The 57,671-nt window shown below is 46.7% G+C and carries 35 protein-coding genes, 4 tRNA genes and 2 pseudogenes (1 of these 41 running past the window's edge); 21 read left to right on the forward strand and 20 right to left on the reverse strand.

Annotated elements, in window-relative coordinates; translation table 11 throughout:
- The first annotated feature begins 105 nt into the window (after positions 1 to 105).
- Positions 106 to 183: transfer RNA gene (locus tag HMPREF9999_RS08830), tRNA-Asn, on the forward strand.
- Positions 184 to 222: 39 nt separating this feature from the next.
- Positions 223 to 298: transfer RNA gene (locus HMPREF9999_RS08835), tRNA-Asn, on the forward strand.
- A gap of 184 nt (positions 299 to 482) precedes the next feature.
- Here the strand turns inward: HMPREF9999_RS08835 and HMPREF9999_RS10350 are convergent.
- From HMPREF9999_RS10350 to HMPREF9999_RS08850, 4 genes and pseudogenes are all read right to left on the reverse strand, one after another.
- Positions 483 to 602, reverse strand: a pseudogene (locus tag HMPREF9999_RS10350) (AAA family ATPase); the annotation flags it as partial.
- Positions 599 to 784: a hypothetical protein gene (locus tag HMPREF9999_RS10625; RefSeq protein WP_009752386.1), complete on the reverse strand. Its 186-nt coding sequence runs from the start codon at positions 782 to 784 to the stop codon at positions 599 to 601. The pseudogene HMPREF9999_RS10350 and the gene HMPREF9999_RS10625, both read right to left, overlap by 4 nt.
- Before the next feature lie 494 nt (positions 785 to 1,278).
- Entirely contained in the window at positions 1,279 to 1,836 is a 558-nt protein-coding gene (locus HMPREF9999_RS08845) for a PH domain-containing protein (protein WP_009752389.1), read from the reverse strand.
- Between the two features lie 1,479 nt (positions 1,837 to 3,315).
- Positions 3,316 to 3,397, reverse strand: a tRNA-Leu gene (locus HMPREF9999_RS08850).
- A gap of 168 nt (positions 3,398 to 3,565) precedes the next feature.
- Here HMPREF9999_RS08850 and HMPREF9999_RS08855 point away from each other — a divergent pair.
- On the forward strand, positions 3,566 to 4,636 hold the full coding sequence (locus HMPREF9999_RS08855) for a mannose-1-phosphate guanylyltransferase (protein ID WP_009752393.1): 1,071 nt from the start codon (positions 3,566 to 3,568) through the stop codon (positions 4,634 to 4,636).
- A 147-nt stretch (positions 4,637 to 4,783) separates the two neighbouring features.
- Here the strand turns inward: HMPREF9999_RS08855 and HMPREF9999_RS08860 are convergent, their stop codons facing one another.
- Positions 4,784 to 7,432, reverse strand: coding sequence for a DNA gyrase/topoisomerase IV subunit A (locus HMPREF9999_RS08860; protein WP_044063432.1), 2,649 nt, complete (start codon positions 7,430 to 7,432; stop codon positions 4,784 to 4,786).
- A gap of 331 nt (positions 7,433 to 7,763) precedes the next feature.
- On the opposite strand from HMPREF9999_RS08860, the gene HMPREF9999_RS08865 reads away from it, so the two are divergent.
- Both HMPREF9999_RS08865 and HMPREF9999_RS08870 read left to right on the forward strand, forming a co-directional pair.
- Entirely contained in the window at positions 7,764 to 8,747 is a 984-nt protein-coding gene (locus HMPREF9999_RS08865; RefSeq protein WP_232301295.1) for a lysophospholipid acyltransferase family protein, read from the forward strand.
- On the forward strand, positions 8,744 to 9,949 hold the full coding sequence (locus tag HMPREF9999_RS08870; RefSeq protein WP_009752396.1) for a glycosyltransferase: 1,206 nt from the start codon (positions 8,744 to 8,746) through the stop codon (positions 9,947 to 9,949). The genes HMPREF9999_RS08865 and HMPREF9999_RS08870 overlap by 4 nt, the downstream gene beginning before the upstream one ends.
- Before the next feature lie 89 nt (positions 9,950 to 10,038).
- Here HMPREF9999_RS08870 and HMPREF9999_RS08875 read toward each other — a convergent pair whose 3' ends face one another.
- From HMPREF9999_RS08875 to HMPREF9999_RS08935, 13 genes and pseudogenes are all read right to left on the reverse strand, one after another.
- Positions 10,039 to 10,947, reverse strand: coding sequence for a beta-1,6-N-acetylglucosaminyltransferase (locus HMPREF9999_RS08875; protein WP_009752397.1), 909 nt, complete (start codon positions 10,945 to 10,947; stop codon positions 10,039 to 10,041).
- Between the two features lie 2 nt (positions 10,948 to 10,949).
- A complete protein-coding gene (locus HMPREF9999_RS08880; protein WP_009752398.1) occupies positions 10,950 to 11,867 on the reverse strand; it encodes a glycosyltransferase family 2 protein in 918 nt (305 codons plus the stop codon).
- A gap of 40 nt (positions 11,868 to 11,907) precedes the next feature.
- Positions 11,908 to 12,748, reverse strand: a pseudogene (locus tag HMPREF9999_RS10855) (alpha-1,2-fucosyltransferase).
- Between the two features lie 143 nt (positions 12,749 to 12,891).
- Positions 12,892 to 14,442 (reverse strand): glycosyltransferase family A protein, encoded by a 1,551-nt coding sequence (locus HMPREF9999_RS08890; protein ID WP_009752401.1) that lies wholly within the window; start codon positions 14,440 to 14,442, stop codon positions 12,892 to 12,894.
- On the reverse strand, positions 14,415 to 15,128 hold the full coding sequence (locus tag HMPREF9999_RS08895; protein ID WP_009752402.1) for a hypothetical protein: 714 nt from the start codon (positions 15,126 to 15,128) through the stop codon (positions 14,415 to 14,417). The genes HMPREF9999_RS08890 and HMPREF9999_RS08895 overlap by 28 nt, the downstream gene beginning before the upstream one ends.
- Positions 15,129 to 15,337: 209 nt before the next feature.
- Positions 15,338 to 16,699, reverse strand: coding sequence for a metallophosphoesterase family protein (locus HMPREF9999_RS08900; protein ID WP_009752403.1), 1,362 nt, complete (start codon positions 16,697 to 16,699; stop codon positions 15,338 to 15,340).
- 101 nt (positions 16,700 to 16,800) lie between these two features.
- Positions 16,801 to 18,774, reverse strand: coding sequence for an LTA synthase family protein (locus HMPREF9999_RS08905; protein ID WP_009752404.1), 1,974 nt, complete (start codon positions 18,772 to 18,774; stop codon positions 16,801 to 16,803).
- Between the two features lie 347 nt (positions 18,775 to 19,121).
- Complete coding sequence (locus tag HMPREF9999_RS08910; protein ID WP_009752405.1) at positions 19,122 to 21,911, reverse strand: hypothetical protein; 2,790 nt, start codon at positions 21,909 to 21,911, stop codon at positions 19,122 to 19,124.
- Between the two features lie 6 nt (positions 21,912 to 21,917).
- Entirely contained in the window at positions 21,918 to 22,496 is a 579-nt protein-coding gene (locus tag HMPREF9999_RS10040) for a hypothetical protein (RefSeq protein ID WP_009752406.1), read from the reverse strand.
- Between the two features lie 1,581 nt (positions 22,497 to 24,077).
- Positions 24,078 to 26,222, reverse strand: coding sequence for a family 20 glycosylhydrolase (locus tag HMPREF9999_RS08920; RefSeq protein WP_157049649.1), 2,145 nt, complete (start codon positions 26,220 to 26,222; stop codon positions 24,078 to 24,080).
- A 56-nt stretch (positions 26,223 to 26,278) separates the two neighbouring features.
- On the reverse strand, positions 26,279 to 26,710 hold the full coding sequence (tsaE, locus tag HMPREF9999_RS08925; protein WP_044063410.1) for a tRNA (adenosine(37)-N6)-threonylcarbamoyltransferase complex ATPase subunit type 1 TsaE: 432 nt from the start codon (positions 26,708 to 26,710) through the stop codon (positions 26,279 to 26,281).
- A 251-nt stretch (positions 26,711 to 26,961) separates the two neighbouring features.
- Positions 26,962 to 28,746, reverse strand: a complete 1,785-nt coding sequence (locus tag HMPREF9999_RS08930) for a phosphoethanolamine transferase (protein WP_009752409.1) — start codon at positions 28,744 to 28,746, stop codon at positions 26,962 to 26,964.
- Between the two features lie 186 nt (positions 28,747 to 28,932).
- Positions 28,933 to 30,594 (reverse strand): PAS domain-containing protein, encoded by a 1,662-nt coding sequence (locus tag HMPREF9999_RS08935; protein ID WP_044063436.1) that lies wholly within the window; start codon positions 30,592 to 30,594, stop codon positions 28,933 to 28,935.
- Between the two features lie 346 nt (positions 30,595 to 30,940).
- Here HMPREF9999_RS08935 and HMPREF9999_RS08940 point away from each other — a divergent pair, with 346 nt between their 5' ends.
- The 3 genes from HMPREF9999_RS08940 (at position 30,941) to HMPREF9999_RS08955 (ending at position 38,112) form a co-directional block, all read left to right on the forward strand.
- Positions 30,941 to 36,121 carry an alpha-2-macroglobulin family protein gene (locus HMPREF9999_RS08940; RefSeq protein WP_009752412.1) on the forward strand — a complete coding sequence of 1,727 codons (5,181 nt, stop codon included), beginning with the start codon at positions 30,941 to 30,943 and terminating at the stop codon, positions 36,119 to 36,121.
- Between the two features lie 369 nt (positions 36,122 to 36,490).
- The gene (locus tag HMPREF9999_RS10360) at positions 36,491 to 37,105 is read left to right on the forward strand and encodes a septal ring lytic transglycosylase RlpA family protein (protein WP_009752414.1); all 615 of its coding nucleotides are present in this window, start codon (positions 36,491 to 36,493) and stop codon (positions 37,103 to 37,105) included.
- Positions 37,106 to 37,512: 407 nt separating this feature from the next.
- Positions 37,513 to 38,112, forward strand: a complete 600-nt coding sequence (locus tag HMPREF9999_RS08955) for a type 1 glutamine amidotransferase family protein (protein ID WP_009752416.1) — start codon at positions 37,513 to 37,515, stop codon at positions 38,110 to 38,112.
- Between the two features lie 41 nt (positions 38,113 to 38,153).
- Here the strand turns inward: HMPREF9999_RS08955 and HMPREF9999_RS08960 are convergent, their stop codons facing one another.
- The gene (locus tag HMPREF9999_RS08960; RefSeq protein WP_083475845.1) at positions 38,154 to 38,480 is read right to left on the reverse strand and encodes a DUF4372 domain-containing protein; all 327 of its coding nucleotides are present in this window, start codon (positions 38,478 to 38,480) and stop codon (positions 38,154 to 38,156) included.
- A 512-nt stretch (positions 38,481 to 38,992) separates the two neighbouring features.
- Between HMPREF9999_RS08960 and HMPREF9999_RS08965 the strand changes: the two genes are divergently transcribed.
- The 7 genes from HMPREF9999_RS08965 to HMPREF9999_RS08995 all read left to right on the forward strand — a co-directional run bounded on the left by HMPREF9999_RS08965 (position 38,993) and on the right by HMPREF9999_RS08995 (position 46,953).
- Positions 38,993 to 40,228 carry a peptidase U32 family protein gene (locus tag HMPREF9999_RS08965; protein ID WP_009752419.1) on the forward strand — a complete coding sequence of 412 codons (1,236 nt, stop codon included), beginning with the start codon at positions 38,993 to 38,995 and terminating at the stop codon, positions 40,226 to 40,228.
- Positions 40,229 to 40,236: 8 nt separating this feature from the next.
- Positions 40,237 to 40,857, forward strand: coding sequence for an HAD family hydrolase (locus HMPREF9999_RS08970; RefSeq protein ID WP_009752420.1), 621 nt, complete (start codon positions 40,237 to 40,239; stop codon positions 40,855 to 40,857).
- Positions 40,838 to 41,857 (forward strand): riboflavin biosynthesis protein RibF, encoded by a 1,020-nt coding sequence (gene ribF, locus HMPREF9999_RS08975; RefSeq protein ID WP_009752421.1) that lies wholly within the window; start codon positions 40,838 to 40,840, stop codon positions 41,855 to 41,857. Before HMPREF9999_RS08970 ends, ribF begins: the two co-directional genes overlap by 20 nt.
- Before the next feature lie 25 nt (positions 41,858 to 41,882).
- The gene (locus tag HMPREF9999_RS10050; protein ID WP_009752422.1) at positions 41,883 to 42,719 is read left to right on the forward strand and encodes a CPBP family intramembrane glutamic endopeptidase; all 837 of its coding nucleotides are present in this window, start codon (positions 41,883 to 41,885) and stop codon (positions 42,717 to 42,719) included.
- Positions 42,720 to 42,809: 90 nt separating this feature from the next.
- Positions 42,810 to 43,844 carry a tRNA dihydrouridine synthase DusB gene (gene dusB, locus HMPREF9999_RS08985; RefSeq protein WP_009752423.1) on the forward strand — a complete coding sequence of 345 codons (1,035 nt, stop codon included), beginning with the start codon at positions 42,810 to 42,812 and terminating at the stop codon, positions 43,842 to 43,844.
- Between the two features lie 140 nt (positions 43,845 to 43,984).
- Positions 43,985 to 45,841, forward strand: coding sequence for an aminopeptidase P family protein (locus HMPREF9999_RS08990; protein ID WP_009752424.1), 1,857 nt, complete (start codon positions 43,985 to 43,987; stop codon positions 45,839 to 45,841).
- 77 nt (positions 45,842 to 45,918) lie between these two features.
- Complete coding sequence (locus tag HMPREF9999_RS08995) at positions 45,919 to 46,953, forward strand: acyltransferase family protein (protein ID WP_009752425.1); 1,035 nt, start codon at positions 45,919 to 45,921, stop codon at positions 46,951 to 46,953.
- Positions 46,954 to 47,034: 81 nt separating this feature from the next.
- On the opposite strand, the gene HMPREF9999_RS09000 is transcribed toward HMPREF9999_RS08995, so the two are convergent.
- Positions 47,035 to 47,116, reverse strand: a tRNA-Leu gene (locus HMPREF9999_RS09000).
- 93 nt (positions 47,117 to 47,209) lie between these two features.
- On the opposite strand from HMPREF9999_RS09000, the gene HMPREF9999_RS09005 reads away from it, so the two are divergent.
- The 6 genes from HMPREF9999_RS09005 to HMPREF9999_RS10060 form a co-directional block, all read left to right on the forward strand.
- A complete protein-coding gene (locus HMPREF9999_RS09005; protein WP_009752426.1) occupies positions 47,210 to 47,956 on the forward strand; it encodes a T9SS type B sorting domain-containing protein in 747 nt (248 codons plus the stop codon).
- Positions 47,957 to 48,040: 84 nt separating this feature from the next.
- Positions 48,041 to 50,929, forward strand: coding sequence for an excinuclease ABC subunit UvrA (gene uvrA, locus HMPREF9999_RS09010; protein WP_009752427.1), 2,889 nt, complete (start codon positions 48,041 to 48,043; stop codon positions 50,927 to 50,929).
- Between the two features lie 111 nt (positions 50,930 to 51,040).
- Entirely contained in the window at positions 51,041 to 52,951 is a 1,911-nt protein-coding gene (locus HMPREF9999_RS10800; RefSeq protein WP_009752428.1) for an MFS transporter, read from the forward strand.
- Positions 52,952 to 53,644: 693 nt separating this feature from the next.
- Positions 53,645 to 54,496: a polysaccharide biosynthesis/export family protein gene (locus tag HMPREF9999_RS09020; protein WP_083475848.1), complete on the forward strand. Its 852-nt coding sequence runs from the start codon at positions 53,645 to 53,647 to the stop codon at positions 54,494 to 54,496.
- Positions 54,497 to 54,508: 12 nt separating this feature from the next.
- Positions 54,509 to 56,926 carry a polysaccharide biosynthesis tyrosine autokinase gene (locus HMPREF9999_RS09025; RefSeq protein ID WP_052316507.1) on the forward strand — a complete coding sequence of 806 codons (2,418 nt, stop codon included), beginning with the start codon at positions 54,509 to 54,511 and terminating at the stop codon, positions 56,924 to 56,926.
- Between the two features lie 135 nt (positions 56,927 to 57,061).
- Positions 57,062 to 57,671, forward strand: the 5' portion of a protein-coding gene (locus HMPREF9999_RS10060) for a glycosyltransferase family 32 protein (RefSeq protein ID WP_083475849.1). The gene runs 206 nt beyond the window's last position; 610 of the gene's 816 nt are visible here — the first part of the coding sequence; its start codon is at positions 57,062 to 57,064; the stop codon falls past the right edge of the window.

The following is a 57,671-nucleotide window of genomic DNA, read 5'->3' on the forward strand; positions in this document are numbered from 1 at the left end:
TAATTCGAAATAAAGTACTACTTTTGCACTGCAAACGAGGAACAAGGACGTACTTTTCAAGGTTTTCCACCAACAAAAGTTCTTCTTTCTCCTACAAAAAGACCTGCTTCAGTAGCTCAGTTGGTTATAGAGCACCTCTGACTGTTAATCAGGGGGTCGTTGGTTCAAGCCCATCCTGAAGCGCAACTACCAAGTCTGCGGTAGTAAAATAAAAAGACACCTGCTTCAGTAGCTCAGTTGGTTAGAGCACCTCTGACTGTTAATCAGGGGGTCGTTGGTTCAAGCCCATCCTGAAGCGCAACGCGCAACATTCGAAAGAGTGTTGCGCGTTTTGTTCTCTATAATCCCCAAGATACAACAGTATCAAGATAAGTTTAGCGTGCTCGCCTAATAAGTCCTTACGGATTATACACTTGCCACTCAAGAGGCTACAGAATACCTCCGTCAGTTCTTTACTCAGAGATGAAACCTTAGCCTTCTCAATCCAGTTTCAACAAACCCTCTCTCTTTTCGGCTAGATAGTTGGCAAAGATGGTGCAGAGGGTGGTTTTACCGACACCGCCCTTTTGATTGGCCAAGGAAATTATTGTAGACATTGCTATTCTGAGAGCAAAAGAGGATTTTCCAAAGGCTTCACCAAATCAACGGCTGGATTCCCGATTGTTACTGTAAGAGAGTTAAGTAGTAGGTCGGCCAAATTAACTCGCTTGGATAGAATCTGGATATTATTATAATATCCTTTGACTTGAACAAAGCAATCCAAAGTCTTACCTGACATGTTCATATAGGATATATTGCAGCCATGAGCTGTAGGAAGAGTGGTAATAGTGATTGGACTATTAAATATATCTGGTCTAGAAATCCCTAATACTTTGACAGAAACCCCAGCAAACTCTCTTTGAGGTTGGTCTTCGCAGTTGCTACGATAGAATCTGCATATTGTGCAAAAGCAGGAGAGCATTTTTGAGCATCGTACAATGCAGTAACATCAAGGGCGGAAGATAAGGCGTCCACCTTTGTTTCGAATTTTAGTTTTCCTCCAGATTAAACTCTGGAACTTCGGCGCAAAAGTAAATAAGTCTCCTCATACAGCCAAATCCTGTGACTTACTATTGCCTCGCAATAGACCAAACGACTCCCCTCATAAACACAAGGAAAGTCGCTGCTCGTAAATAAAGCTTATATAAACACCTATATAAATCAAATAGAGCTTTAAAAGCTTTTCGCGTGCGCGCGTGAGAATCTTCCTTTTGTTTTTAGACAAAAGGAAAACTAAGGCTAGAGATAGGTGTACTCCGTGTATCCTTTATCGCTTTTGCAACGCTCAGCACGCTGTCGGATGACAGCGAGTAGAGGGAAGTCGGTTGGTATTCCTTTTACCTCTATTCGCAGGTAACCTTTATCTGAACAGGTTACCAGAATCGTCTTTAGCCCTAGCAAGCGCTGAAGCCAGCTTTGCTGCTCATAGTATCCTGTAACTCTGCGAAGTTCAAAATAGACAGTAGATGCAGAGAATACACCGCGCTTTTGACTGACTATTTCTGCTCCTATTATCCAGCTTGAAGAATAAAGATAGAACAAGCGGTAGAGGGTCAAAGGTATAAGTACAAAAAGCGGAAGTAAGCAGAAAGCAAAAGCGAGGGGCATGTCATGGCGATAGCACAGCAGCAAAAGCAAGCCGATAGGTAGAAACCGCCATACGAAACCATACAAAACACAGAGATACTGTTTGAGAGAAGGACGAATTGCAATATCAGATAATACGTCATTCTGAGCAGGCTTGGTTTCAGTGGCTTGCTGTATCGTGATATTTGAATAGGTAGTTGTCATCATCATTGAGCATAGTGACTAGAGATATAAGGAATTGATTAAATCTGAGTCAATTGGGAAAACATTTCTGTATATTGCAAATATACTAACTTCTTTAGTGAGGAACAATCCATATTGTGTTTTTCTTAGTTTGTATTTGACAATTTCCCTAAATGGGATCAAGAAATCCATTTTAACGCAATCATCCTTTTCATTGTTCCTTGAATTTTCAGCAAAAAAGAATTCGTTTTTCCCGTATCACCTTCTGCAAAGGAAATACTGTTCATACTTCCCCTTTAGCTATTTTTTGAGTTTCATGAAATCAAGCTTCAATGAAACATAAAGGCGCTAAATCTGTTAATCAGGGGGTCGTTGGTTCAAGCTCATCCTGAAGCGCAACGCGCAACATTCGAAAGAGTGTTGCGCGTTTTGTTCTCTATAATCCCCAAGATACAACAGTATCAAGATAAGTTTAGCGTGCTCGCCTAATAAGTCCTTACGGATTATACACTTGCCACTCAAAAGGCAGCAGAACACATCTGTCAGTCCTTTATTTCTCAGAGATGAAACTTTAGCCTTTTCAATCCAGTTTCAACAAACTCTCTCTCTTTTCGGCTAGATAGTTGGCAAAGATGGTACAGACGATGTTTGATCGATACTAACTTGTTGGCTAGAAAAGCGGACAAGAGTTGCTGAACAACACAGTTCAACTACTTTGCTTCGTACAAATTCTCTACCCTACGGATGTCCTTGTTGAAATTTCCTAGAGATAGATCTAGTACAGATAGATTGGACTCTACCTCCAGAAACCTCCTAGATTTCTGCCAATCATCTCCAACACTTTCATAAAAAACTCCGAGATTCTTCAGCAAATGTCGGAGTTTTTCTTTCTTCCATCAGAGAAAATTTTGCAATGCTCCTTTGGTTCTGAAACAGTGCGTAAGAAAGAGACCGAAAGCCTACTCTCACGCGCGCGCGTAACAGGAGTTTTTATCTTTTTGCATTCACAACCTTCACAAAATTTTCCATAAACAAATGATACACAACGAATCAGGAAGGTAACAGGAACGATGTTCATAAAGAAAAAATAGAAGTGCATCGAAAATAAACGAAAGGACAACACAAAATAAAGAAAAACAACCAGCAGAAAAAGCATGCCATTTATGAAAACTCTAAGCAATGCTGTGAAGGTTGTGAAAGCAAAAAGATAGGAATTGCTGTGATGCGCGCGCGTACGCGAGAAAACTCAAACACAACATCACCCCCCTTTGGGATGCGACTTTCATCGCAAAACATCGACCTTAAAGCAATCAACCTTCAAAGCCATATCCTAAGCACTCTCAGCCCTCCAAAATCCTAAAAAGAGTAACAAATTGGAATTATCCAACATCTTTTAAACTCATAACCCTCTGAAATTAACATCTAGCAACCCATATACTTATAGAGGCCTTCGCTCAACGGCACAAAAAAACCACTCTACAACTTGCGTTGAAGAGTGGTTTATCGTACTCCGAGCCGGGGTCGAACCGGCACAGGTTTCCCTATCGGTGTTTGAGACCGACGCGTCTACCGATTCCGCCATCGGAGCATCATTCATCACTTGTGGTGCGAACGTGATGCAAAAGTACTACTTTTTTATCTTTCCACCAAACCTTTCCTTGAAAATATTCATACCCTCATGTATTTCTCCACCATTCTCTTCGCCATATCATGCATTATCGTTATATTCGCTGTAAGTAAATTATACCCTTTATCCATGAGAACTCACGATTATTGCATCATATTGGCCGGCGGACAAGGTCGCCGCTTATGGCCTGTGAGCCGTGCACAACACCCCAAGCAATTCATTGATTTCTTCGGTGTGGGAAGAACACTGCTACAGCTCACTTTCGATCGCTTATCCCGCTTCATTCCCCTTCAAAATATCTACGTTTCAACCTTCACGGACTATGTGCCACTGGTAAAAAATCAACTCCCCGAACTGCAAGACGCTCAAATCTTGGCCGAGCCAGCCCAGTTGTCCACGGCTCCTGCTGCAGCTTGGGCTTCGTGGTACATCAGTCAGCGCGACCCAGAGGCATGTATTGTGGCTTCGCCTGCCGACCAGTTCATCACCAACGAGGCAGCCTTCGAGCAGGAACTATCGCAGGGCTTGGACTATGTGCGTGAGCACCCTCAATTCTTGGCGATGAGCGTCAAAGCTTCCACCCCCAACACTGCTTATGGCTATCTGCAAAAGGGGAAGAGCATAGACGAGAAACGCTTCATGCGCAAATCCTTCACAGAGAAACCTCCGATAGAGTTTGCAAAAACATTTGTATCTAGCGGCGAGTTCTTATGGAACACGGGGCTTTTCCTGTGGCATGTGCAGACCATGGCCAGCTATGTGCCTCAACTTTTGCCTGGCATCGGGATTAGCGCCGTGGAGTTTTCAGAAGAAGAGGCGCAACTAGCCCTCCAACGCTACTACCCTGCTGCAGAATACAACAGCATAGATGCCGTATTGCTCGATCGCGACTGGCCGACTGTAGTGCAGGAATGCTCATTTGGATGGCGCGACGTGGGCTCTTGGCCTGTGATGAAAGAAGTGCACGAGACAGATGCCGACGGCAATGCCACTGTGGGCGGTGCTGGGGTCATCTTCCAAGGCACTCGCCAGACTTTGGTGCACTTACCCCAAGGCATTGGGGCGGTGATTCGCGGACTCGATGGCTATGTGGTAGCTCTTGAGGGCAACATGCTTATGATCACCCCCACCGATGAGCCTGCACACACGCGCCAACTGGCCAATACGGCTCAGCTCCGACTTGGACAGGAGTTTGGTTAAGACTGCACATCCTAAACAATCATCGCAACGCTAGCTCTCGCCATCGGCTTTGGGCAGAGGAAAGAGTACACATTCCTCACAACAATAAAAAGTGGCCGCTGAAACTCTTGTGTTTCAGCGGCCACTTTGGATAGTAAATGCTAATGATTAGAATCCCAACTTGAGTTGTCCGGTCAAATCATCCATGAGGTCAGACTCCGTTTGAGCAGGCGAGGGTGTATCTTGCTGGAGAGCATCCTCCTCTTCTTCAGAGCTATCGGAAATATCCTCAGATGGTTCTGGGAAACGCGTGGGTTCTAATTCTTCAACCTTGTCCACATTGAGCGTAGTAATGCGCTTTCCCTTAGCTTTAAAGCCTTTCACTCCGATAAATTCCTCTGCATCAATGACAAGAGGCTCACGGAAATCGTCGGGAGCAGCAAAACTCACTTGGAAGCGTGGGAAAGCCTGGTCGGTGAGCGCAACAAACTTGCATTGCTCATTCTCACCCATGAAGTTTTGGTGACGAGTTTGCGAGGCTCGCTCAAAACAGAATCGCTTGATGTAGAGATTATTGTCATTGTCGGCATCATAGAGTATAGCCGTCCACACTTTAGTTTCATCAAACTTCTCTACACGCATGAGGCCTGTGCTCTCGTAGTGATTATTGGGATCAAAGTTGGTGGTGTAGAAATCACCATTATCCAAAACCACAAGCACCATGTCATCGCTGTGGAATTCTCCAAGATAGTCGCCTCGCTCATCGAAATTGAGACGTTGCACATCGTGATCAAACCACACCTTGCGACCTCCTAAGGTAGAAGCACCATGAGATTTAAGCGTGATTTTGTGGACGTCAAGACGTGTGAGGAGGTTACCACGAGAGCCACGACCTTTCACTGCCAATTCACTGAAGCTCTTCTCAAAGAAGATGCGACGTAACTTGGGGTTGGGCTTCAAAGTCACCTTGATTACTTCGGCTTCTCCATTTGGATTGGCCGTAAAATAATGGATTTTAGAACCTGGTGTGCCTTGCGTGACATCATACTCGCGATCGTGGGTGATGCTCGTCACATTAAATCGCTTGACATAGTAGGCACCGTCTTTTCCATCGCGATAAGCCACATTGTAAACAGTGCGCTGGTCATTCTTCTTGAAGACAGCGATGTGCACTATCTCAGCTTTCTTCTTCTCTGCTTTAGAACGCTCTGTCTCCCCGATGTACACCTTTTCCGCTACACGAGTCACCTTGTAAGTTCCGTCGCGATAGAAGATGATGACATCGTCGATGTTGGAACAGTTCTCCACAAACTCATCTTTCTTTAAAGATGTTCCCATGAAGCCGTCGGCACGGTTCACATACAATTTTTCATTGGCTTCCACCACTTTGGCAGCTTCGATGGTGTCGAACGAACGAATCTCTGTGCGACGTGGGTGCTCGGCTGCATAGCGGTCGTAGATGGTGGTGAACCAGTCAATGGTGACCTCAGTGAGATGCGCGAGGTCATGCTCTATTTGCGCCAGTTCGGCCTTGATGCGGGCAATGAGTTCGTCGGCCTTGGCTTTGTTGAACTTGAGGATGCGGGCCATCTTGATTTCCAAGAGGCGCAGCAAGTCTTCGCGCACAACTTCGCGCACAAAGTCTGCCTTAAAGGGTTCGAGACGGCTGTCGATATGCGTTAAAGCAACGTCTATATTAGCAGCATTCTCATAGGCTTTGTCCTTATAGATGCGTTCGTCGATGAAGATGCGCTCAAGCGAAGCAAACATCATGCTCTCAAGCAATTCACCACGGCGGATTTCAAGTTCTCGCTTCAAGAGAGCTTTGGTGTTTTCCACATTGCTCTTGAGCACTTCTTTGACCGTGACGAATCGTGGTGTGTCTTTGTCAATGATGCAGCAGTTGGGCGAGATGCTCACCTCACAGTCCGTGAAGGCATAGAGTGCATCGAGAGTTTTATCGCTCGAAACGCCTGGAGAGAGGTGGATGAGAATCTCCACATTCTCTGCGGTGAAATCCTGGATTTGACGGATTTTGATGCGCCCCTTGTCAGCTGCTTTTTTGATGCTCTCACAAAGACTATCGACCGTCTTACCATAAGGTAGTTCGGTGATGGCGATGGTCTTGCTATCGCGTTTCTCCACACGAGCGCGCACTTTGACAGCTCCACCACGAAGCCCGTCGTTATAGCGAGAAACGTCTATGAGACCACCCGTTTGGAAGTCGGGATAGAGGGTAAACTCTTCGCCTTTCAGGTAGGAGATAGCGGCTTGGCAGAGTTCTCCAAAGTTGTGGGGCAAGATTTTTGCACTCAGCCCCACAGCAATACCTTCTGCTCCTTGTGCCAACAGAAGGGGGAACTTCACAGGCAGAGCCACTGGTTCTTTGTTGCGACCGTCGTAGGAGAGTTTCCACTCTGTGGTTTTGGGATTGAACAAGACATCGAGGGCAAACTTGGTGAGTCGTCCTTCGATGTAACGCGGAGCCGCAGCCTCATCTCCAGTGAGGATATTTCCCCACGAACCTTGACAATCAATGAGGAGATTTTGACGTCCCATTTGGGTGAGAGCATCTACGATAGAGGCATCACCGTGGGGGTGAAACTTCATAGTTTCTCCTGCAATGTTGGCCACTTTGTTATAGCGACCATCGTCCATACGCTTCATTGTGTGAAGGATGCGACGTTGCACTGGCTTTAGTCCATCGTAGAGATGCGGCACAGCACGCTCCAAAATCACATAGGAAGCATAGTCTAGAAACCAGTTTTGATACATACCCGTGAGAGGGTGTACATTGACTATTTCTTCTTGCTTCATCTCTTCTGGATCGTAATCTACGGCATCTTCCGCACCTCCGTTCGAGAGTGCAGTGTTGGTGTCTTCTGCTGCGGAGCTGGATTCAGCGTTGGGGGTTTGCATTGCGTCGTTAATGGGCTGTTCTTCCTGCATCGTTGGTGATTATCGTTTCGTCGTTGGAGATTAGGGCATTTTGCCCTTAGGCAAAGTTACTGATTTTTGGGGAGATGCTCGGGATTTCTCGATGAGTTTTTCGCTTTTTCATGAGGATTCAGGGCATAAGCCCTTGATGATGCAGGAAATTGCGGATGTAAACAAAGGGGGTTCGAAGAAAATGCTTAACTTTGCACTCGTGCAACGATTACTTCCCTTCTACCGTGCGCTCTGGTGGCTTTGCTCTATCTTGCCACTTCGACTACACTATTTCTTTGCCGACGTGCTGATTTTTCCGCTGGTGTTTCATGTGTTGAAATATCGGCGCGTACTTGTGCAACGTCAGTTGGCTGAGGCTTTTCCTTCACGTTCTGCTGAGGAGCGAGCGAAGATAGAGCGCGATTTCTACCACTGGTTTGCCGACTACATCGTGGAAACACTTAAACTGATGTCGATTTCTCGCAAAGAACTCTATCGTCGCATGGATTTTGTCAATCTTCATGAGGTGCTTCGAGAGTTGCGTGATGGAGAACATCAATTTGTATTCCTCTACCTGGGACACTTTGGCAATTGGGAATGGGTTTCCTCACTTCCGCTTTGGAGCGATGGGGGCATCCATTTCGGACAAATCTACCATCCTCTCCATAGTCCGCTCATGGACGAGCTTTTCTTACACATTCGCGGCAGAATGGGGGCTACAAATATCGCGATGAAAGAGACGCTTCGCACCATTTTGTCGTGGAAGAAAAACGGAGAAAAGGGGATGATTGGTTTTATTTCGGATCAGTCTCCGAAGTGGGAGGCGATGCACCATTGGTGCGATTTCTTGCATCACGAAACTTCTTTCTTTACAGGAGCGGAAAAGATTGGTAAAAAAGTGGGTGCACGCTACTACTATCTCGAGGTGACTCGTCCTCACCGCGGAGAATATCGAGCAGAAATCATAGAACTGCACCCTGACATCCAAGATAGCTCTAAAACAAACGGAGCTGAGGTAGAACAAAAAGTGACGACTTCGCGCTTCCCTATCACGGATGCTTATGTTCGTGCCTTAGAAGCGAGCATCGAAGCCCACCCTCACCTCTGGCTCTGGACACACAACCGCTGGAAACGTACCAAACAGGAGTGGGAAGCACGCAGAGCTAATCACGAAAGCTCATCTCCTTTCACTACACCATCATGACTACGATAGCCTTTCTCTTTTTGATAGAATTTCCTGGTGGAGGCACTGGAAGAATTTGTCAAGACATTGTTAAAACACTACACAATAGAGGAAACCATGTGATCCTCTATTGTGATAATCTTCCCGAACACCCCTTACCCGAAGGATTAAAGTGTGTTCAGATGCCTCGGATAGCCGGACAAAAGGGTAGAGTTCGTGACAAAGAGATGCTTCCCAAACTCATAGCATCATTTAAGGAGCAGCAGGTAGACATCTGTTTTATGCCGCACTTCTACTATCGCTACACGAAAGAACTGCGCGCAGCCACAGGTTGTAAAATAGTTTTTAGTCTACATAGCCAACCTTTCTGGGAAATCGTCTCCAAGATGAGTCTGCAAAAGGCTAGAGCATGGGAGAATCCATGGCGTATGATGAAATGGATGTTTCATGATGTTTGGAGATTCTACATCCTAAAATCCTATCAGAAAAAACAACATCGACGCTATCTCCAACGATTACAAGAAACGGATGCATTCACGGTGCTGTGTGAGGGATATCGCCAAGAATTGCTCGCATACTTTGCATCCTATGACGAAGCTGAGAAGAAATTATATGTGTTGCACAATGGGAGTGAACCTACCCTCTCTACCCTCCCTCAAAAGAAAAAAAGGATAGTCTTTGTAGGACGTCTGGAATATCCTGACAAGCGACCAGACAGAATGCTAAAGATTTGGGAGAAAGTACACATTCAATTACCAGACTGGGAACTGCATTTCATAGGTGATGGTAATTATGGGCATCGACTCAAAGCAACTGCTCAAGCCCTACAACTTCCTAGAGTACAGTTTGCTGGATATCAAGAAGATGTCGTAACACCTATGTCGGAGGCCTCTATGCTGTGCCTCACATCCTCTATTGAGGGCTGGGGATTGGTGATTGGAGAAGCGCAGATGTTAGGTACTATCCCTCTAGCTTTTGATGTCTCTGCTGGAGTGAGAGAACAGATGCTTCCGCAATGGGAGAATGGAGTATTGATTCCCCCATTTGACTTGGAAGCTTATGCTGATGCTCTCGTCAAGCTTGCGCAAGATGAGGAACTTAGACAACAGATGAGTCTTAATGTACGCCAACAAGCTAAACGTTTCTCTCTGGAAGCGGCAGCCGAAGAATATGAAGTTTTGATCAAACAACTGGTTCGCGACTCTTCGTTCCCTCAGTCATAACCGTGAGTGAGGGTAAGGTGATTTAGTAGTCGCATGCAGTAAAGCCAACACTCCCACGAGATGAAAAATATCTCGTGGGAGTGTTGGCTTTACTGCTGCTTTATCCCTAATTTCTTATACCAGAGTTGCAAGAGTTGTGGCTGACTTGCTGAGAACTTACGCGCAAACATATATGGGCTTTGCACCAGTTGCTCATAGTCTGCTAATTCAAAGGTGTGAGGATGGCCATGCTTCCCGCGCTTCCAGTCTATAAAACGCTGCGTACATTCAGCAGAACAATCTTTACTATATAGATGCTTAGCAAAAGGCGATGCCATGATGAGGGTTTGTTTGTAATGTTCATCAGGGCATAGTGTATATCGGAACATCTTTTCTATCTCTGACGAATGCTCCACCAAATACTTACAAAAGCCATGGGTGACGCTCACCCATTGTGAACCATAATAGAAAGTATGCTCTGATGAAAAACGATTATAATGCGTAACCTTTTCTATACCTAGCACTACTTTACGAAAAGGAGTGGTGAGAAGATGCATGGTTGGAGTAGTCCGTTTGCACAAGGAGCGTAGAAAGAGATAATGACGGTTGACACGCTTATTGGCTATGTGCATAGCTGACTCAGCGAAATCGCAATGCACAAACTCCTTGCCTTGATGTGCATCAAAGAAATCATGAATCTCATCTTGGCTCTTGAGAGGAAGGTCCATTCCCGAAAGTAAATGATAATAAGCATACTCCTCACCTTGAGCCAAAGCAGCAGAGAAGAGTCGCAACTCAGCACGTACGATAGAGATATGCCCCCAAGCAGGGGCCTCTCTCTCCTCAAGAAGGAAAAAGCCAGCCGATTGTGGTTGCCACTTCTCGAAACGAGCAAAAAGCCTCTTCGAGCGGCGATCAATATGCAGGAATATGTCATTACGCGCATCATCAAGAGAAGTAAGCAGCAGCTGCAAAACTTCTGGTTCATGATGGGCAAGGATGAGATAGGCGTGCTTCATGCTTAATGTTGCAATAGTGAGAAAAAATGGGCAAGTCGATCGTCTGTGCGCACAAAGCCATCAGCACGGAGACGGTCAAGGACAGAATAACCAACCACTCGGTCATATTCGGCAGAAAGGAGTCCTTGTTGGTGGAGTTCGTAGAAATATCTCCAATGACGACCACCACGTTTAGAAGGATTTGCCGCAAGTTCTTTACCTCCATTTTCCATCTTCTCAATGAACTGTGCACGACTGCGCACATTGAAATGGAAGATGGTGATGTCGCTATTCTTGCGACGAGGCAAAATCATCGACACCTTATGATTTCCCATTGAGATTTTCAAGTATCCCTTCGTACGGTGCATCACTTTCACCATGTCTTTGCCATAAATGCTATAGGTGGAGAGATCGTAATCTTGAGGATTCGGCACAGGATACACCACAGAAGTCCACTCCGTGAAGGGACGATTTTCTTCGGGTAGTACATTGCGTACCTCAGCTCGCAACACATTGGCAGAGGTCGTGTCCAATCCATGCTTAAGACTACCAGGTGCATACCAAAACTCGTCGGCATCGGCATTGATTACCCAATCTGCACCATGCTTTCGAGCGAGAAGTACCATGCGGTCTACCCACTTTTTCTGTTGATAGCCCGTATCTGTTTCTTTTATACTCTCAATTATCCAACCTTTCTCAACGAATTCTTGAATAATCGCAGGAGTTTCATCGGTAGAGTTATTGTCAGTGATAATAAAAGCATCTACCCCCATTGCGCGATGAAATCTAAGATTTTGCGCCAGAAGTTCCGCTTCGTTCTTCACCAACAATGTCATGATGAGCTTCGGTTGGCGAGTAGGACGTAGCAAACTCGGGATATCGAGCAGTGCACGACCGAATTTTGTCCCTAGATGCAAGAGAGAAGAGAGAGAAAATGCCATAATGATGCGGCTTTAGATTGATAATAGGCAATAAACACGACTATTCCACTGCAATGCGGTGCCACGAAGCTGGGCAGAGATTTTCATCGCCTCCTGCGCGCGTCCAAATGGAAGGGCAACAAACTACTTTATCAGCATGACCATTTAGCCACGCGCCCCACCAACTAAAGCTACTATTAGCCACAATATTATGACGACATTGGCTCATTAAATACATGTCTTGCCAACTATCTGCGCCTTTGTTGTGCTCCACATAGGTGGCATTGGGCAGTTGCACATGCTCTTTCACCCATGCAATGTCATCTGAGAAAACAAAGAAGCGAGCGTCGGGGGAACTGCTCGTGCATGAAGTTCACTGCACGCTGGTAGTATTCGGCTGTGCACACACTCCCTAAATTTTGAAAGAATTGAGGGAGGAGGTAATCCCCACGGCGCACATGGAGCGAGATGCTCATGCACTGCTGCATCTCTTGCGCGAGTTGGCGCGTTTTGTCGGACAACAGCTCAGCGTTAAAGGTGAAGGCTTCACGGATTTCGTCCTTGAAGTCCTCAAAATATCGCTCACTCTGATAGAATCCTTTATAATAGATGAGCGGCCAGAAGTGAGCTTCTCGATAAGCCTTGAGACTTCCCTTCTGATGACGTTCAAGGATGGTTTTGAAAAACACAAACTCCATCACTTTTTTCATCCATTGCGGAATGCAAAACTCCGTTTGGGGAAGTGCAAACACGCGGTGCATCTCATAGCCATGATGGGCATGATAATGCTGCATATCAGAGAGGTCGATGCGTGTATGGGGGAAGTCGCGGCGCATGCGCAAGTAGAGCGCATAGATGAACATTTGGTTGCCAAGACCACCGGTCATTTTTATGAGACGCATAGGCTGTATAGTAGTGAGTTGTCTAGAATCTGGTGTCGACACTTTGAACAAAGGTGTCGGCACTTTTTTGGTATGCATACAAGGGAGAGCAGGCTGCGCCCGACTCTACAAAAAGTGAAAAAGAAGAAGATATTATGCGAGATCTATCCTTTTGCTATTCGTGCCTTCCGTGCTGCGACGATACTTTCAAAGCACGCCTCAACATCAAAGCCACGTATTTGAGCATACACTTCTGCAAGGACACGCTGTTGTGAAGTATCCACTTCTAAGCGATCGAAGGCAGCGCATCCTAATTCGAGGGACACCTTGCCCAAGCGCATACGGTTGAGATCGATGAGTTCTATGGCGATGCCATAAATCTTTTGAGCATCCGCAGGAATATTCACGATGTTGCCATCTTCATCAATTCTGTCCCAAAGGATGTTACCCCCTGAATAGTCTTTGTGCCAGAAGCCACCTTCGTGCATGCGTGCCGTAGTCTCTGCGATGGCGCAGAGAATTTTCGTTTCATCAGGTTGAGTACCATTGACGGCATCGCGAAAATCGTAGCGTAGCTTTGAGCTGCGCGAAACATAATAGCAATAACCTATTTTGCAGAGCGAGCCAGTGTCGCAAAAACCGAGAGGTTCGGGAGAACCGACACCAAGATTGCGAAGCTGCATAGCATATTCGTAGGAGCGTTGCGCCTTACTCTTGCGCCACCAGCGATAGACCACACGGTTGAACGAGATTGGAAGCGTGAATTGTTTCACCACCACCGAGTCTTCTCCGAGTTCGTACTGTCGAATGGCGTTGCGATTTTTGAAAATTTCGCGACCATCTTGGGCAAATCTCCAAGGAAGTTGCTTAACGAAGCGTTTCACCGCGGCAGACGACCTAGGAGCGGTGACTACTTTGCGATAGCGCAACGGGCGAGTGAGAAAGTTAATCCAGCGCGACCATGAGCGCATCCTGCGCAACGGCCCTCCAAGTTGTTCTTCAAAGAAAGCTCGGTGTCGCTCATTGAGCACAGCAGTGACGTGTGCTTTGAGTTTGCGATCTCTGATGCGTTTCGACTGTTTGCGCACGCGGTAATAACAGCCCACTTCGGGCAGTCGCACCACCTCACCGCCATCTTTGAGCAGAGAAATCCAGAAATCCCAATCTTCGCGCGCAATGATTTTTTCACAATAGCCTCCTACGCGGTCAAAGTCTGCACGCCGAAATAGCGCACAAGTGTCGATATGGTTGCGACGAGCCAGCAATGAGCGTGAAAACTCGGGAAGTCGCCACGGTCCTTGCTTATCTCCGATAAACTCCATCGAAGGGCACACCACTTTTACGTTAGGTTGCGCCTCTAAGATGGTCACTGCCTGCGCAATGAAATCAGGAGCCAGCAGATTGTCGGCATCTACGGGGAGAATGTAGCGACCTTGTGAAGCTGCCACAGCATTGTTACGAGCGCGGCAAGGACCAGCATTGGCTTGATGCAAGAGTTTCACGCGCGAATCTTGCTGAGCAATTTTTGCCACTATCGCAGGAGAGGTATCAGAAGAACCATCATCCACTACGATGACTTCTAGGTTGCGATAGGTCGAAGCTAGCACACTCCGTAAAGTGTCGCCCACAAACTCTTCCATATTATAGAGCGGCACCACCACCGACACCAAAGGCATGGCTGTTGCGCTTAAATTTTGTCGAATCCCTTCGTCCATTTAATCCAGTAGTATTTGAGTGGATTCTTATATTTCAGTTGCTTCCACGGACGACTACCGTGAGGGCGATGCAAAACAGTGAGGTTGCAGAAGAGATAATTGTGGAGTTTAGCCGCCAAACTCTCGTGCGAAATCGTCACATCAAACCAGTTTTTTGTGTCATCCAATTGCTGGAAATCAAAGGCTGCCAACAGTCTCGGTGTGAGCAATGAACAGCAAAACGAGCAGTGCTTGCGAGAGTCCACCACCCCATTCCAACCTTTAGCATAAAGATAGGGATAATTCACCTGTTCCGCTTCATCTACCGTCACGGCAGCTGCGATGCCACAATCCTCTCGTGCCAAAGCTCCATCTGCCAAACCTTGCAAGGTGTCGCGCTTCACCGTGACGTCGCTCTCCACGATGAGCAAACCCGCATCGGAAGCCAAACATTCCTGTTGGCAACGTCGCAAGACAAAAAGATAGTTGGGAGAGGGATGATCCGTCAAATCCGACAAATCCACCACCTTCACGCCCATCTTCTCGGCCTCAGCATGGAGGCGCGCGGTATTCTCAGGCGTGGAGTTATCATTGTAGATGGTATAGGTATGCGGAATCGTCAAAGCACTATCTAGCACAGCACGCATGGTTTCGAGCGTGCTATCGATGCTATCTTTGACAGGAGTGATGATATGCAGACACTTCATAGTGAAATCGTCGTATTATTTAACCCAAATCGGTCATTAGATCCTGAACATATTTTATTAGATTGTTGAGCAGATTGTTTACCGTGAGTTCGAAGGCGTAGCGGGCTACGGCGAGAACGAACGAAAAACATGATGCCAACAAGAAAATCAAAGATGACAGGAAGTTATCTTTTCAATCACGAGTCGTACTATAACGGTCTATTGACCAATTAGGGTTTAAGTCCCTTCTGCGCCTTATACTCACGAATGCGTTCGGCAAAGGCAGCATCTTTCTTATTGCCTGGCTGCGGGGTAAAATCTAATATCTCAGGGATGCCTTTTGCTCGGTCTATGATGGTGGGATTATCGTGGAATCCTTTGACCACATCCACGCGATCATACAGCTTCCCGGTGCGTGCATCATAAGCATTCATCGAGAGCGTGTCGCCATGCACAGCGATATGCTGATAGATCTGCCGTCCGGTGCCATAACGGTCGAAGCGTTCATCAAAATGTATCCGATAAAACTTCGGAGAACAATGACTCACCGTATAAACTGGAGGCACGCGCTTTCCGTCTTCCCATTGTGTCATGCGAGCATAGGCATGTTCATGACCTTGCAGCACAAGGTCTACATTGGCATTGAGGAGATCGGCAAACGCCCAGCGTTGGAACAAATTGTTTGATTTAGATTTCGCAGAATAGATAGGATGATGTAGCACGACCACTTTCCAGCGCGCAGTGCTTTCTCCCAACTGCTGCTTCAGCCAGCGCGCTTGTTGTGCTAAAAATGGCCATTCGCGGTTGGAATCTAGCAAAAACAATTGCACATCTCCATAGCGCAGCGTATAGACTTGGTTCTCCCCCACCATTGATTTGAGGAAATAAGAGAAAACCAGTGAGAAACGTCGCTCCAACTTGCGAATAGGATACTTCAAATACTCATGATTTCCTGTCACACACAGCACAGGGAGCGATTGCGCTATGCCGTCTATACTACGGAAACTTTCTGCCCAATAAGCATCGGTGGGACGTTCTGCTAAATCTCCTCCAAAAACCACGAAGTCCGAAGAATAATGTTGCAGACAAGCCTCACGAATGTAGCGGTTGGTCACCCCATTGATGCTATCTTGAATATCACCAAAGAAGAGAAACGACACGTCTTTCTTTACTTCAGGATTGCTCACTGAAAACTCATACCATGGTGAAGCCTTACCATTGGTCACAGCTCGGTAGTAATAGCATCGCCCGTCTTGCAACTGTGTCAAGCGCGCCACATAATAGGCCGCCTTTCCACTGCGCGATTCAAAGACCTCTCCATCTGCTTTCACACAAATGGGTTGATCTCCCCCTTCGGGCAAGAGTTCCAGATGCGATTTGTGCACTACGGTGTCGCACATCCAACTCACGTTGCGCGACATTTCTCCGTCGTTGCCGAAGGTGAGCAACACACGCGTAGGGGCTGCTTTCGGCACATAGGGAGCTTCGGGAGGATTGCCAAACCAAACTTCCCAGCGTACAATGGTGAGAATGGTGAGTCCCACCAAGAGGGCAGCTAAACTACCTAGTGATATTTTCTTTTTTAATGTCATTTATCGAGACTATATAGCGCATTTCCTTAACAGAAAAGCTGCATTTTAGCACCACTACTATTACATGATGCTCCTCTTTCGACAACGAGAGAGGGGCTTTTTTATTGCTTTGGGAGGGTCACTTGGTCGCTAATCATACGCGACATATACGACTGAATAATAGCTTTCAGCTTACGCTCCATCCCTCCTTGTCGAGGAGACTTGCCGACCAGATTGTGTTGCAGCATCACATCATGCTTGTAGTCGTAAAGACCCGTCACTTTCTGGCCATCAAAGAGGAGCACTTCATCGCCTTGCACGAAGATATACACCCCATTGAGGTAAGCCACCTCATAATTATCTGTTGCCGCTATCTGTGTCAAGTCATTACCAAAAGCGATGTAGGGGCGTGGATACCGCAGATAGCCCAAAATCGTGGGCATAATATCAATTTGTTTCGCAATACCTGGGTGGCGACCTGCCGGCATCTTTCCTGAAGGATCAAAGAAGATAATCGGCACTCGGAAAAGCCCAACAGGAGTACTGTATTCTGCATGACTAGAAAGACTAGTGTGATCGGCCGTCAGCACGAAGATCGTATTCTTATACCAAGGCATTGTGCGCGCTTTGGCGAAAAACTTGCGCAAAGCCATGTCGCTATACTTCACACAGCGGTGAAGCACAGTCGGTCCTTCATCTGGGAACTGGTTTTCATATTGCTCAGGCACTTTGAAGGGGGCATGTGAAGAAGCGGTGAACACGGCGGTCATGAAAGGCTCGCGCATCTCATTCATCTTCGTAGCATAGTATTGCAAGAAGGGTTCGTCCCAAATTGCCCAAGTACCATCGAAATCTTCATCGCCTCGGAACCGCTTGTCTTCATTAAACTCTGTGCGACCGAAATAGTCTTTGAAACCTGTGGACTTAGCAAAGGCCTGAAAGCCCATCGACCCATTAGCAGCTCCGTGAAAGAAGGCAGTGTAGTAATTTTCTTTTTTGAGTTCACCTGCCAGCCCACTCAGATGATTGAGCGAAGCAGGCGTTAGGAAGAAAGGCTCTACAAACATCGGGATGCTCGAAAGCACTGAGGGCATCCCATCAATACTTTTGCGACCATTGGCAAACGACTGCTCATAAGTAGTACTCACAGCAATGAGAGAATCCAGGAAAGGCGTTGCCCCTTTATACTTTCCACCATCCAGTTGAGGGTTAAGTGCTCCCACAAATTCTTGTCCGAAACTCTCCAAAATGAGCACCACCACGTTTTTGCGCTGCATCTCACCTTGATCTTTTCTAGGCGTATGGAGTGGAGAATAGAGCGCATCCAATTCTTGAGAAGAGAAGTATTTAGGATCCTCAAATGATTTCTTATTGATGGTGCGGATGATGGAGAAAGGCGTATTAAGGACTAAGGCTGCCTCAGCTGGCTGATTGACATACTGATTGGCATTGCTCAAGGTGATGGGGCGCACCGCGGTGGTGAATCCTCCGCGCATCCCTGCCACACAAAGGGGCACAAAGACACCCAACGAAAGCACCTGCACCACATAATACTTCCAGCGTGGGCGCAACTGCGGGCGATAGGCACGTGGCTCTATATATAAAATCCACAAGAGTGCGATGAGAGCTATCCCCAGCAAAACAATGAAGGGATGATGCACCACTTCCTTTCCGATAATTGAAAGGATATTGCCTTCGTGACTAAACTCTTGAAACACACTAGCCGTGGTGCGACGACTAGTGTAGCGGAAGTACACCACGTCTACTAAGTTTAGCGATAGACACAAACTATTCGTCACGACAAACACCCACTTTGCCACACGCTTCCAAGGTTTCCGCTCCTTATAGTGAAGAGGCAAGAGCATGAGGAGTGCGTAGAGCGCATTTGTGTAAAGTATAGCAGAAGTGTCGAAAAAGAGGGAACCAGTGATCAACTGGTTTAGCTCCAACTTATCAAAACCTGCTGCATAGTTCTCCCAATTGCTCCAAAGAAACACCAAACGGCACACCATGTACCACACATAAATCATCAACATGTTGCATACAAAAGCAAGAGGAGACGAGTATATTCCTTTTCTTAGTTTTATCTGTTTCATATCCACATCAGGATTTTGGGACCCACTACTGTGCCATAAGCATTTTCTCATTGAGCTGCGCTCTTTGTGACACTGTCCGCTCATCGCGACTGAAGTCCACCATTCACAGCCATCACCCCGCTCATATTTACACAAGGCACAGACCACAGCAAACGGTACATCTTTCCAACTTGCGAAGATAAACAAAATTTACGAGTTATAGGAGATTAGGGAAGTAAAAACGCTTACGAAGGCATACACCAATCCTAATTTTGTCACAAATCCTCATCGATTATCAGTCTCTACCACAACGAAAAGGAGCAGCCTATCTGGCTGCTCCCGATTATATTTAATCAAAAGAATAAAGTCTACAACTTAGTGGTGATGTGACGATTGGTACGGAGGACCACTGCTCTTCTAAGCCCAAAACGCAAATCTAGCATGCTGCCTGCGCCGACATTCAATTCCAACACACCATCTGGAGTGCCATCACTACCAGTATTTTGGTAATACTCACCAACAAAATTCCATCTCTGGATGGGGGTAGATGATGTTACTGGTGCTTCAGAAGTAGTCAAAATAAGACGATACTTCGAGTTAGCACTCAATCCGGGAATGGCAAATTTACCATTAGCCCCTACAGGCGTACGTGTACCCACATGCTGATAGCTTCCATTCTTAAGCATCAGCACATGGATATAAAGTTGCTGTCCATCTGCTGAGCCAATCGGATTACCATTCACAGCACCATCCGAAAGACCATTTTGGTCATCAAACACCGTACCTTCGAGGGAAATATTACCAATATTGGTTCCACAAAGGTGTGCATTCAGCGCATAATTCACTATACGAGTCACACAAGTACCCCACTGAATTTTACACTGATACTCTCCGTTGTCGGCTTCTGTGAAGTTATCAAAATCCACATAACGAAGAGTAGATAATGTTTGACCATTCTTAGTCCATAGATAGGTGGCTCCCTGATAATAAGGCATGGCCAGTCTGTAGGAGCTATTCAAACATGGATGTGCCTGGTCATCACTCAGCGCAGGCGTAATAGGACTAATGGTCACCGTCTGATTCTTAAAGTTACCACAGCTACCCAAACGCACCTCATAGGTGGCAATATCTAGGTTAGGAATCTCCACATAGTTAGCATAAGGAAGTTCTATCCATGTTTGACTTCCTACCTTTCGATAAGATAATTGAGCATCATCGGTAGCTGCAAGCTGCATGTAGAGTGTACCCTTCCGTTGACCCCCTGCTTGTGTATTCTCACACACCACACCTATGAGACTCTTAAACTGAGCTCCTGTTTGACCATCCGTAATCACCAAGGGACGTTCGTTATACACATAGTATGGCTTTTGATCACCACACCATGGATAGATGACCATACGCGTATTGTAAGTACCGGGAGGAATATTAGCGAAAGAACCATTGGTACTCGTTTTTATCTCTCCATTCTCACGGATTGGTCTGAATCTTTCATCTAGCAGTTCAACTGTTGTAGAGAAGCCACCATTATAGGTAGGAACACTCTGAATACTACCACCTCCTACACACTTCGAGGTTGCCGTAGAAACAAGCGACTGACGAAGCACTTCATCTGGTTTAAATTCATATTCCAGTACCCTGGTTCCTCCGCAACTAGTAAATTGAATCTTATATTTACCAGGCTTTATATTGTACCAACGATGTGTCCAGTTCTTATAAAGGGCTTTCACTCCCACATTACTTGGACCTTCAATGATTTTAGCCTCCATATGTTCTTGGTCAGGAATATATCCACCAATCTCAACAGCTACGTCTACTGTTCCGGTTACCCGAGTAAAAAGGTCCTGTCCATCACATCTATTCAACGCATAATCGACATAGACGATTCTAAAATTAGGGTCTCCTTTAACATTGTAAATCATTCGTGGTTGAGGGGCTACGCCTCCGCAATCATTCTTTATCTCTACTTTATAGTCCCCAAAAGGCAGAACCTTAGATTTAAACAATGCTTCATCGTCGTTCGTTATAGGAATAACTTGTCTAGGAGAGGTCTCTCCTACTTTAGTAATGTAGACTTTAGCAGGGTAACCTAAGAAAAGCATACCCGTATTCGCAATGACCATACCTCCTCCTGAGCCTTCACATCCCGAAGATATTGCTTTAGGCCAAAAAATGGGTTCAGTTTTCATGTCAAATGGGCCTTTGTATTCCTGCCCACATGGAGTGGTAATCTTCGCCCAATACTTATGCGAAGGGGCTATTTTGAAAAGATAGTCCTGAGTAGCTTTGCTAGCATTCTCTCTGTGGTGTCCATCTTTTAAGATACCACTCATCAGTACTTGCCCATGCTCATCATTCTCTCTCAACTCAATCTTTACACCACCAAGTCTTGTATACTCACCAAAGTCTACACGACCATTCGTTTCGGGATTAAACAATCCAATATTAAAAAGTTCAGCCTTACCGTCATGCTGACATGTACGGTTGTTTCTAGGATAGTTCTGCACCTTGACACGCGCCAATGTAGGCTGCACATCCATGGTGACCGTCTTCGTTGCTCCACACTTATCCTTAATACGGACTTGATACTTACCAAAATCAGGAGCAGTAAATTGAGGATTTGAAGAATACTTTGAAGGATCATCCGCAAAATTCGGATTATCATCCTTCACAAAGCAATAGGTATAAGGAGCAGTACCTCCCACAATGGAATTACGATCCACCTTAATGATGGCCCCAGGCTTAAAACTTCCGCACAAGCCTTCAAGACTTACATTTACCTTGCTGATAGAAGCATAATGATTGGCCACGGTTACCGATTTAGAAGCATAGATTAAGCCATGGTTATTAGCATCTACCACATTCACTTTAAAATCACCAGCAGGCACATTGGTAAACTTATTACTTGCTTGGTAATTGACCTGTGTTTGCCCTGTCCCCCACAACAACTGATAACCCAATGGCTTATTCTGCGGATTAGCAACGGTCACAGTGATTGTTCCGTTTGCCTGACATTGTGTTTGTGGCGTACTTGTCGCATTAGTGATAGTCACACCACCTCCTTGCCCTGACATCCATAAGGCACAGGAGAATAGGAAGATTACGCAGAGGAGACGTTGCACGTTTCCCCAGCGAACCTGGGTATTAATTAAAGACATCATGGAGGATTACTTTAAAACGAAGACAATATTGACATACGATGCTTCAGAGGGTTGGCGACTCACGGTATAAGTCATCACCCCATTGGCATTGATACTCACATTAGTGAGCACATTCCTGTCATAATCTGTCACGTAATAATACAATTCTGTATTAGTAGGCAAAGTGGGCATAATAGACTGTGGGGCATTATCACTTCTCACTTGGGGAGTTTGAAACTGCTCACGAAATTTTTCATACAGGTCTATGGTTTGTGGAGTGTTCATTGTAGCCGTGTTGATGGTGATAGAGGGCATGAAAAACCAGTTCACAACACCACGAATGGTACCTAACACACCATGTTCATTGGCCACCACCATCTTCTTTGCAGAAAATTTATTGTTTGCAGTAGTAGTATTTTGGCCTGCACTATTAGTATAAATAGAACTTTCTCCATCAACTGGTAATTTCTCCACACGAACAGTACCTTTGACATGGAGATTCTCAGATGGTTCACGAGTGTTCACACCGACCTTTGAGGCAGACTGTGCCAATAGAGACATAGGGGCACAAACAGCCAGAACAAGGATAAAGAATAATTTGTTCATAACTTTAGATAGTAATCGTACGATAGTAAGTTTTCTTCTATAACCAAACAATTAGGCTACGGCTAAAATGATAGTTTTTCTAGTTTTTTGTTGAATAGTTTGGTGCAAAGGAAGCTAATTCTGTTCATTTAACCCAAATATAACTGTTAAATTTCCCAACTCCACTTTATAATTACAGGTTTCAGACTTATCATCTGCAGCTCTCTCGGCATCTCATTGTCTTAAGAAACGAAGAGCTACTCAATCCTACACATGGCACTCGCAATAAACACTCATACACAGAGATGACAGCGTCCATACCGCCACAAAAAACTATAAACCAGAGAATTACTTAAAAAAACGGTTCACCAATTCAGAAAACTAAGTATACATATCATTTTTTTATCCAGAGTTATACCCCCAAAGACGATGCCTGAAATCGCAGACCGAAAGCAGAAAATTGAAAAAACAAATCGATTTCTTATGTAGAAACCAATAGCAAAGCGGAGCTTTTTCTCCCTTAACTAAGGCACGCTTTAGATTACACCTTAGTAACTTAGTCACAACGTGCATATTTAGACTCTCTCAGCTGTTAAGATGACAAAGCAACTAACTGGAAACAGGAGGATAGCCCACAAATGGGAGATAATATAAAAGATCTCAGAGCATGCACTAAATAAGTCGAAGCGTTACAGTAAAAACTCCGAGACTTTTGGACAAAAGTAGGAGTTATTCTCCACACCGCTGCGGAAAGCATTCATCCTCCATCAGAGTAGGGTTAAAAAGCTAATTTGCATTCTCTCGCGCGCACGCGTACGCACGCATTACAGCAGTTTATCACTTTTCACCTTCACAACCTTCACAGAATTCCTTGTAGAACACTGAATATAAGACATATACAAGCATATTAGGAACATCGTTTATTTATGAATCTTCATCAAGATGCGAAATCTGTAATGTCTACCCTTGAACAATGATGAGTCGTGAAGCCCAAAATCAGCCTAGTCTTAGAAAACGCCACCTAGATTGGTGAAGGTTGTGAAAGCAAAAACGTCAAATTACCAGGGAAGGCGCGCGTGACACGCACGCGCGAGAAAACATCCTTGGTCGAAGGCTAAAAAAAATCTTTCTGACCATGCTTACCATCATAAGATTTAACATCGAACCGTAATCCTGCTTGTGACTCCCCCAAAATATATCATCATCAAGGAAAAGCAGAGAACACACATTCATTCATGAATTGCCATTCATACCTTACAAAACAGACCACTCCTAAAGAAAAAAGTGCAGTTTTCTGCGTTTTATTCACTCTTTGCGCCCATATCCTCCCATATACTTATAGGGGGATAACTCCTTAAAACCAGATATCCGCCCCACACGGAGGAAACATCCTAATTCCTTTTCCATCCTCTTTCACGGCTATAGGCCAACACAATATATTTCAACCACAACCTTACTAATCTTGCTCCCAAGAGTAGCCCTCATTCTAAAAACATTTGCCTCATCACCAGATGGCAATGAGGCAAATGTGTCAAAAGGATTAAGATCGGCTACGGCCTATCGTATGAGATGCACAGAAACTTCCATACGAAAGGAAAACCTTTACTTGCTGATAGACGGAGCGACCTCTTTACGAAGAAGATCATAACCAGCGTAACGACTTGAAGAGGGGTAACCGCGACGAAGTTGATCGGCCTGCACGAGTTGCAGACGACGGAGGAAGTGGTCGTAGTTGCGATGCGCTTGCGGAGTCCAACCCACTTCTGCCAACGCCATTGCGCGAGGGAAGGCTTGATAGTAGATACGTTCGGGCTGAGGCATACATTCGCTCCAGAGCGTACCAGTCACACCAAAGAGATAGTTGCGCTCAAATTCCTCACCTTGTCCCCAAGCAGGATCAAGATCGTAGACACGCTTGAGACTCGTCACAGGCATTCCCCAGTTGACTTCGGGTAAATCGCCGCGATCCATGGGATAATCAAAATAGCAGTGTTCTCCTGGGCAAAGCATGATTTGTGCCTTGTTGGCACGTGCAGCATCGATAGCGGTTTTGGTGAGGCCATTGCGCCAAGCGAAGGTGATGCAACCAGGTTGGATTTCCTTGAAGTCGGTTTCGTACCAGAACATGGGCGTCTTACCTAGCTTGTCACGGAGATGAGCAATCACGCGGTCAAACATGTACTTCTGCAACTTCCAGTTTTCTGAACGATCGCGGGTAGTGATGCCTAGTTTCTCTTTGAGAGCGATGCAGGCAGAGTCAGTGGTCCAGTCGTCGAGCGGAGGATTGCCTGCCTCGTCACCACCAAGATGCACGTAAGGTGCAGGGAAAACTTTGGCGAGTTCGTCAAAGACGTCAAAGAGGAACTGGTAGGTGAATTCAGAGGCAGGATTGAGCAAATTGTTAGACACTCCGCTGGTGGTGCGCACAGGCACCTTCTTGTTGCCCACGGTAAGTTGAGGATAAGCGTGAATGGCGGCAACTTCGTGACCTGGCATCTCGATTTCGGGAATCACCATGATGTGGTGCTGAGCAGCAAAGTCCACGAGTTCGCGCATCTCGTCTTGGGTGTAAAAACCACGACTGGTGTATAGCATGTCGTCCATGGCAGGGCGCATGCTGCTTTCTGCTACCAAACGAGGATATTTCTTGATTTCGATGCGCCAGGCTTGGTCGTCCACGAGGTGGAGGTGGAGGGCGTTGTATTTATAGCGCGCCATCTCAGTGACCATGCGTTTAAGTTCGGCAAAGGGAATGAAGGTGCGCACGGGATCGACCATGAGTTCACGCACACGAGTGCGAGGAGCATCTACAATTTTCACGGGTTCAAGCATCTGGGGCTGTGCCGTGAGAAGTTGTTCGAGAGTGGTCAATCCATAGAATACACCAGCAGGGGTGCTTCCCTTGATGACGATACCTTTCTTGTTGGCCGTGAGTTCGTAGCCTTCGGCATTTTGCACGGTGGCATCGAGGAGTAATTGCACTTTGGCACAACCACGCAACACATTGAGCCCTGAGCGATTGCGGAGGATGCGACGGGCATGGGCAGCTTCGTTTGCAAGCTCGGGCGCAGCTTCGATTTTCCCGATTTTGTTCACCATAAGGGGCTTGCCCTTCTGCACTTCCAACTGGGCAGGATAAGGGATGAGGGAATATTTCTCAGTGGCAGCCTTTGCCCAAAGGTCGAAGGTGGGCTGGGGCAAATGGGCCGAGGGCACGCCTTCAAAGGCGGCAAAGCCCACTCGCAGCAATGTGGCACGAGAGATGTCGAACTGGCGGAGCGCGATGCAGCCATTGAAGGCGCCATCTTCTACAATGGTCACAGTGCTAGGAAGCGCAATCTCTTGCAAGTTCTTGCAATGGAAAAAGGCTTGACGACCGATGCGTTTCACCCCTTGGGGCAGCACTACCTTGCGCAGTCCACGGTAGCCTAGGAAAGCATTATCGGGAATTTCCGTGCAGGTAGCTGCACTGAGGTCAAGCACCTCGACATTGGGGCAGAGATCACGGATTTGACGAAAATCGCCATTGCGATCACTACTCAGCGTGCCTGTGAGCACAAGGATTTTAAGACCAGCCTTGAGCTCAGCTGGGAGCAAACGTACCTGGGATGTGGTGGCACGTCCTTGACTGAGGTCTAAGGTGTAGGCTTCTACAGGGGCACTCGAGTCGGATGGGCTTTGCGCGACAACAGGTAGTGCCAAAAGGCAGCACAACAATGCTGCAGAACAACGGGAAAGTAGGTGCATAGATTAGGCTAAAATGTAAGATGATGAATAAAAACAGAGAAGACTAGACACAAAGACTAGTCTTCGATTGTTACCTTGCGACGACCATCGGGCATCTCTAGAATTTCAACACGCACCGCATTGTCGGGCAGCAAGGGTTCGATGAGTTCAGGCCACTCGATAAAACAAGGTGCTCCAGAATAGAAGTAATCATCGGTGCCAATGTCGAAGGCTTCTTCCACGTGCCTGATACGATAGAAATCGAAGTGGTAAACAGGCCCCTCCAACACTGCACTATGATATTCATTGACGATGGCAAAGGTGGGCGAGTTCACCACATCGTCCACACCGAGGGCATCACAGAGAGCTTTGATGAATGTAGTTTTTCCCGCGCCCATCTTGCCATAAAAGGCAAAGACATTGCGGCGCTTGTTACGAAGATCTACCGCGGCAACAAATTCTTGTGCCGTGGTATTGATGCTATCAATGGTTTCTATGATAAATTCCATACGTGCAAAGTTACAATAATCATGGAAATCTAGAGAACTATCCCTCTGAAAATGGGACTTTTTTTCTTCCGATTTAACATTTTCTGCGTGCTTTTTGAACGGATACAACAACAAACTATAAGCAAAAACACGCATTTCCTCAACAGGGTGGGAAATGCGTGCATGAAGAAGCTACCAGGATGTGTCTAGCAGAGCTATGATTCTGATGCACACCTATTAAACTTTGGGACGATTGATGGAAGGGCGGCGCGCTAGAACACTGCTGTCGCTCCATCGGCTGCAATCACTTTGCGCACTCGAGGAGTGGGCGATTCAAACAAATAGCAAGCTGGCTGATCATAGCGAGTACGGATGCCTAAAAGATGGGAGATGCTGCGCGACAACACATCGGTCATCACGGGTTGGTCTTTGATGCGCTGCAAATTGTTCCACCACTGGGGAGCTGCCTCTCGGAGCTTCGGAGAAGCATAGACCATAAAGGGCACTTTCACGATGTTGGGGGCAAGGGCATTGCCTGCATGACCTACAAAATCGGGATTTTTAGGATCATCAAAAAGACCTTCGCCATGATCGGAAACATAGATAACCAACGAACGCGAATGGCTGTAGTGCTCCATGATTTGACTCACTACATAATCGTTGTAGAGGATGGAGTTGTCATATTGCGCCACTACCTCTTTCTGAGCAGGAGAAAGAGTTTGGGCTATATCTTTTGCCCCAAAGCGCGCAAAACGCTTAGGGTAGCGATGAGCATAACCAGCATGAGAGCCCATGAGGTGAACAACCGCAAAGAGTCCGCGCTTGTGTGGCTGTGCTTTCGCCACCTCATCGAAGGTGAGTAAGTGGGGCAGGAGTTGTTCGTCGTAGAAAAGGGAATCACTCAAGAACAAATCGTTGGTTTTGTTCAAACGATAGGCATTTCCCATGAGCGTGTCGGCAGCTGACCCAAAGAGCTGTTGCACAGACCATGGTCCACCGGTGCTCTCTTGATTGGTGATCCAAGCCGTGGCATATCCTCCTCGTTTGAGGACAGAAAGGAGATCAGGGTATTGGTGCCAATGGTCTTTAGGCCGTTCGTTGGTGTAATAAGTGAGCATGGCCTGTGTGGAAGCAATAGTGGCATTGGCTGGACTCACGGCATTGGAGAAGATGCAAAGCTCACCTGCTTGAGCAAGTTGACTAAGATGGGGAGTCGTTGGCAAGGGATAACCATAGCACTGCATGGAGGCAGCTCGCGCACTCTCTCCCAAGACTAAGATGACATTGACCTCTTCACCCAAAGGGGACGCCACGGTGTCTGTGACTGCGGCTTCAGCTGCCAAGTGCATGCTCTGCCGCTGGGAGTCTAGCTGTTGTCCCATGCGCACAGCTCGTAAGAGTCCCCACGCCATTCGGTCGTTGGTCGTGGTGCGCGCTGGGGCATAAGCCCACTGCCAGTTGCGATAGCGCGTGATGGAAAGTCCAAAACCGAGAAAAAAACAAACCACTCCAACAGCAGCAAACGTGATGGGACGAAGGCGACGCAAAAAAAGAATTACCCCCCAAGAAAGAAGAACCAACAAGCCTATCATTAACAAGAAGAGCTCCCAATAATGACTAATGCTCGCGATGAACTCTGCACTTTCACGCGAATCACTAGCCACAATACTTTTGCACATTTCAGGATTATAGACGGTATCGTACGCCTTGAGCAGAAGTGCTTCTCCAAGTGCTAGAAATCCAGAAAGAATGACCCCTAGAGCTGCCAACGTATGACGCAACCACCGCAAGGGAAACAGAGCTGCTGACAGCACGATTAGAAAAGCCCAACCACCAGCCTCGAGAAAAAGAATAGGCTGTGAAATAAGCACATCCAGCATACTGTACTTCTGACTAACCATGAGCAGATTCCACAAGAACCACTCAGAAAGTAGAAGCTGAGAGACAAAAACAGCAGCAAAAGCCCAGCGCAAATCGGCGATGCGTGCCAATAGAGCGGTTAAACGTACCGGAATCTTTTGAAAAACGCCATCAAATGGACTATTTTTTCTAATCATTGAAAAGGAGACTTTGATTTTATATAACAAGAGAAGAAGAGGCTATGAGATTAGTCAATCACCTTTCATTCATACATTTTGCGAAGTTACAACTTATCAGCAGTAAGAACCTTCTAATTAACAATAAATAAACACGCATTCCTCGATTTTTCAAAGGAATGCGTGCTCAATTATTCAGGTTGGCGCTTATGCTTGCTTTTCTTTTGCGAGCAATTCGCTGGTGATGCGCTGGAGGCCTGCAATAAGTTTATCGAGAGAAACCCCGGAACGTTCGCTCATCTTTTGCACATCGGCTTTTTTTGCCATCAATTTGCCGAAAGGCGTGCGCAGCATGGCAAAGAGGGAGGAGATTTCGGTGAGACGATTGCGCAGTTCGGGGAAACGATTCAACAAATCCATCAAACGCGTGGTGGGCGTGATTTCGACTTCTCCCGATGCGGTGTAGCGGAGACCTTCACTGGCAATCTCTTCTGTGTCTTCTGCTTCGACCTGAGTGGCAGCAGCAGGAGTGGATGAGGGCTGCGCGGTGGAAGCTGCTGCGTTGTCGGTGGGAGCTTCCGTGGGAATGCCTTCATCACTTGCCCATTTGAGGAGAGTTTGCGAACCTTCGAGGGCGCGGATGTGGGTGCAGTCTTGCATCACTTCGATGACTCCGCGGAAGTTGCCTTCAGCATCGCGCACCGCTACATAAATGATGTAGATGAAGAAGTCGGGCTTGTTGATCCAGAACTCGGCTTTATCTTGTTCTCCACTGCGGAGTTTGTCGATGACTTCACGCACCACATGAGCACTCTTACGAGGATGGCAATTCATCACCTGACGACCTATGACGTTTTTGCTGCGTGGGAAGATGCGGTGGTCGGTGTCGGAATAGAAGCAAACGAGTTCGTTTTCATCTACAAAACTGATGTCGAAGGGCAGATGCTGATAGATGAGATTGATTTGCTCCAAGGTAAGTTTACCAGTGGTGACATCGAGTTTTTCGCTTCCTCCAGCAGAATAGCCGTATTTCGAGAGAAGTTGTTGCAAATCGGCGGCAAAGCCAGCAGCTTCGGGAGCGGAAGATGCAGAAGTGTCGGTGGATTTTCCAGCAACGGTTGTGCCTTTAACACGCTTCTCCGCAGGGGTGAAGAAGGCGTATCCAATTTCCAAATCACCCTCTTTCATATCTTCAAATTCCTCTGCCGTGATCATGGCATAAGAAGTGGGATAGAGGATAGTTTCTTCTTTCTCCATCAAATCGCGACCATAGAAGATGAGTTTGTTGCACGACTTGATGAACTCTTCTTCGTTGCCTGCTTCGAGGAGATTATAGGCATCGCGGATGTTGTCGCGCACCATGTCGTCAAAAGTCCACATCGTGGTGGTGGGACGGTCGAAGCCTTTTTGCTCCAAAAGGGGATAAAGCTGGTTTTGCTTGCGCGAATAGTGGATGGGGTATTTGCGAATTTGGTCAAAAAGCTCCAACCACTGATTCTTGATGACGGGATATTGCACCAAGTCTTCCACGGCAAGGAGGAGGCGCTTCATCTCCTCGTTCTCTTGATAATAGCGAGAGAGAGGATGATCTTCGGGCACATCGGGACGAGAATAGTCCATGTATCCTTCAAAGAGTTGGATTTTTTGCGCCATATTTTCGCGAATGCACTCTTCGTCGGTGTGTTCGATGAGTGTTTGTTCGATGAAAGCGAGGTGGAAAGGACGGATTTTTCCCACACGCTCTGCCACTTCTTTACGTCCTTCTTCGAGGGTTATTTTTCCTGTGACATAGCGTGTCTCAATATCTAAAACAGCTTGCATCTTGTCCAAATCGATTTGTGGAAGATGCGCTTGCATTTGATGATTCATAGTTAAGTATGCGTGTTGTTTGTTGTTGTATTGTTTGTTGTTGTATTGTTTGTTGTTGTGTGCAGCAAATGTACTAATTTCTAGACAGTCCACAAAGTAGCTGGCGCACAAAATATATTTTTTCAGAAAATACGATTCACTTTTCCACCTAACACTTTGGTACTTTGGTGGGTTTCTGCTAACTTTGTCGATAGGACGAAGAGAGTTTCTCTAAAAGAGTTTCTCTAAACTTATATGGTCTGTATTTCTGGGATAATTCCCTCTTGTCATGAAGACACTCCTTGCCAATTTTTCCCATGAACTCACGAGAACTCTTGAAGTTCTCTTGAAATAACTCCGCCGCTTTATGGATAAAAAGAACATCATCGCTCTTGCGCTTTCCTCATTGTTGGGGGCTTCTCAAGTGCAAGCTCAGCGCACTATAAATACGCCTCCACAGAAGGACGAGACTACACAAACTTTCAAGGACTTGTGGAAAAATGTGGAACAACACCGCAGAAAGGATCTCCCCAAAAGTGCCCTCAAAGCAGTCCATACGATTCGCCAAAAGGCTCTGGAAACCCATGATACTCCACAACTGATAGCAGCGATGCTCTCCACTTATCAGCTGGAAAAAGAAATATCGCCCGATAGCACTCAAAGGGTGCTTGAAGATATGGAACGATTTTGCGCTGCTGAGATGCGCCCTGTGCCTCGTGCTTTGTGGCATTTCGTATTGGCTCAGGTGCTGAACCAAGAATCATCTATGGAGGACATCTTTGGTGAAGAATCGGTAGACCACGAAGCAGAAGTACTCGATGAAGCACTTGAAGGAGGCGAAGAAGCTGGCGAGCAGGCAAAAACGCCGCTCACACGTTCACTGGAGCATTTTCGCGCTGCCTTTCAGGATATACCTGCCTTGGCAACTGCTAAGGTGGAGGATTATGAGGCTCTCTTCAATGCTTCTCCCAAAGCAGCAACAAGGATAGACCACAAACTGCTGGTGGCGCTACTCCAAGACCTCTTTGAGATTGAAAATTATCACTCAAAACCTCCTTTCAGTGTTGCAGAATTTGTCGCATTGCTCGAAAAATCGCGCGACCTGTTCCTCAAGAATCAAGAAGAGCGTGCTGCGTTGCAGGCTGAGATTCTGCTCCTTCAGGCGAAAGGGGACTCTTATCTGGAGAATTTCACAGCAACACTTTCCTTGGATAACGATGAAAATACTGATGTAGGGGGAAAATGTACCTTTGCTTCACAAGCTGCCACTTTGGAAGCGGTGGAAGAAGTGCTGGCGCGCTATGGTCACCTCCCCGAAGCTGGCAAGGTGGCAGCACTGCAATGCCAACTAATGGCTAGTGATGAGGAGAATCTCGCGCAACAACTGCCTAAAGCGATAACACTGGCAAAGGAATACACAAAAAAATATGCGGATTTCGCTCACGAGTTTAAGAATTTTATCAACGAACATACCCACCCCACATTTGAAGTGGCGTGGGCTGACAACAAAGAAGTGAAAGCAGGACGTGCGCTCTACCCAGAAACTGAGGTGGTGCTCCCTGTGAAGTTTCGCAATGTACAGAAAGCGAGCCTGCAACTCTATCGTCTCTCGAACATTTCTGCCACAGAACTGGAGAAAGCCAATGCGAGCAACCACGTGCAAGAGCGTTTGCAACAGATTTTGAAAAAGCATGGGGCGAAAGTACCGCTTTTCACCAAACTGATGCGCCCCGATGCGCCTCCTGCCTACGAAGAACGCGAAGACTCGATTGCATTTCAAGCTCCGAAGTCGGGACTCTATATGATGCGTCTCACCGTAGATGGATGGTACGACAGACTTGCGCCTTGCTACGTATCACGCGGCCAACGCTTGCTCTTCAATAGTGCGAGCCGACACAAAGATGCTCCGGAATATCTAGTGGTGGATCAACGATCTGGCGAAGAAATCAACAACAAAGCCGACTTAGACGCTCTGCCCGAAATAGGAGAACTTCCCTTCTGGATGCAACGCAAGCACACTCAACTGAACTTGAAAGCGGAACACTCGATTACGGTGTACACCGATCGTGAAGTCTATCGTCCTAGCCAAAAGGTGGAAGCCTCAGCTCTGATCTATACGCAAGAAGAAGATATCTATCAGGTGCTCCCCAATGCGCCAGTGAAAGCACGACTGCTCGACACCGATTGCAAAGAGGTGAAAGCACAAACGCTGATTTCGGACGAGATGGGGGTGGTGAGCACTAAATTTATGCTCCCAAAATACTGTAAGCCTGGGAATTTCTCTGTAGAATTTGCTTTGGTGGATGCCAATGGCAACCCACATTCGGCAAGCAACACCAAGAGTTTCCGCGTGGAAGAATATAAGCGTCCGAATTTCTCGGTGAAACTCGATGACCTCACTCGCAAACTAGCGCTAACAGACAGCGTGAATTTTGAGGGAGTGGCAGAGACTTTCGCGGGAATTCCTGTTGCGAATGCAGTGCTTAAGTGGAAATTAAACCTCAACGGTTGGGGATTCTACCGTGGCAGAAACAAAGGAGGGGTAGATCATTCGTTGAAAAATCGCAGTGGTGAGACAAAGACGGACGAAAACGGAAGTTTCTCTATCCCCGTAGATTGGACATTTGAAGATGAATCATCACTCAATCTCAACTTTTCGGTGGAGGTGGTGGCTCCTGATGGCGAGGTGCAAAGCACGAATTTCAACCAGTGGATTTCTCCACGAACCGAAACAGATGAGGAGCAACAGCAGAAACCGCTCTTTGAGGTGAAATATAATGATGCTGAAGACGAAGCCCAACTCACCATCAATGGTAGTGGCCGCCTTTTCCTCCGCTTGGTGAGTACTAATCGCGGTGTGATTGAGCGCAAATCATTGGCAGTCAAAGATGGATACACCCACACTTTCCGATGGAAGGAGCAGGACAATCTGGGTGATGCGGTGACAGCTTATCTCTATCTTCTGAAAGATGGCGAATTTCACACGAAAACCATCACCGTGACTCGTCCACGTCCCGACAAGCGTTTGCAACTTTCGTGGAGCACTTTTCGCTCGCAACTCACTCCTGGACAATATGAAGAGTGGCAACTGAGCGTCACTCACCCTGATGGCAAACCCGCTGATGCGAATGTCATCGCACGATTGTATGATGCTTCGCTCGATGCCTTCCTCAATCCAGATGGAACAGCAGAGAAAGACCCATGGAAATTTCAATATCTCTTTCCGCGCGAAAAGCCTTCTGGAGATTGGTACCATCCCAATGTGGGAATGCCTTCCTTTTATCCGCGCTATTATTACGAGCCCTCCTACGATAAAGAGCAACCTAGCGTAACTTGGCGCGGTGGTTTGTTTGATTATTATTTGGACACCCAATTACGCCGTGATCGTATTACAGTCATGACTGCTGACTATGCCATGCCCGTTGCCGACTCTGCCATGGATGGTGGTAGGGTGCAAGAGGCACGAGCCATGCCGCTCAAAGCAAATAGGACAGCGAAATCGGGGCAAAATGGGGATAGTGCTGATGCCGCTAACTCTGTTCGCAAAAATTTCGCAGAAACGGCTTACTTCAATCCTACGCTTCGCACAGATGCTGAGGGTAAGGCGAGCATTAGTTTTATCCTCCCCAGTAGTTTGACCGAATGGACGTTCAACGCCTTTGCCTTCGACCGCACGCTCAATTCGGGCACACTGACTGACAAGGTGGTGGCACGCAAGCAGCTCAACGCGCAAGTGGCGACTCCACGTTTCCTCCGAGAGGGCGACCGGATGCAATGGCCCGTATCCTTATATAATAGGAGTGAGCAGTCTCAAAAAGGCAATCTCTATCTGGACATCATCGACGCAAGCACTCGAGAAACGCTCAAAAGTTTCTCTCAACCCTATGACTTGGAAGCTGGAAAATCGCTCACTCAACAATGGGAATGGGAAGTGCCTATGGGCTGTCCCGACATTGCTGTACGCGTGATGGCAAAGTCTGAAAACTTCTCCGATGGAGAGGAGCATGAAATTCCCATCCTCCCTCGCAACATCACCGTGACGGTGGCAGAACCTTTCACGGTGCGCGGCAGAGAAGACATAACAGCAAAGACCGAGAAGGCAAAAGCTGCTCTGATGGCGCGTTTGGGCAAACACAAGGATGCCAAAATAGAGGTGGCAGCGGAAAGAGATGGATACAAAGAAGTGGCTGATTTGGTGCCGAAATGGATGCAAGTGGTCAATGGCTCTGCCTACGATCAGGCGGTGAACCTTTACGGCATCCAATATGCCATGAGCTATTCACTTCGTCCTTTGGTGTCACTCTCCGATAGTGAACTACAGGCTTATCGTCAATCCGCTTACGACCGTTTGAAAGCAGAACAAACGAGCGAAGGGGGATGGAGCTGGTATCCAGGGATGAAGGCATCGCCCTACATCACCTCACAAATTGCCATTCTCTTAGCGCGTGCCAATAGACCCTTAACCGTCTATCCTCTGGACGGATCACTGCTCCAAGCTGCGATGAAGTTTCTCGACAAAGAAATGACGAATCGCATGGCAGAGTGTAAGCAAAAAAAATTGCAACCTTACGTAGGAGAAACTGAAATCAACTATCTCTATCTGTGCCACCTGCTTGACAATAAAGAAACGCCAACCATTCGTTATTGGCGCAACCAGATGAGCAAAGATGATGTGTATGCCTACACGATGTATGGCAAAGCGGTGCAGGCACAGATATTGGCAGAAACGAAATACAAAGAGCTTGCGAAGACTGCCCTGCAAAGTGTCATTGAGCACACGGTGGCATCGCCCGAAATGGGACGTTACTTCGACACTCAGCGTGCACTCAGTGGATATGCTTCCTATCGCATTCCCACTCAAGTGATGACGCTCGAGGCTTTGCAAAAGACTTCCGGCGAGGAGCTCAAACCTTTGTCACTCGATCGAGAAGAGGTCATCAATGAGATGTATTTATGGCTCTTGCAGTCGAAGCGCACGCAAGTGTGGAATAATTCCCGAGCTACCACAGATGCAGCGTATTCACTGCTCACCACTCGAACATTTTTCGGTCTATCCCCCACCTGGGGAGCGGTGGAGGCTACTTATACGGCTTCACCAGAAGAGATTGCGGCACAGGGTAGTGGGTTTAAGTTCCAACGCAGCCTGCAAGTGCTGCGCGATGGCAAGTGGAAGACACTTTCGGGTAAGCAGAAGAACACTCACTTCACGCTCAAAGTGGGAGATCACGTGCGCTGGGTCTACACCCTCAAAGCCGATCGCGACTTCGACCACGTGGCACTGAAATCCACTCGTCCGGCTGCCCTAGAGTCGAAGAATCCCTTCTCGGGGATGACTTGGATGAATGGTTTGTCTGCTTATCGCATGGTGCGCGATGCAGAGAACGAATACTTCTTCGAGCATTTGGCAAAAGGCAAGTACACCTTCTACGATGAGATGGTGGTGATGCGCGCTGGAGCCTTCAGCGGTGGTGTGGCAACGGTGCAATGCACCTTCGCTCCTGAGTTTGTGGCGCACTCTTCGGCTGTGGAAGTGGAGGTAAAACGCTAGAAATTAGCGACTATACTATGAGTTTTCTTATCGTGCAGTTGATATTTCCGCCTTCGGGAGATCTTCTCTAAAGATAGTTTTCCACCGACAGCACCGATATTTGAACTTATTTTGCTACTTCTAAACTAGCAAAATCCGCAGTTTTAACATTCTCAAGGTCGCTTTTTCCATAAATTTCTGGGAGGGGCGACCTTATTTTGTACCTTTGCGGAGTTAATATGGCAAGGCCGAGCAACCATTTCACACGAAATGGCGGAGCCGTTCCCCCTGCCACGGAACCTCTAGCTCCTCGAGTTTCGACTTGAGCGACCGCATTGTTTCGACTTCCTTGGGAGTTTGAAGGATGTGCCTTGTCGCAAATCACAAACAATGCATATTAAATCATTTGCCGTAGCCCTCTTGGCTTCGCTTTCACTAGCAAGCAGTGCCTTCGCCGCGCGTCAAACCGACGAGAAGCACACCAAAGTGGGCAACGCTACCTACTATGGCGACCGCTGGCACGGTCGTCGCACAGCCGATGGTTCGGCCTACAACAAAGATTCTATGACCTGTGCCCACCGCACGCTCCCCTTCGGAACGCTCCTTCATGTGCGCAACCCGAAAAATGGCAAGGTGGTGGTAGTCAAAGTCACCGATCGTGGCCCTTATCGTCGCAACACCATTATCGACCTCTCCAAAGCTGCTGCACAACAAATTGACATGGTGCAAGCTGGTGTGGTTTCGGTAGAAGTGACTCCAGTGGTGAATGCTAATGCACCCACCAAGACGGAGAAAACTATGCCCACTCTTCCAGAATTGCAATTGCTCGATCCTACTACAGGACGTTACTACACGATGACGCAATGGCAAGAACGCGCTGAAAAGCGCAAGGAATTGGCGAAGAACTCTTCCGCTAAACAACCTCAAAAGTTGATAGCTAAGAAGACCGCTCCTCGCTATCGAGTGAAAAACTCGGCCAAGATGGCCAATGCCAAGAAGCGATAAGTGCTACTTGGTCTGATTATGAAAATCTCTGATGTGGTTTGCCCACATCCTCTCTATTCCAAAGGGAGCCTAGCCGACTATTCGACTAGGCTCTCTTTGCATGGAAGTAAGACTTTTCTCTCCAAAGTTATGCTTACGCTCGTGAAAACGGATGTATTTGTAGACTAAAAGACAAAGCACCACAAAGAGAAGCACCCCACAAACTATCGAAAACAAGATAGCTTTTCCTAGATGTTCCTCAACAAAGTAGACAAAGAAAAACTTTTACCGGACAGCAATAATCTGAAAATAAACATACGGAGAAAAAGCATTCACAAGAGACGTTTTCTTGCTGTTTTCTTTGTCTGTTTCGCAATGAGTCTATAATTTTGTAATGTGATTTAAGAATAACTGTAATACTATTAGTAATGGCAGAAGAAACAAAAAAAGTATTATTCCTACTATTAGATGAATACACAGATTGGGAGGGAGCATTCCTTTCTACTGCCCTCCATGTAGGTGTAGTGCCGGGAGGTGAGATTAAGTATAGGGGATATACCGTAGCCCCAACCTTAAATGCAGTCTGCTCCATCGGAGGATTTAGAACATTGCCCGATTATTCTTTCGAGAACATGCCTAAAGATTATGCAGCCTTAGTGCTAATTGGTGGCAACCGGTGGGATTCCCCCGAAGCGGAACTTGTTGCACCATTGGTAGAAGAGGCTTTGAATAAAGGTCGTATTGTTGGGGCCATATGTAATGGGGTGTCATTCTTGTGTTCGCACGGCTTTCTGAACAACGTAAAACATACAGGTAACGGTCTTGACCAGCTCAAACAATGGGGTGGCGAAAACTATACAAACACAGAAGGATACATGGAAGAAAAGGCTATAAGTGATAGAAACATTGTTACGGCAAATGGTATTGGACACTTAGAGTTTACTCGTGAAATGCTTTTGCTTTTGGAAGCCACTACTCCTGAAAAGATTGATGCTTGGTATGATTTCTTCAAGCATGGATTTATGTAATAAAGACAATAACCCTTTATGCTGAATGCTAAGTTAATGGTTCATTCGACATTAGAAGTGTAGCGTGTCAGCAGGGAGGTATAAACTTTGGCAAAGAACTCTTGTGGTCGCCGCTGGTTGGCTTCTACAAGTGTGCTGCAATGAACAACGTAGTCAAGCCCCAAGTGGGAGAGGTTCATGGTCTCAACTTTCACGCCAATCTCCAATTCACGTAAAGGATCAAAGTGTTTGAGAACACCAAAGAGCATAATGATGAGGTGTTTCCAACCTGTCAAACGCTTAACATAACGCTCGCTCCCTAGCGTTTCGAGACTAATTTGTTGAATTTGGGCTTTATCCAGCAATTTAATGACCTGACTATAGACCAGCTGTCCGGTAAAATATGTACTTTAGCTCATGTTACTACTGTTTTTTTGCAACAAGCAAAATAACAAAAGAGGCTGAAATCCTACAAGAGGGTTTCAGCCTTATTTTTATCATCAGAAAAACTCTCACCGGACAGCAATAATTGCTTTTATAATAGCATAACATCAAGAACAACCCTAGTAGAGAAGGGAGCTAGAAACCAAATATTTAGCGCAATTCCGCCATCTACACAAAACAAAATAAGAAGTCCTTAAAAAGGATATGCAGATTTTCGCCCAATTTTCTCTTTTAGGCTGTATTCTACCGAGACATAAATTAGGAGGTTATTCGTAAAGTGCAGCACACAACTACAAAGAGATTTTGAGTCGCGTGGGAGGTTTTCAATCGAAAAACGGCGAGCATCTCACGCTTTTTCCGTATCTTTGCTCGTCATATTTTGCGCATTTATTTGCCGCAAGAACAACACATCAACTATACATTGACTACAATTCCATTTCACACAGACAAAACAACTATGACATACGAAATAATGGCACCCGTGGGTTCACGAGAAGCATTCGCTGCTGCCCTCAAAGCTGGTGCCGACTCCATCTATTTTGGCATCGAATCGCTCAACATGCGCTCACACTCTGCAAGTAAGTTTACCATCGAGGACTTGCACGACATCGCAGCACAATGTGAAGAGAAGGGTGTGAAGAGCTATCTTACGGTGAACACCATCATCTACGGCGAAGACCTTGCTCTCATGCGCAAAATTTGCGATGCTGCCAAAGAAGCGAACATCTCTGCCGTGATTGCTGCAGACGTGGCAGTGCTTAGCTATTGCCGCACCATCAATCAAGAGGTGCATCTCTCCACACAACTTAATATTTCCAACGAAGAGGCTTTGCGCTTCTACTCGGCATTTGCAGATGTGGTGGTGCTAGCACGTGAATTGAACATGGAGCAGGTGCGCAAAATCGCTGACTTCATCGAAGAAAACCAAATTAAGGGCCCGAACGGAGAACTTATTCGCATCGAGATGTTCTGCCATGGTGCGCTCTGCATGGCTGTGAGCGGAAAGTGCTATCTCTCGCTCGACAATCAAGGACGCTCTGCCAACCGCGGTCAGTGCATGCAACAATGTCGCCGCAAATACACGGTCACAGATAAGGAAACCGGTGTAGAGCTCGACATTGACAATGAATACATTATGAGTCCAAAGGACTTGAAAACCATCGGTTTCATCGACAAGATGATGGCGGCTGGTGTGTCTGTATTCAAAATCGAGGGCCGCGCGCGCTCAGCCGAATACGTTTACACTGTGGTGCAGTGCTACAAAGAAGCGATTCAAGCGGTGCAAGACGGCACTTACTCAGAAGAGAAGGTGAAAGAATGGGACGAACGCTTGGCAACTGTCTTCAACCGCGGTTTCTGGGATGGTTACTACCAAGGTAAGAAATTGGGCGAATGGACAGACAAGAATGGTTCTTCCGCTACAGAAAAGAAAGAATATGTGGCGAAGGGTACGAAGTATTTCTCCAAACTCGGGGTTGCCGAATTCTTGGTGGAAGCAGGAGAAATCAACTTGGGCGACAAACTCGTGGTGATTGGTCCTACTACGGGCGTAGTGTATATCGATGTCACCTCTATGCATGGCGACAACGGTCCTGTGGAAAAGGCCACAAAGGGAATGTCTGTGGCTTTCCCCGTGAGCGAAAAAGTGCGTCCTAGCGACAAACTCTATAAACTAGTGAAGACAGGAAATTGATCAAGTGTATGAAACTCGTATTTGACTTCGGCGCAGTGTTGGTGGATTTGGAAAAATCGGATGCTATCGCTGCTTTTGACCGTTTGGGAGTGGATATTCGTCCTTACATCGGCACATTTCGTCAAGGCGGTGTATTTGCTCTGTTGGAAAATGGCGACATCTCGCTGAGCGATTTCTACGATGAGATGCGCAAAATAGCCAACAATCCTGCCTTGACCGACAACGAAATTCGCACAGCGTGGGAGGCTTACCTCAAAGGCATTCCGGCAGAGCGTTTGGAGATGTTGCTCAAGATTCGTCAGCATTATGAAGTCTATGCGCTATCCAACACCAACGAGATACACTGGACGCAGAGTCTGCGAGATTTCTTCACGTGGGAAGGACATACCGTCAATGACTTTTTTGATGGGCTATTTCTCTCCTACGAACTACATAAACAGAAACCTGATGCAGCTATCTTCCAAAAGGTGACTGAGGCGATGAACTGCGCACCCAGCGAGATTTTGTTCTTCGATGACAGCGAAACCAACTGTGAGGCTGCACAAGCATTCGGATGGCAAGCACTCCTAGCACCTGCTGAGGGTGCATGGCTCAAGTATTTTGACGAAAATGGACGTTTACGCGATTGATTCTCCCCACTTTTCTTCTCCCATTGCACAAGTCTATGTGCTGAATCCTGAGGCCTTTCCGACTTTATCTAAAGACACATCGCAGCAAGACTGTACCTTTTCTTCTGAAAAAGTGGCGTGCACAGTAGGATTCTTCGATGGCGTGCATCGTGGACATCAGCATGTGCTGCAATCGCTTCGCGCTGCAGCTCGCGAAAGAGGACTTTCCACACTGGTGGTCACCTTCGCGCAACACCCACGCTCGTTGGTGCGCAATGTAGTTGCTCCTCCTTCACTCACCACACTCCAAGAGAAGATTGATTTCATCGGAGATTGCCACATTGATGCAGTGGCTGTGCTGAACTTCACTCCGGAGATGGCACGACTCACAGCGCAAGATTTTATGAAATTTGTGTTGCGTGAAGGATTCGGTGCTGACTTTTTGCTCATGGGTTATGATCATCGCTTTGGTCGTCCTAGAGCAGATGAAGGTTTTTCGGACTACGTGCATTATGGTGAAGCTGAGGATATTGAAGTTGCTCTTTGTGACAAAGAGGAAGCGGAACTGCAATTGTCGTCATCGTCTATTCGCTTGCTTCTCGAACAGGGAAACGTAGCTGAAGCCAACCTGCTCCTCGGATATCGATACCGAGTGTCGGGTACTGTGATTCATGGTTTTCAAAATGGCCGCAAGTTGGGCTATCCAACGGCAAACCTAGAAATCAACTCGGAGAAACTTGTGCCTCACCTCGGTAGTTATGCCACGTGGGTGGAGTGGCGCGGACAACGATTTGCGGGAATGACGAATATCGGCCGACGCCCAACACTCAACAATGGCACACAAATCAGCCTTGAAACGCATTTACTTGATTTCAAAGATAACTTGTATGGCGAATCGCTAACCCTTGAGTTTATCGGTCGCTTGCGCGATGAGAAACGGTTTGAGGGTTTGGAGTATCTCAAAGCTCAGCTGGCACTAGATGCCCAGAACACACGGGAGATGCTCAGAAAAACATTGTAGACACATTTATAAACCTAACATTGATATGGCTCCAATCACCAAAGATTTTCTGAAGTCGGCAGGCTTATTTTGCTTGTTTCTCTCTTTGCAACTGATTATCCCCATCCTTGCCTTAGCTCTTTCGCAAGCCCAAATCTTTCATGGGGCGCAGTTCACCATCCCAGGCATACAAGGCGATTTGCTCGCTATCACCATCCCTGCGATGGCCTTCTCATTCTTCGTAGTGCAACTTGCCTATATACTACTACTCCACTTCACGGGATGGGCAAGAATCAAACTCTTCAGTGGGAAGTCTGCTAACTTTGGTTTTTCGGGAATACCCGTCTTTCACTTTGTAGGAGCATTTCTTGTGATGAGTATGGGGCTTCAGCTTTTGCTACAGCCTTTACACTTGGACGATGGCAACACTAATGCGCTATTCCGACAACTTACGTCTAATATTTGGGGCATCCTATCTGTCATTGTGGTAGGTACTCTGGCTGAAGAACTAACCTATCGAGCTGGCATTTTGCGTTTGACACGCAAGCACATCGGCAACATTGGAGCCATTATCATCTCGGCTTTACTCTTTGGTCTCGTTCATGGCAACTTGTTTCAAGCCATTCCAGCCTTCTTCCTTGGCATCATTATGGGGTATCTGTATCTTCGCACTGAAGATTTACGCCTCTGTTGGTCAGCTCACTTAGCCAACAATGCCCTTGCTCTCCTTGCACTACGCTACCCTCCCCTAGAAAACTTTGGAACGAATTGGCCCTTAGCACAACAAATCGGCATTGGCTCACTATTGTTACTACTAGGTGGTGTAGCAGTGTTCATGAAGGGATCTCTCCTTAAAAAGGTTTTCTGTCGCACTAAGAGCTAGTCACTATTGTCTAGCTATTTACCTAAAACAGAATCTAAAGACTTATATCAACATTCTAACGTCTATAAGGCCGCTGGCCGTTTTATAATAATGCAAATAAGAAATCTCAACCTTGGCCATCGCCCTGTGCTTCTAGCCCCTATGGAAGACGTGACCGACATCGGTTTTCGTCTGCTCTGTCGCAGACTAGGGGCATCAATGGTCTATTCTGAGTTTGTGGCTTCCGATGCCCTTGTGCGCATGGTCAACAAATCTCTACAAAAACTCACGGTCTGCGATGATGAGCGTCCTGTGGTGATTCAAATCTACGGTCGCGATCCAGGAGCCATGGCAGAGGCAGCAGAGATTGTGGTGGAGAAAGCACAGCCCGACATTTTAGATCTCAACTTCGGTTGCCCAGTGAAGAAAGTAGCGGGCAAAGGAGCTGGTTCGGGCATGCTGCAAACTCCTGAACTGATGCAAGAAATCATCCGCGCAGTCGTGAATCGCGTGAGCAGTCGTGTGCCAGTCACGGTGAAGACCCGTTTAGGCTGGGACCACGAACACCGCATCATCGTAGATTTGGCAGAGCGGATTCAAGATTGTGGCGCAGAAGCTCTGACCATTCACGGTCGCACACGTTGCCAAATGTACACAGGAGAAGCTGATTGGTCGCTGATTGGCGAAGTGAAGCGCAATCCTCGCATGCACATCCCCATTATTGGCAATGGCGACATCACCTCTGGTGCAGATGCACTCCGCGGTTTTGAAGAGTATGGTGTAGACGCGGTCATGGTGGGTCGCGCCACCTTTGGCCGTCCTTGGATATTCAAGGAAATCCGCGATACGCTTGATGGTACTCCTTTTGACGTTTCTGCTGCTGTGCAGAGTGATTTCGCTCCTATGTCGCCCGACTGGCAATTGGATGTGCTCAAAGAGGAAGTTCGCCAAAGTGTAGAGCGCATCGATGAGTACCGAGGCATTCTCCACGTACGTCGCCATTTGGCCGCGACACCCTTGTTCAAAGGAATTCCCAGCTTCCGACAAACCCGCATCCAAATGTTGCGCACCGAGAAAATGGACGAATTGTTTGAACTACTAGAAAGCATCCGCCCACTACTCCACACAGACAACCTCTCGGAATAGCTGGCAGGGTGTAGTAATCACCCTACGTTTTAATAGTCCCAGCCATCCTTCAATATATTCTCACTTTCCTTTTTGCTTCCTTTCTAAGCGTTTAAGAAGGTTATCTTATAATTCTGTCCTCCTTATTATATCTCCTTCCCATGACCACCCACACTCTTCCAGCCCAACGCATTGCAGCCCTCCGCACTGCAATGAAAGCTCACAACATTGACGTATATATAATCCCTACTTCCGATCCACACAATAACGAATATGTGGCAGATCGCTGGAAAGGGCGTGAGTGGCTAAGCGGATTCACTGGAAGTGCAGGTACCCTCATCGTAGCTCACGACAAAGCAGCCCTATGGACTGATTCGCGCTACTTCTTGCAAGCTGAGAAAGAACTTGTGGGCAGTGGCATCGAATTGATGCGTATGGGGGTAGCAGGTGTGCCTAGCGAGAATGATTGGATAAAAGAAGTGCTAGGCTATACTATAGACGAGGGTGGAAAGTTATCCTTTCAGCAAGGGAGTGTCACTCCTCACATTGGCTTCGATTTCATGAGTGTTTCATATATGCAACACGTGGAATATGCCTATGAACTCACAGATTTCATGGTCGATATAGACTTGCTCAATGAAATCTGGGAAGATCGTCCAGCACTTCCCTCTCACCCTATCTATATTCAACCGGAAGAATGGGTTGGAGAAACCTTGGAGTCAAAGATCACACGTTTGCGCTCGTTTATTGAGCTACACCATGCACACAACTATATCACCAATGATGCTTCTGAAATTGCATGGTTGCTCAATTTGCGTGGAGAGGACATTGCCTACAATCCAGTCTTCTTAGCCTATCTCATTGTTGGGCGCAACGATCTACACTTCTTCATCACCGAAGACCATCTGACTCCTTCAGTAAAGGACTATCTAAAACGTGCCAATGTTACTTATCATGCTTATGACGGAGTCATGGATTTCATCCAACAATCTGCACAACAAGAGGATAGTTTCTTATATGCTTTTACCATCAATGCTGCCTTTTCAGAACTATTCATTAATGAAGGGTGTGGAAATTGGATTCCAGAAGATGGAGTTTCTCCTATCACGACATGGCGCGCGCACAAGAATGAGGCAGAAATTGCGGGATTCCGACTTGCGATGCGCCACGATGGCGTAGCCCTAACGCGTTTTCGTCGAGAGCTAGACGATAAGATTGCAGACGGCAGCATCAATCAGGAGACAGAATGGAGCATCGCAGAACGATTGGAAGAGATTCGTGCGGAACATCCTGAATATCGCGGTCTGTCTTTTGCCACTATTGCCGGATATGCGGGTAATGGTGCCATCGTGCACTATGAAGCCACAGCCGAAGACCATGCCCAACTAGCCAATAGAAGTTTCTTACTCTTAGATAGTGGAGCACACTATGTGAGTGGCACCACCGACATCACGCGCACCATTCCTCTTGGAACTCTAACTGATGAGGAGAAAAAAGCCTATACCCTTGTACTCAAAGGCATGATTCAGCTCTCTATGGCGCATTTTCCAGTGGGAACCACAGGACTTGCCCTCGATTTTGCAGCTCGTCAAGCCATGTGGCGTGAGGGATACGATTTCGGTCACGGCACTGGTCATGGAGTCGGTAGCCACTTGTGCGTGCACGAAGGCCCTCATCAGATTCGCAAAGATCGACGTGCTGCAACAGAAGTGCCTTTCCGTGTTGGCATGACTGTGAGCAACGAACCTGGCATCTACGTAGCGAACAAATTTGGGGTGCGATTGGAAAATGTACTCGTAGCTGAACCTGCGCAAAAAACAACTTTTGGTGAGTTCCTAAAGTTTGAGACACTTACACTCTGCCCCTTTGATGTTTCGCCTATCATTGTAGAAATGCTGGACACATCAGAGCGCGAATGGCTCAATGCTTACCATACTATGGTACGTACAGAGTTGCTCCCACTGCTTTCTGACGAAAAAGATAAAGAATGGCTTATCAAGGCTACCACTAGACTATAAGCCGACGTAGATACATTGGGTTTGAAATGCACAAACGCACTTATCCGATGACAAAACCCTGATGCTCCCTTAAGGATATGCAACAAACAGACAACATAAATCCCACTTCTTCTCACGCATCTCGCGAGGAAAAGTGGGATTTCTTGCGTGGCATAGCCATCTATTTTGTTATACTCGGACACACCATTCAATGGGTGGATGCAGACTGGAAACACAACCCTCTTTTTGAAGGAATCTATTCCTTTCACATGCCGCTATTCATGTTCATATCAGGCTATTTTTTAAGGAATAACCTCCAAGAGATAGCATTTTGGAAATGGCAAAAACAAAAAACACGTCAACTTTTGATTCCCAGTCTGTTCAATAGTCTCATCTATTCTGCATTATTGCTCATCCCCATTTCATGGGGCATTAGTACACGACTAGCCCAATGGGATGCACAAGCCTTGTGGTATCTCAATGTCCTCTGGCTATTGCTCGTATTTGCTCGCATCGTTGCCTGCTTTCCCTTTCGTTTCTTACACATTTTGCTCTGGATGGGTGCCTACGCTTTCGTCTTCTTCTGGCACTACTATCCACTCAGCATGTATGCCAAATTCATGCTCCCCTTCTTTTTATTGGGACGCCTCTATCGTAAACTAACCCAACTTCCTCACCCTCTTCGACTTTTTCTCCTTGCAGCAGGCAGCCTACTGTGGTGGTTCGTCTTGCCCCTGTGGGACTTCTCACACTCCATCTACATGTTGCCTTATGCCCCTTCCAAACTCACCAACATGCTACACTATCTCATACTCTATGCCAATGGATTTGGAGGAATCTGCACCACACTTTTACTCATCGAAGGGAGTTATGCTCGTTTAGAACGATTCGCCTCCTTGCAACCTTTCGTAAAAAGCACGGCTTGGGTAGGCACAATCACCTTGCCTATTTACGTGGTGCAGACGCATTTTTTCGTAATACGTGAAGTAGTAAAGGGATTTTCTCGGAATTATCTGCTACAAATCGTGACAGCACTTTCACTCGTCCTCTTCTGTTGGGCTGTCTACCGAATCCTCAGTAAGGTACCCTTCCTCCGCCTTCTTCTCTTTGGAGAGAAAAATAGTCATTCTTGATAACTTGCGCGCACCTCGCTCGCAGCCTATATCAAACAACAGCCCTCTTCTGAAATAATTCAGAAGAGGGCTGTTGTCGTGTGCGCCTGATAGGACTCGAACCTACACGTATCGCTACACCAGATCCTAAGTCTGGCGCGTCTACCAATTTCGCCACAGGCGCGACTTTCTAGGTGCAAATTTACGTCAGATTCTGCAAAACTCAAAGAAAATCGAGCACTTTTTTTGTTCTTCGGCTGCAAATTGGTATTTTTGCATGAACAAGTTAGCTCAAATGATGCAAAATTTCTTTGCTTTCTCTCTACATGATACCGCCTTGCGGTGTTGCATTGCGGTCTTCCTCTCAATGGTAGGCCACAATTTGTATGCGCAACTTGCAGCCACTCCTACGGTCACTCCCCAAATGACATATACCAACACGGATGGACAGCAAGTGCAAGAAGCTAGCTACAATGGTGGTGCCCCACTTCGCGTAGTCTTTGAAGCCACACCTAAAGACCTCGGCAATTACACGCCGCTCTATGAATGGCAGTTTACGCGAGAGAACAGTGCAACGCCCTTTCTTACACGTTACGAACAAACCACGACCTATGATTTTATAGAAAGTGGCAACTTTCGTGTACGTCTACTTGTATCCTTTGTCTTAGGCAACGATACCATCAGCTACTCGCAAGACGATCCTTTCGTGCTCAACATCGCTGAGAGCAAACTGGAATTTCCCAATGCTTTCACGCCCAATGGCGATGGCATCAATGATATTTTCAAAGCCAAAGACGGACATCAAAGCATCGTCAGCTTTCAGGCTACCGTGGTAAACCGGTGGGGCAAGCAAATGGCGCGTTGGAATCATCCATCAGAAGGATGGGATGGAAAGTCAGGAGGCACAGATACCCCAGAAGGAGCCTATTATCTCAATGTTACAGCTCGCGGAGCAGATGGAAGGAATTATAATATTAAGAAGACCATCAACCTCTTGCGCCGCTACGATGCCATCGCGAAATAGCAAGTAATAATAGAGAGTTTTTCGCACCAACACCACACCACTTATTTTTCTTCTCACGAAACGACTAAGCACACAGACTTAAGCATGAACCTTACGCAGCACTCTCCCTCCCTCAATCCCTCTTCTACTCCTGCCGTTCCCACACTTGAGGACGGCAACATTGAGATATTGGGAGCACGTGTGCACAATCTTAAAAACATAGATGTCACTATTCCGCGCAACGCCTTGACGGTCATTACGGGATTGAGTGGTAGTGGCAAGTCTTCCTTAGCTTTTGACACACTATACGCTGAAGGACAACGCAGATATATTGAGACTTTTTCGGCCTACGCACGCAACTTTCTCGACAATCTCGAGCGACCCGACGTAGATAAAATCACAGGGTTATCCCCGGTAATCAGCATCGAGCAGAAGACCACCAACAAGAATCCGCGGTCTACAGTGGGCACTGTCACGGAGATCTACGACTTCCTCCGCCTGCTCTTTGCTCGAGCAGGCGATGCTTATTCCTATCTGAGTGGAGAAAAAATGGTGAAATACAACGAAGAACAGATTCTCGAACTCATACTCCAACAGTATGAGGGACGAAAAATCTATCTTCTTGCTCCGCTCGTCAAGCAGCGCAAAGGACACTACAAAGAGTTGTTTGAGTCCATCCGCAAGAAAGGTTTTCTCAATGTACGTGTTGATGGTGAACTGCGCACCGTTGAATCTGGTATGCGCGTGGATCGCTACAAGAATCACGACATCGAAGTGGTGATAGACCGCTTGAAGGTGCAAGCCAAAGACGAAGAACGATTGCAACAAAGCGTGCGTCAATCTTTGCAACAAGGCGAAGGACTAATGCTCATCCTCGATGCAGAGGACAACAGCATCCGCTATTTTTCTAAGCGGCTCATGTGTCCTTCCACAGGATTAGCGTATCGCGAACCCGCCCCACACAATTTTTCTTTCAACTCTGCACAAGGGGCTTGTCCCAAGTGCAAGGGTTTAGGTCAAGTGAACGTCATCGACTGGGAAAAAGTTTGCCCAGACACCTCACTCAGCATCAAGCAAGGCGCACTCGTTCCTCTAGGAAAAGCAAAGAACGCGATGATATTCTGGGCAATAGCTGCCCTTCTTGAGCAACATGATGCAACACTCAACACGCCCGTCAAAGAACTCTCGGAAGAAGTATTGGATGAAATTTTGAATGGCACGACCGAACGCTTACGCATTTCTAAGAAAATCACTGGCACTGCCGATGACATCTACACCGAATTTGGTGGGTTGGTGAAATACATCCAGCAGATGGCAGATGCGGAAATGTCTGCTGAATCACAACGCTGGGCTAAACAATTCTCGCGCACCGCAGAATGTCCCGAATGTCATGGCGCGCGCCTGAACCGCGAAGCCTTGTCTTACAAATTTGGCGACAAGACCATTGCCGAACTTTCTGCAATGGATGTGGCGCAACTCAAAGAATGGGCCGATGCCGTGTCCGTGAATCTGAGCGGAAAACAGCTTGCGATAGCCACGGAAATCCTCAAAGAGATTCGTACGCGACTATCTTTTCTCCTCGATGTCGGTTTGGACTATCTCTCCCTCTCACGCGCATCAATGACGCTCTCCGGTGGTGAAAGTCAACGTATTCGACTTGCCACACAGATAGGTTCGCAGTTGGTCAATGTGCTCTACATCCTCGACGAACCCTCCATCGGACTTCACCAACGCGACAACGTGCGCCTCATTCATTCGCTCCGACAACTCCGCGACACTGGTAACACGGTGGTGGTGGTAGAACACGACAAAGACATGATGCTCGCCGCGGACTATGTGGTGGACATCGGTCCACGAGCCGGTCGTAAAGGCGGCGAAGTGGTGTTTCAAGGCACACCTGCCGAGATGCTTCAAAGCAAAACACTCACCGCTGGCTATCTTAATGGCGACAACTTCATCTCGATACCCCAACGTCGCAAAGGCAACGGCAAACAGCTCCGACTCATTGGAGCGAAAGGCAACAACCTGCGCAATGTCACTGCCACCTTCCCGCTCGGCACATTGATTTGCGTATCGGGAGTGTCGGGATCGGGAAAATCTACTCTCATCAACGACACCCTGCAACCACTGCTTTCGCAACACATCTACCACTCTCTCCGCGAACCCTTGTCTTATGATAAAGTGGAAGGTCTGGAACACATCGACAAGGTGGTGGCAGTGGACCAAAGTCCGCTCGGCCGCACACCGCGCTCTAACCCTGCCACCTATACTGGCGTGTTCAACGACATTCGTGCCCTCTTCGTCAATCTTCCCGAAGCCAAGATACGTGCCTACAAACCAGGACGTTTCTCCTTCAATATCAAAGGTGGTCGCTGCGAAACCTGTCGCGGCAATGGCTACAAAACCATCGAGATGAACTTTCTCCCCGATGTGTATGTGCCTTGCGAAACCTGCCACGGCAAACGCTACAACCGCGAAACGCTCGAAGTGCGCTTCAAAGGCAAAAGCATCGCCGATGTGCTCGACATGACCATCAATCAGGCAGTGGAATTCTTTGAAAACGTGCCCAACATCTTGCATAAAATCAAAGTGTTGCAAGAAGTTGGACTCGGCTATCTGAAACTCGGTCAATCCTGCACCACCCTCTCGGGAGGAGAAAGCCAGCGCGTGAAACTGGCGACCGAACTCTCCAAGCGCGACACAGGAAACACAATCTATATCCTCGACGAACCTACCACAGGTCTGCATTTTGAGGACATCCGCGTGCTCATCGACGTACTCAACAAGCTGGTAGATAAAGGCAACACGGTGATTGTCATCGAGCACAACCTCGACGTGGTCAAAGTGGCAGACTATATCATCGACATGGGTCCCGAAGGCGGCCGCGGTGGTGGCTACATCGTCGCAGAAGGCACTCCCGAAGCTGTGGTGCAACAAGGTCAAGGACCTACCGCCCCCTTCCTCCAAGCGGAATTGGCAGCTGCGCAAAAGTAGTCAAAGCAAGGAAAGTCATGCAAAAGCCTGACAAACATCTGGCACACAAATTTCCTGCTACTCCCATAAAAAATCAATCCAATCATTTAATAATCCCCTAACTCCCTTACCATGTTTGAAGGACAACCCAAAGGGCTCTTCGCCCTTGCCCTCGCCAACACTGGCGAACGCTTCGGCTACTACACCATGCTAGCCGTTTTCGTGCTGTTCCTCCAAGAAAACTTTGGGTGGAGTGCTGGCCTTGCCGGTACCTACTACTCAACTTTCTTGATGTTCGTGTACTTCCTGCCATTCGTTGGCGGTATTCTCGCTGACAAGTTTGGCTACGGCAAAATGGTGAAGATCGGTATCAGCATCATGTTCCTTGGATACCTTCTTTTGGCTGTACCCCTCGGCAACGGTGGTGCTGCCGTTAGTGCCATCATTGGTGCGCTTGCGCTCATCAGCATCGGCACTGGCCTTTTCAAGGGAAACCTGCAAGTGATGGTCGGTGAGCTCTATGCCTCTCCCGAAATGGCAGGAAAGCGCGACTCGGCTTTCTCTCTCTTCTACATGGCCATTAACATTGGAGCACTCTTTGCGCCCACAGCGGCTGTAGAAATTATGAAGTACGCTCAAGGCCTCGGCTTCAACAAGGCAGATAGCTACCACTTCGCCTTTGCTGTTGCATGCGTTTCGCTCATCATCTCTATCTTGATCTACTTTGCCACTCGCAGCACCTTCCGTCATGTTGAAGGTGGACACACTGCAGTTCCTGCAAAGGACAATAGCGCCGCAGTCGCTGCAGAACCCGAATTGAGCAAGGAAGACACCAAAGCGCGCATCGTGGCTCTCTGCCTCGTCTTCGCAGTGGTTATCTTCTTCTGGATGGCCTTCCACCAAAATGGCTTGACACTTACCTACTTTGCTGCTGAATTTACTCAACAGTCTGCAACGGGCATTTCATCAATGCTTTTTGATGTCAAAAACCTCGTGATGGTTATCATCGCCATCTATGCTTCTTTTGCCGTAGTGCAAAGCAAAACTTCAAAGAGTCGCATCATAGCTACCGTTGTAACACTGCTCTGTGCAGCTGGTATCATCTACAATGGTATCACCACTGGCAACCACACTGTCGATGTGAGCGCACCCATTTTCCAACAATTCAACCCCTGCTTCGTTGTTGGTCTCACCCCCGTGAGCGTAGCTCTCTTTGGATGGTTGGCTGCCCGTAAAAAGGAACCTACAGCTCCACGCAAAATCGCCTATGGTATGATTGTGGCAGCCATTGGTTTCGGCATCATGATTTTCGGTTCTACTGGCATCAGTCCCTTAGAAAATCAAGTGACTGAAAAGTTCAACATCGATGAACAACTGAAGGCGCAGAAAGAAGCAAATGATAAAGAGTTCAAAGCCTTCACAGCCAAAGTAGAAGACAATTTCAAACAGCAGAAAGAGAAGATTGAAGCTGAAGTACAAAAGGTTCAGAAACAAGAAGAGCAAAGTAAAGTTTCAGCCTTGAGCACAGCAAGAGACCTAGAACAGAAGGCTGAAATCAAACTCAATTCGAACCTGACCAAAATCAAACAAGACGCTCTAAAGAACCTAGAAATTCAAAAGTTGCGCAACGAAGCTGATGCTCAAATCAAAGCCTACGAAGCATCTATGCAAGAAAAAAATCTTGTAGCTGACACAGAGGCTAAGGTGCAAAAAGCCAATGTAGAAGCCAAGATTGAAGCATCTGGTATGCGTGTTTCTCCCAACTGGCTCATCCTCACGTATCTCATCCTCACTTTTGCTGAGCTTCTCCTTTCACCTATGGGTATTTCCTTCGTATCGAAGGTGGCTCCTCCCAAGTACAAGGGTATGATGATGGGTGGTTGGTTCGTAGCAACAGCCATTGGTAACTTCCTCACGGTGATTCCTGCCCTCTTGTGGTGTAAGGTTCCCCTCGTGGTTGTATGGGGTGTGCTTGCTGCTCTCTGCCTACTCTCCTTCATCTTCATTTTCTCTCAAATGAAGAAGCTCGAAAAGGTGGCTTAATTCCTTATTTTGTTCAATCTTGTGCTTCTAGCGCAAGCAATTTTGGTCGCATTGAAATCTTATGGTTTCGGTGCGACCACTTTTTTAGGCGAAGCTTGTATCAAGATTGCCCCAATCAGCCCAAAACCACGCATATTCAGAAGATAAATCTTGGCAAGACTCAAGCCTATTCTTTGCAACGTCAAGCAAAATGTCCGTGCTTTTCAATAACTTCTCGGAGAATTTAGAAAAACTCTGCGAGATATTTTTATAACTCTCCGAGATATTATTAGGAAACTCCGAGATATATCGTCAGATATCCCATTGCAAGATATCTTCTCCTTTATAATCTCCATCCGATATCCTAAATACGCTTTTCAAATCTCTTATTGGCCGTTTGATAATACACAAATTCTTAATAAGCTGTTTGTATATCCCAACAAAAAATTATACCTTTGCGAAAATGTGCTATATGGCACTGTGGTTCCTAGTCTAGCTAATGTTGAGCCTTTTGTTTTGCTTGATTTAGCAACCAAGATGCGACACCTTCTTTGTGACGGCCCATGACTACATAAAACGAAGGGATAATAAACTAGCACCTATTCACTGAGCTGAAACATCGCTCAGCAGAACTATACGAAACATATCAAAACACCTCAATTCTATCATTTACACCTCCCACACACAAAATGGTGTGATGAATAACTTTTCTATATGACGAGATTATCAACCCTACGCCTTTTCAGCAAAACTAGCAAGACTTGTATATCATTTCATAAGCTTAGTCGCTCATTGTTCTGTTTTAACCTGTGGATTGTAGCAGCCTTCACACTTGCCATTACTAGCTGCAACACCATTAAGGACATCGCCTACCTACAAGAGATCCCCACCGACAGACCGATTACTCTGCAAGTGCCTCAAGACATTCGCCTAGAACCTGGTGATCAGCTAAGCATCAGTATTCATGGACGTGATCCGAAGGTTGTAGAAATTTACAACATGCCCAACATCTCCAATGCCACTGGAGGCTCTACCAAAGCAAGTTATACGGTAAATGCCAACGGACAAATTGATATGTTGCAATTTGGTTTAATCCACGTAGCAGGAATGACACGTGCTGAGCTAGCCAACCAGATTAAGTATCGTTTAGTATCGAGTGGTGTAGTACGCGACCCAGTAGTTGTAGTTGACTTTGCTACAATGACTTATTCAGTTTTAGGAGAAGTAACTTCCCCTGGTCGAAAAGCTATTGACCGAGACCACATGACAATTTTAGATGCATTAGCACAAGCCGGCGATTTAACCATCTATGGTCAGCGCAAAAATGTACTTGTCATGCGCAATGAGGAAGGAAAACAAACAGCTTATCGCATCGATCTAACCAATACAGAGAGTGTCTATTCTTCACCAGTGTTCAACCTAAAACAAAATGATATCATTTACGTTGAACCCAACACAAAGAAGGCCAACGAATCAGTTAATAATGCCAATACTCTCCGCACTCCAACCTTCTGGTTTTCCGCCATTACCTTTGCTACTACATTACTTCTGTATCTCAAGAAATAAGACTATCCGTTCATGCAACGCAATCCTTCAGACAACAACACCAACTCTTCGCTCAACCTAAAAGTACACTCAGACAGTGTGCTATTTATGGTACGCGATGGCTTTTATCTATGTTTAGCACACTGGAAATGGTTTGTTCTTTCGCTATTAGTGTGTTTGAGTTCTGCCACATACTATTTGCTACGCACTCCAAAGACGTATGTAGCTTCTGCTTCTATTCTTATCAAGCCCGACAGTAATAAAGGAAATACCCCTGATGAATTGCTGGCTCGTCGCATGAATGTAGAAAGTGGGCTGGATGCGCAGATGACTAATGAAATGCTGTCACTTAAAAGCGTAACCATCACACGTGCCGTAGCTGAACGCCTCAACCTGGATGTAGAATACACGCACAAAGGTATGTTTCACCCTAAGGTAATATATGGTTCAGAATTACCTGTAAAGACGGAGTTTCTCAATATCAGTGAGGAACAGACAGCCTCTCTCTCTCTAACCCTTATGGCAGATGGCCGTGTGCTACTCGAAAACTTTGTTCGTGATGGACAAAACCTTGGAGGAAGTGTTCTCTCACAAGTAGGTAAAAGATGCGCCACACCAATTGGTCTTTTAAAGCTCACTCCGACGAATGCCTACCGTAAAGGAATGACCGATGAATATGACATCAAACGCTCTTCCATTTCTACGACAGCTGCTATTGTTCGCTCACGTTTTGATGTTCAACTGAGTGATAAAGCCTCTACAATCATCGACATTCGCTACAGTGATGTAAACACTGCGCGTGCAAAAGATGCAATTGATATGCTTATCTCTGTGTATAATGAAAACTGGGTAAAGGATCGCAACCAGATTTCAGTGAGTACCAATGAGTTCATTAAGGAACGTCTATCGGTCATCCAGCGCGAACTGGGCAATGTAGATCAAAACATAGCTGGCTATAAATCAGCCAACCTTTTGCCCGATGTTGAGCAATCTGGATCTATGGCAATGGCTCAGGCCAATGATGCAGAGATTAAAGCTCGTGAACTCTCCACTCAAACCTATATGACACGCCACGTGCGTGAATATCTCACTGATGGACGTCACGAAAACCAAGTATTACCTTCTAACTCTGGCATTAACAACCCATCCATTCAAGCGCAGATTAACGACTACAACAGCAAACTACTTGAACGTAATCGTCTCCTTGCCACTTCTTCTGCGCAAAACCCAGCCGTGATGGATTTGGAAACGCAACTTGGGTCTATTCGCCGTGGTATCATCCAATCTCTGGACAATGAGCTAGACATGCTCAAGACTCAACAACGCGCCACAGAAGCTAGTCATAGTGAGGCAACCAGCAGAATTTCTGCCAATCCTCGTCAAGCCTCTTACCTTCTTTCTGTAGAACGTCAACAGAAGGTGAAAGAGTCTCTATATATTTTCTTGCTCCAGAAGCGTGAAGAAAATGAACTCTCCCAAGCATTCACCGCTTACAATACGCAAATCATTGAGACCCCACATGTAACCGGCACCCCAGCCACTCCCGTGTCAAAAAAGATTCTTGGAATTGCTTTACTACTTGGTCTCGGTATTCCAGCAGCACTCATCTTTGCGCGTGAAGGTTTCAACACGACTGTACGAGGCCGTAAAGACCTTGAAGATATGAGTGTACCCTTGGTGGGAGAACTTCCCTTCAAAGGCAAGAAACGTCCTGTATGGCAACGTTGGCGCAAACAAACAATTGTAGCACAACCCAATATGGTGGTTGCCGATCAACAACGTGACATCATCAACGAGGCTTTCCGCACAGTACGTACGAAGCTAGAATTTAGCATGGGCTTTGACAATGGATGCAAAGTCATCATGGTAACCTCGATGAATCCAGGAAGTGGTAAGACATTCATCACCGCAAATCTATCTACAGCTTACGCTCTTAAGGGGAAGCGAGTTCTTGTGATGGATCTTGATTTACGCAAGGCTTCACTTTCACAGTACGTAGGCAATCCGCAAATTGGCCTCTCCAACTATCTATCAGGTCAAATCAATGACTGGCACAAGATTATCATACCTCTTGGACAAGTAGATTGCCTACCAAGTGGAGTTATCCCTCCAAATCCTGCTGAATTACTTTCCACAAGCCGTTTTCGTGATTTGATTGAAACTGTACGACAAGAGTATGACCTCATCTTCATCGACTGTCCTCCAGTTGAAATCGTTGCAGATGCTGAAATTATAAATCCTGTGGCAGATCTCACTCTCTTTGTAGTGCGCGCGGGACTAATGGAACGCTCATTCTTAAACGACATTGAACGCTGGTATCTCGACAAGAAATTCCACAACCTCACCCTCTTACTCAATGGTACGACGGATGCATTAGGGCGTTATGGCTATCACAAATATGGTTATGGCTATGGCGGATATGGATATGGTGGATACGGCTACGGGAAATAACCATAGCCTATCCCAGGATACATCAGAACAAAATCCTTATTGATGCATGATTTTGGGAAAAACATTCATGGGAGATTTCTCATTGAGAAATAGCACTAGTGACATCGTAGTAATAACCTTTATCCTTTTCATCTAATGATTACAAAAACTATCCATTTCTTTTGGTGCAGTGAAGGAGACTTTCCACCATTAGTACAACAATGCATAGCCTCATGGAAAAAACATTGTCCAGATTATAAGATTCGTCATTGGACAATGGCTGATGCTAGAGCCATTGATAATGTATTTCTTCAAGAAGCACTTGACCATAAAAAATGGGCTTTTGCAGCAGACTTCATACGCTTCTATGCAGTCTATCATGAAGGTGGCATCTACTTAGACACGGATGTGGAACTCTATCAATCACTAGACCCACTACTTCATCATGATGCCTTTATTGGGAGAGAGCGTTCCATCCACTATGAAGGTTGGAGAATTGGAACCAATTGCTTTTTAACTTCACACGCTTTTGGTGCGATTCCCCATCATCCTTTCTTTAAGCTTTGTTTGAGCTACTATGATGATCGGCATTTTGTCTTAACTAGTGCAAAGCATCTTCCTGCTACACTTAAGTATGATCAAACGATATTACCTTATATCCTATCAGAGATAGCTCGGCAGTTTGGTTACAATCCCAGTGCTCTAGCAGGCAAGACCATACAGACACTGCAAATCCAGGCAAACGATGCTATTTCACAGAGTACTC

The organism is Alloprevotella sp. oral taxon 473 str. F0040 (genome assembly GCF_000318095.2).
GTDB lineage: Bacteria > Bacteroidota > Bacteroidia > Bacteroidales > Bacteroidaceae > Alloprevotella.

Coding starts and splice junctions, on each gene's coding strand:
- HMPREF9999_RS10625 (WP_009752386.1), bottom strand. CDS start 784: ATGAACATGTCAGGTAAGACTTTGGATTGCTTTGTTCAAGTCAAAGGA.
- HMPREF9999_RS08845 (WP_009752389.1), bottom strand. CDS start 1,836: ATGATGATGACAACTACCTATTCAAATATCACGATACAGCAAGCCACT.
- HMPREF9999_RS08855 (WP_009752393.1), top strand. CDS start 3,566: ATGAGAACTCACGATTATTGCATCATATTGGCCGGCGGACAAGGTCGC.
- HMPREF9999_RS08860 (WP_044063432.1), bottom strand. CDS start 7,432: ATGAAGCAAGAAGAAATAGTCAATGTACACCCTCTCACGGGTATGTAT.
- HMPREF9999_RS08870 (WP_009752396.1), top strand. CDS start 8,744: ATGACTACGATAGCCTTTCTCTTTTTGATAGAATTTCCTGGTGGAGGC.
- HMPREF9999_RS08875 (WP_009752397.1), bottom strand. CDS start 10,947: ATGAAGCACGCCTATCTCATCCTTGCCCATCATGAACCAGAAGTTTTG.
- HMPREF9999_RS08880 (WP_009752398.1), bottom strand. CDS start 11,867: ATGGCATTTTCTCTCTCTTCTCTCTTGCATCTAGGGACAAAATTCGGT.
- HMPREF9999_RS08890 (WP_009752401.1), bottom strand. CDS start 14,442: ATGGACGAAGGGATTCGACAAAATTTAAGCGCAACAGCCATGCCTTTG.
- HMPREF9999_RS08895 (WP_009752402.1), bottom strand. CDS start 15,128: ATGAAGTGTCTGCATATCATCACTCCTGTCAAAGATAGCATCGATAGC.
- HMPREF9999_RS08900 (WP_009752403.1), bottom strand. CDS start 16,699: ATGACATTAAAAAAGAAAATATCACTAGGTAGTTTAGCTGCCCTCTTG.
- HMPREF9999_RS08905 (WP_009752404.1), bottom strand. CDS start 18,774: ATGAAACAGATAAAACTAAGAAAAGGAATATACTCGTCTCCTCTTGCT.
- HMPREF9999_RS08910 (WP_009752405.1), bottom strand. CDS start 21,911: ATGATGTCTTTAATTAATACCCAGGTTCGCTGGGGAAACGTGCAACGT.
- HMPREF9999_RS10040 (WP_009752406.1), bottom strand. CDS start 22,496: ATGAACAAATTATTCTTTATCCTTGTTCTGGCTGTTTGTGCCCCTATG.
- HMPREF9999_RS08920 (WP_157049649.1), bottom strand. CDS start 26,222: ATGCACCTACTTTCCCGTTGTTCTGCAGCATTGTTGTGCTGCCTTTTG.
- tsaE (WP_044063410.1), bottom strand. CDS start 26,710: ATGGAATTTATCATAGAAACCATTGATAGCATCAATACCACGGCACAA.
- HMPREF9999_RS08930 (WP_009752409.1), bottom strand. CDS start 28,746: ATGATTAGAAAAAATAGTCCATTTGATGGCGTTTTTCAAAAGATTCCG.
- HMPREF9999_RS08935 (WP_044063436.1), bottom strand. CDS start 30,594: ATGAATCATCAAATGCAAGCGCATCTTCCACAAATCGATTTGGACAAG.
- HMPREF9999_RS08940 (WP_009752412.1), top strand. CDS start 30,941: ATGGATAAAAAGAACATCATCGCTCTTGCGCTTTCCTCATTGTTGGGG.
- HMPREF9999_RS10360 (WP_009752414.1), top strand. CDS start 36,491: ATGCATATTAAATCATTTGCCGTAGCCCTCTTGGCTTCGCTTTCACTA.
- HMPREF9999_RS08955 (WP_009752416.1), top strand. CDS start 37,513: ATGGCAGAAGAAACAAAAAAAGTATTATTCCTACTATTAGATGAATAC.
- HMPREF9999_RS08965 (WP_009752419.1), top strand. CDS start 38,993: ATGACATACGAAATAATGGCACCCGTGGGTTCACGAGAAGCATTCGCT.
- HMPREF9999_RS08970 (WP_009752420.1), top strand. CDS start 40,237: ATGAAACTCGTATTTGACTTCGGCGCAGTGTTGGTGGATTTGGAAAAA.
- ribF (WP_009752421.1), top strand. CDS start 40,838: ATGGACGTTTACGCGATTGATTCTCCCCACTTTTCTTCTCCCATTGCA.
- HMPREF9999_RS10050 (WP_009752422.1), top strand. CDS start 41,883: ATGGCTCCAATCACCAAAGATTTTCTGAAGTCGGCAGGCTTATTTTGC.
- dusB (WP_009752423.1), top strand. CDS start 42,810: ATGCAAATAAGAAATCTCAACCTTGGCCATCGCCCTGTGCTTCTAGCC.
- HMPREF9999_RS08990 (WP_009752424.1), top strand. CDS start 43,985: ATGACCACCCACACTCTTCCAGCCCAACGCATTGCAGCCCTCCGCACT.
- HMPREF9999_RS08995 (WP_009752425.1), top strand. CDS start 45,919: ATGCAACAAACAGACAACATAAATCCCACTTCTTCTCACGCATCTCGC.
- HMPREF9999_RS09005 (WP_009752426.1), top strand. CDS start 47,210: ATGAACAAGTTAGCTCAAATGATGCAAAATTTCTTTGCTTTCTCTCTA.
- uvrA (WP_009752427.1), top strand. CDS start 48,041: ATGAACCTTACGCAGCACTCTCCCTCCCTCAATCCCTCTTCTACTCCT.
- HMPREF9999_RS10800 (WP_009752428.1), top strand. CDS start 51,041: ATGTTTGAAGGACAACCCAAAGGGCTCTTCGCCCTTGCCCTCGCCAAC.
- HMPREF9999_RS09020 (WP_083475848.1), top strand. CDS start 53,645: ATGACGAGATTATCAACCCTACGCCTTTTCAGCAAAACTAGCAAGACT.
- HMPREF9999_RS09025 (WP_052316507.1), top strand. CDS start 54,509: ATGCAACGCAATCCTTCAGACAACAACACCAACTCTTCGCTCAACCTA.